This is a genomic window from Xanthomonas sp. WHRI 7064 (assembly GCF_040202355.2).
In the GTDB taxonomy this organism is placed as follows: domain Bacteria; phylum Pseudomonadota; class Gammaproteobacteria; order Xanthomonadales; family Xanthomonadaceae; genus Xanthomonas; species Xanthomonas arboricola.
The window spans coordinates 2517812-2574469 of record NZ_CP167821.1; the positions used below are offsets into that span (position 1 = coordinate 2517812).

The 56658-nt window shown below is 65.8% G+C and carries 47 protein-coding genes, 5 tRNA genes and 3 pseudogenes (2 of these 55 only partly in view); 19 read left to right on the forward strand and 36 right to left on the reverse strand.

Annotated features, from left to right (window positions below; translation table 11 throughout):
• The 10 genes and pseudogenes from pgsA to ABQY74_RS10885 form a co-directional block, all read right to left on the reverse strand.
• Window positions 1–35, reverse strand: partial view of a CDP-diacylglycerol--glycerol-3-phosphate 3-phosphatidyltransferase gene (gene pgsA / locus ABQY74_RS10840; RefSeq protein ID WP_016902574.1) — the start only. The gene continues 598 nt to the left of window position 1, outside the view; 35 of the gene's 633 nt are visible here — the first part of the coding sequence; the start codon lies at window positions 33–35; the stop codon falls past the left edge of the window.
• The gene (gene uvrC, locus ABQY74_RS10845; protein ID WP_016902575.1) at window positions 35–1891 is read right to left on the reverse strand and encodes an excinuclease ABC subunit UvrC; all 1857 of its coding nucleotides are present in this window, start codon (window positions 1889–1891) and stop codon (window positions 35–37) included. Before uvrC ends, pgsA begins: the two co-directional genes overlap by 1 nt.
• On the reverse strand, window positions 1888–3306 hold the full coding sequence (locus tag ABQY74_RS10850; protein WP_166773499.1) for a hypothetical protein: 1419 nt from the start codon (window positions 3304–3306) through the stop codon (window positions 1888–1890). The genes uvrC and ABQY74_RS10850 overlap by 4 nt, the downstream gene beginning before the upstream one ends.
• Window positions 3307–3329: 23 nt before the next feature.
• The gene (locus ABQY74_RS10855) at window positions 3330–3794 is read right to left on the reverse strand and encodes a low molecular weight protein-tyrosine-phosphatase (protein ID WP_166773498.1); all 465 of its coding nucleotides are present in this window, start codon (window positions 3792–3794) and stop codon (window positions 3330–3332) included.
• Complete coding sequence (gene kdsB / locus ABQY74_RS10860) at window positions 3791–4570, reverse strand: 3-deoxy-manno-octulosonate cytidylyltransferase (protein WP_115511042.1); 780 nt, start codon at window positions 4568–4570, stop codon at window positions 3791–3793. Before kdsB ends, ABQY74_RS10855 begins: the two co-directional genes overlap by 4 nt.
• A gap of 283 nt (window positions 4571–4853) precedes the next feature.
• Window positions 4854–5891 carry a tetraacyldisaccharide 4'-kinase gene (gene lpxK, locus ABQY74_RS10865; RefSeq protein ID WP_349791405.1) on the reverse strand — a complete coding sequence of 346 codons (1038 nt, stop codon included), beginning with the start codon at window positions 5889–5891 and terminating at the stop codon, window positions 4854–4856.
• Window positions 5888–7657: a lipid A export permease/ATP-binding protein MsbA gene (gene msbA / locus ABQY74_RS10870; RefSeq protein ID WP_016902580.1), complete on the reverse strand. Its 1770-nt coding sequence runs from the start codon at window positions 7655–7657 to the stop codon at window positions 5888–5890. Before msbA ends, lpxK begins: the two co-directional genes overlap by 4 nt.
• Entirely contained in the window at window positions 7654–8118 is a 465-nt protein-coding gene (locus tag ABQY74_RS10875) for a biopolymer transporter ExbD (protein ID WP_349791407.1), read from the reverse strand. The genes msbA and ABQY74_RS10875 overlap by 4 nt, the downstream gene beginning before the upstream one ends.
• A 3-nt stretch (window positions 8119–8121) precedes the next feature.
• Window positions 8122–8784, reverse strand: a complete 663-nt coding sequence (locus tag ABQY74_RS10880; RefSeq protein WP_039527133.1) for a MotA/TolQ/ExbB proton channel family protein — start codon at window positions 8782–8784, stop codon at window positions 8122–8124.
• A pseudogene (locus ABQY74_RS10885) lies at window positions 8678–11224 on the reverse strand (DNA internalization-related competence protein ComEC/Rec2); the annotation flags it as partial. The gene ABQY74_RS10880 and the pseudogene ABQY74_RS10885, both read right to left, overlap by 107 nt.
• Window positions 11225–11480: 256 nt before the next feature.
• Here ABQY74_RS10885 and ABQY74_RS10890 point away from each other — a divergent pair.
• Window positions 11481–12545: an SDR family oxidoreductase gene (locus ABQY74_RS10890; RefSeq protein WP_104573397.1), complete on the forward strand. Its 1065-nt coding sequence runs from the start codon at window positions 11481–11483 to the stop codon at window positions 12543–12545.
• A 240-nt stretch (window positions 12546–12785) separates the two neighbouring features.
• On the opposite strand, the gene lolD is transcribed toward ABQY74_RS10890, so the two are convergent.
• From lolD to ABQY74_RS10940, 10 genes are all read right to left on the reverse strand, one after another.
• Window positions 12786–13520, reverse strand: coding sequence for a lipoprotein-releasing ABC transporter ATP-binding protein LolD (gene lolD / locus ABQY74_RS10895; protein ID WP_065031458.1), 735 nt, complete (start codon window positions 13518–13520; stop codon window positions 12786–12788).
• The gene (locus ABQY74_RS10900; RefSeq protein WP_039514422.1) at window positions 13513–14754 is read right to left on the reverse strand and encodes a lipoprotein-releasing ABC transporter permease subunit; all 1242 of its coding nucleotides are present in this window, start codon (window positions 14752–14754) and stop codon (window positions 13513–13515) included. Before ABQY74_RS10900 ends, lolD begins: the two co-directional genes overlap by 8 nt.
• A gap of 23 nt (window positions 14755–14777) precedes the next feature.
• Entirely contained in the window at window positions 14778–15230 is a 453-nt protein-coding gene (locus ABQY74_RS10905; RefSeq protein WP_104573398.1) for a hypothetical protein, read from the reverse strand.
• Window positions 15181–15429, reverse strand: coding sequence for a succinate dehydrogenase assembly factor 2 (locus tag ABQY74_RS10910; RefSeq protein WP_024938685.1), 249 nt, complete (start codon window positions 15427–15429; stop codon window positions 15181–15183). Before ABQY74_RS10910 ends, ABQY74_RS10905 begins: the two co-directional genes overlap by 50 nt.
• A 111-nt stretch (window positions 15430–15540) precedes the next feature.
• Window positions 15541–16323, reverse strand: coding sequence for a succinate dehydrogenase iron-sulfur subunit (locus ABQY74_RS10915; RefSeq protein WP_024938686.1), 783 nt, complete (start codon window positions 16321–16323; stop codon window positions 15541–15543).
• Between the two features lie 16 nt (window positions 16324–16339).
• Window positions 16340–16549 (reverse strand): hypothetical protein, encoded by a 210-nt coding sequence (locus ABQY74_RS10920; protein WP_349791409.1) that lies wholly within the window; start codon window positions 16547–16549, stop codon window positions 16340–16342.
• A gap of 3 nt (window positions 16550–16552) precedes the next feature.
• Complete coding sequence (sdhA, locus tag ABQY74_RS10925) at window positions 16553–18343, reverse strand: succinate dehydrogenase flavoprotein subunit (protein WP_016902591.1); 1791 nt, start codon at window positions 18341–18343, stop codon at window positions 16553–16555.
• Window positions 18344–18377: 34 nt separating this feature from the next.
• Window positions 18378–18764, reverse strand: a complete 387-nt coding sequence (gene sdhD / locus ABQY74_RS10930; RefSeq protein ID WP_024938688.1) for a succinate dehydrogenase, hydrophobic membrane anchor protein — start codon at window positions 18762–18764, stop codon at window positions 18378–18380.
• Window positions 18761–19153: a succinate dehydrogenase, cytochrome b556 subunit gene (sdhC, locus tag ABQY74_RS10935; RefSeq protein WP_024938689.1), complete on the reverse strand. Its 393-nt coding sequence runs from the start codon at window positions 19151–19153 to the stop codon at window positions 18761–18763. Before sdhC ends, sdhD begins: the two co-directional genes overlap by 4 nt.
• 56 nt (window positions 19154–19209) lie before the next feature.
• Window positions 19210–19518 carry a DUF1674 domain-containing protein gene (locus ABQY74_RS10940; RefSeq protein ID WP_228960434.1) on the reverse strand — a complete coding sequence of 103 codons (309 nt, stop codon included), beginning with the start codon at window positions 19516–19518 and terminating at the stop codon, window positions 19210–19212.
• Here ABQY74_RS10940 and ABQY74_RS10945 point away from each other — a divergent pair.
• Window positions 19420–20310 (forward strand): folate-binding protein, encoded by an 891-nt coding sequence (locus ABQY74_RS10945; protein WP_349791412.1) that lies wholly within the window; start codon window positions 19420–19422, stop codon window positions 20308–20310. The two genes, ABQY74_RS10940 and ABQY74_RS10945, sit on opposite strands and share 99 nt — an antisense overlap.
• Here the strand turns inward: ABQY74_RS10945 and ABQY74_RS10950 are convergent.
• Window positions 20307–21395 carry an ABC transporter ATP-binding protein gene (locus tag ABQY74_RS10950; protein WP_039521732.1) on the reverse strand — a complete coding sequence of 363 codons (1089 nt, stop codon included), beginning with the start codon at window positions 21393–21395 and terminating at the stop codon, window positions 20307–20309. The two genes, ABQY74_RS10945 and ABQY74_RS10950, sit on opposite strands and share 4 nt — an antisense overlap.
• A 421-nt stretch (window positions 21396–21816) precedes the next feature.
• On the opposite strand from ABQY74_RS10950, the gene zwf reads away from it, so the two are divergent.
• From zwf to ABQY74_RS10975, 5 genes are all read left to right on the forward strand, one after another.
• The gene (gene zwf / locus ABQY74_RS10955; protein WP_016902596.1) at window positions 21817–23247 is read left to right on the forward strand and encodes a glucose-6-phosphate dehydrogenase; all 1431 of its coding nucleotides are present in this window, start codon (window positions 21817–21819) and stop codon (window positions 23245–23247) included.
• Window positions 23244–24251 carry a glucokinase gene (gene glk / locus ABQY74_RS10960; protein WP_016902597.1) on the forward strand — a complete coding sequence of 336 codons (1008 nt, stop codon included), beginning with the start codon at window positions 23244–23246 and terminating at the stop codon, window positions 24249–24251. The genes zwf and glk overlap by 4 nt, the downstream gene beginning before the upstream one ends.
• Window positions 24248–24967 (forward strand): 6-phosphogluconolactonase, encoded by a 720-nt coding sequence (gene pgl, locus ABQY74_RS10965; protein ID WP_047125299.1) that lies wholly within the window; start codon window positions 24248–24250, stop codon window positions 24965–24967. Before glk ends, pgl begins: the two co-directional genes overlap by 4 nt.
• Before the next feature lie 95 nt (window positions 24968–25062).
• Window positions 25063–26979, forward strand: coding sequence for a phosphogluconate dehydratase (gene edd, locus ABQY74_RS10970; RefSeq protein WP_016902599.1), 1917 nt, complete (start codon window positions 25063–25065; stop codon window positions 26977–26979).
• 52 nt (window positions 26980–27031) lie between these two features.
• Window positions 27032–27691 (forward strand): bifunctional 4-hydroxy-2-oxoglutarate aldolase/2-dehydro-3-deoxy-phosphogluconate aldolase, encoded by a 660-nt coding sequence (locus tag ABQY74_RS10975; protein ID WP_349791415.1) that lies wholly within the window; start codon window positions 27032–27034, stop codon window positions 27689–27691.
• Between the two features lie 1446 nt (window positions 27692–29137).
• Here ABQY74_RS10975 and ABQY74_RS10980 read toward each other — a convergent pair.
• The 3 genes from ABQY74_RS10980 to ABQY74_RS10990 are packed head-to-tail and all read right to left on the reverse strand — an operon-like array spanning window position 29138 to window position 36860.
• Window positions 29138–32224: an efflux RND transporter permease subunit gene (locus ABQY74_RS10980; RefSeq protein ID WP_065047445.1), complete on the reverse strand. Its 3087-nt coding sequence runs from the start codon at window positions 32222–32224 to the stop codon at window positions 29138–29140.
• Window positions 32221–35730, reverse strand: coding sequence for an efflux RND transporter permease subunit (locus ABQY74_RS10985; RefSeq protein ID WP_349791418.1), 3510 nt, complete (start codon window positions 35728–35730; stop codon window positions 32221–32223). The genes ABQY74_RS10980 and ABQY74_RS10985 overlap by 4 nt, the downstream gene beginning before the upstream one ends.
• Complete coding sequence (locus ABQY74_RS10990) at window positions 35727–36860, reverse strand: efflux RND transporter periplasmic adaptor subunit (RefSeq protein ID WP_349791420.1); 1134 nt, start codon at window positions 36858–36860, stop codon at window positions 35727–35729. The genes ABQY74_RS10985 and ABQY74_RS10990 overlap by 4 nt, the downstream gene beginning before the upstream one ends.
• A gap of 204 nt (window positions 36861–37064) precedes the next feature.
• On the opposite strand from ABQY74_RS10990, the gene ABQY74_RS10995 reads away from it, so the two are divergent.
• The 6 genes from ABQY74_RS10995 (at window position 37065) to ABQY74_RS11020 (ending at window position 38925) form a co-directional block, all read left to right on the forward strand.
• Window positions 37065–37457, forward strand: a complete 393-nt coding sequence (locus ABQY74_RS10995) for a cytochrome c (protein WP_167764183.1) — start codon at window positions 37065–37067, stop codon at window positions 37455–37457.
• 8 nt (window positions 37458–37465) lie between these two features.
• Window positions 37466–37927, forward strand: coding sequence for a cytochrome c (locus tag ABQY74_RS11000; RefSeq protein WP_039514407.1), 462 nt, complete (start codon window positions 37466–37468; stop codon window positions 37925–37927).
• A gap of 103 nt (window positions 37928–38030) precedes the next feature.
• Window positions 38031–38106, forward strand: a tRNA-Ala gene (locus ABQY74_RS11005).
• A 45-nt stretch (window positions 38107–38151) separates the two neighbouring features.
• Window positions 38152–38227 (forward strand) — tRNA-Glu (locus ABQY74_RS11010).
• 498 nt (window positions 38228–38725) lie between these two features.
• Window positions 38726–38801: transfer RNA gene (locus ABQY74_RS11015), tRNA-Ala, on the forward strand.
• 48 nt (window positions 38802–38849) lie between these two features.
• Window positions 38850–38925, forward strand: a tRNA-Glu gene (locus ABQY74_RS11020).
• A gap of 203 nt (window positions 38926–39128) precedes the next feature.
• Here the strand turns inward: ABQY74_RS11020 and ABQY74_RS11025 are convergent.
• Window positions 39129–39305, reverse strand: coding sequence for a hypothetical protein (locus ABQY74_RS11025; RefSeq protein WP_039521745.1), 177 nt, complete (start codon window positions 39303–39305; stop codon window positions 39129–39131).
• Between the two features lie 349 nt (window positions 39306–39654).
• Window positions 39655–39741, reverse strand: a tRNA-Leu gene (locus tag ABQY74_RS11030).
• Window positions 39742–39880: 139 nt separating this feature from the next.
• On the opposite strand from ABQY74_RS11030, the gene ABQY74_RS11035 reads away from it, so the two are divergent.
• The 3 genes and pseudogenes from ABQY74_RS11035 to ABQY74_RS11045 form a co-directional block, all read left to right on the forward strand.
• The gene (locus tag ABQY74_RS11035; protein ID WP_039527100.1) at window positions 39881–40261 is read left to right on the forward strand and encodes a response regulator; all 381 of its coding nucleotides are present in this window, start codon (window positions 39881–39883) and stop codon (window positions 40259–40261) included.
• Between the two features lie 675 nt (window positions 40262–40936).
• Window positions 40937–41200, forward strand: a pseudogene (locus tag ABQY74_RS11040) (hybrid sensor histidine kinase/response regulator); the annotation flags it as partial.
• Window positions 41201–41254: 54 nt separating this feature from the next.
• Window positions 41255–44236: pseudogene (locus tag ABQY74_RS11045) on the forward strand (PAS domain S-box protein); the annotation flags it as partial.
• A 941-nt stretch (window positions 44237–45177) separates the two neighbouring features.
• On the opposite strand, the gene ABQY74_RS11050 reads toward ABQY74_RS11045, so the two are convergent.
• Together ABQY74_RS11050 and ABQY74_RS11055 are read right to left on the reverse strand one after the other, a co-directional pair.
• Window positions 45178–47544: a Tex family protein gene (locus ABQY74_RS11050; RefSeq protein ID WP_349791423.1), complete on the reverse strand. Its 2367-nt coding sequence runs from the start codon at window positions 47542–47544 to the stop codon at window positions 45178–45180.
• 244 nt (window positions 47545–47788) lie between these two features.
• Window positions 47789–48016 carry a hypothetical protein gene (locus ABQY74_RS11055; protein WP_016904406.1) on the reverse strand — a complete coding sequence of 76 codons (228 nt, stop codon included), beginning with the start codon at window positions 48014–48016 and terminating at the stop codon, window positions 47789–47791.
• Between the two features lie 192 nt (window positions 48017–48208).
• On the opposite strand from ABQY74_RS11055, the gene ABQY74_RS11060 reads away from it, so the two are divergent.
• Window positions 48209–49420, forward strand: coding sequence for an FAD-dependent oxidoreductase (locus ABQY74_RS11060; protein ID WP_349791425.1), 1212 nt, complete (start codon window positions 48209–48211; stop codon window positions 49418–49420).
• Here ABQY74_RS11060 and ABQY74_RS11065 read toward each other — a convergent pair.
• The 5 genes from ABQY74_RS11065 to ABQY74_RS11085 form a co-directional block, all read right to left on the reverse strand.
• Entirely contained in the window at window positions 49378–49893 is a 516-nt protein-coding gene (locus tag ABQY74_RS11065) for a hypothetical protein (RefSeq protein WP_349791427.1), read from the reverse strand. The two genes, ABQY74_RS11060 and ABQY74_RS11065, sit on opposite strands and share 43 nt — an antisense overlap.
• Window positions 49863–50063 carry a PspC domain-containing protein gene (locus ABQY74_RS11070; RefSeq protein WP_016904409.1) on the reverse strand — a complete coding sequence of 67 codons (201 nt, stop codon included), beginning with the start codon at window positions 50061–50063 and terminating at the stop codon, window positions 49863–49865. Before ABQY74_RS11070 ends, ABQY74_RS11065 begins: the two co-directional genes overlap by 31 nt.
• Before the next feature lie 103 nt (window positions 50064–50166).
• A complete protein-coding gene (locus tag ABQY74_RS11075; RefSeq protein ID WP_024938704.1) occupies window positions 50167–51243 on the reverse strand; it encodes a class III poly(R)-hydroxyalkanoic acid synthase subunit PhaC in 1077 nt (358 codons plus the stop codon).
• Window positions 51240–52409, reverse strand: coding sequence for a class III poly(R)-hydroxyalkanoic acid synthase subunit PhaE (gene phaE / locus ABQY74_RS11080; protein ID WP_349792232.1), 1170 nt, complete (start codon window positions 52407–52409; stop codon window positions 51240–51242). The genes ABQY74_RS11075 and phaE overlap by 4 nt, the downstream gene beginning before the upstream one ends.
• A 54-nt stretch (window positions 52410–52463) precedes the next feature.
• Window positions 52464–53126, reverse strand: coding sequence for a phosphatidylcholine/phosphatidylserine synthase (locus tag ABQY74_RS11085; protein WP_026064801.1), 663 nt, complete (start codon window positions 53124–53126; stop codon window positions 52464–52466).
• Window positions 53127–53208: 82 nt separating this feature from the next.
• Between ABQY74_RS11085 and ABQY74_RS11090 the strand changes: the two genes are divergently transcribed.
• Window positions 53209–53970: a 3-hydroxybutyrate dehydrogenase gene (locus ABQY74_RS11090; RefSeq protein WP_349791429.1), complete on the forward strand. Its 762-nt coding sequence runs from the start codon at window positions 53209–53211 to the stop codon at window positions 53968–53970.
• A gap of 320 nt (window positions 53971–54290) precedes the next feature.
• Here ABQY74_RS11090 and ABQY74_RS11095 read toward each other — a convergent pair whose 3' ends face one another.
• The 3 genes from ABQY74_RS11095 to ABQY74_RS11105 form a co-directional block, all read right to left on the reverse strand.
• Window positions 54291–54779, reverse strand: coding sequence for an 8-oxo-dGTP diphosphatase (locus ABQY74_RS11095; protein WP_349791431.1), 489 nt, complete (start codon window positions 54777–54779; stop codon window positions 54291–54293).
• Between the two features lie 64 nt (window positions 54780–54843).
• On the reverse strand, window positions 54844–55353 hold the full coding sequence (locus ABQY74_RS11100; protein ID WP_016904415.1) for a DUF1249 domain-containing protein: 510 nt from the start codon (window positions 55351–55353) through the stop codon (window positions 54844–54846).
• Window positions 55354–55550: 197 nt separating this feature from the next.
• A complete protein-coding gene (locus ABQY74_RS11105) occupies window positions 55551–56372 on the reverse strand; it encodes a pyruvate, water dikinase regulatory protein (RefSeq protein ID WP_024939184.1) in 822 nt (273 codons plus the stop codon).
• A 142-nt stretch (window positions 56373–56514) separates the two neighbouring features.
• Here ABQY74_RS11105 and ppsA point away from each other — a divergent pair, with 142 nt between their 5' ends.
• A protein-coding gene (ppsA, locus tag ABQY74_RS11110) for a phosphoenolpyruvate synthase (RefSeq protein ID WP_349791433.1) crosses the window boundary here: on the forward strand, window positions 56515–56658 show its 5' end (the start). 2235 nt of this gene lie beyond the right edge of the window; only the first 144 of its 2379 coding nucleotides appear in the window; it begins with the start codon at window positions 56515–56517; its stop codon lies beyond the right edge, outside the window.

Genomic DNA, 56658 nt, shown 5'->3' on the forward strand with positions numbered 1-56658 from the left:
AGCAGTGTCAGCCACGTGGGGATGGTCAACTTCATTACGGACTCGACTCGCCTGCCGCATCGGGAAGCGCCAGCCCGTGCAGGTTAGCGTAGATTCGCGCGGCAAGTGCGGCATTGACGCCCTCCACCCGCGCAATCTCGGCCTCGCCGGCGGCCTTGAGCCCGACCAGGCCACCGAAATGCTTGAGCAGGCTCGCGCGTCGGCGCGGACCGATGCCGGGGATATCCTCGAGCTTGCTGGTCATGCGCGCCTTCTGGCGGCGACCGCGGTGACCGGTGATCGCAAAGCGGTGCGCCTCGTCGCGCACCTGCTGGATGAACTGCAGTGCCGGCGATGCCGCACCCGGCCGCAGTTCGCGGCCGTCGGCCATGATCAGCGCCTCGTGCCCTGCCCTGCGCTCCTCGCCCTTGGCCACGCCGACCAGCAGCACATTCTCGATGCCCAGATCGGCCAGCGCGCCCTTCGCTTGCGCGAGCTGACCGGCGCCGCCGTCGATCAGCAGCACATCTGGCAGCACGCCGTTTTCTTCCACCGCGCGTCGAAAACGCCGTTCGATGGCCTGACGCATCGCGGCGTAGTCATCGCCCGGCGTGATCCCGGAAATATTGAAGCGCCGGTATTGGCCGCGCACCGGGCCGCTGGCATCGAACACCACGCACGAGGCCACCGTCGCCTCGCCCATGGTGTGACTGATGTCGAAGCACTCCACCCGCCTGACCTGCTCGGCCAGCCCCAGCATCTCGCGCAATGCCTCGCTGCGTGCGTGCTGCGCACTCTGGCTGGTGAGTTCGGTGACCAGGGTCAGCTGTGCGTTGCGTGTCGCCAGCAACAGATAGCCGGCACGCTCGCCGCGCACGTTCCACTTCAACGTCACCTTGTATTCGGCGGCGGTGCTGAGTGCGGCTTCGATCAGCTCGGCATCGGGAATTTCGCGATCGAGCAGGATCTCGCGTGGCGGCGAATGTTCGGCGTAGTACTGCGACACGAACGCAGCCAGGATTTCGTCCGCGCTGTCTTCGCCATTGGTCTTGGGAAAGAACGAGCGCGTGCCCAGGTTGCGGCCGTCGCGAAAACTCAGCAGCAGTACGCAGGCCTGGCTGGCTTGCGTGGCGCAGGCCAGCACGTCCAGATCCGCCGCGCGGCCGTCCACGTACTGGCGGTTCTGCATGCTGCGCAGCGAGGAAAGCAGATCGCGCAGGCGTGCGGCGCGCTCGAACTCCAGCGCCTCGCTGGCCTGCTGCATCGATTGCATGATCTCTTCGCCGAGCTGGTCGCTCTTGCCTTCCAGAAACATGGTGGCGCGGCGTACCGATTCGGCGTAATCGGGCGCGGCGACCAGCTCCACGCAGGGTGCGCTGCAGCGGCCGATCTGGTATTGCAGGCACGGCCGCGAGCGGTTGCGGAACACGCTGTCTTCGCAACTGCGCAGCTTGAACAGCTTGTGCATCAGGCTCAGCGTTTCGCGCACGCCGGTAACGCCGGTGTACGGGCCGAAGTAGCGCCCCTGCACGGCACGCGGGCCACGATGCAGGGCGATGCGCGGCCACTGCTCGCGGGTCAGCAGCACGTAGGGATAACTCTTGTCGTCGCGCAGCGATACGTTGTAGCGCGGCGACAGCGACTTGATCAGCTGGTTTTCCAGCAGCAGCGCTTCGGCTTCACTGCGGGTCACGGTGACATCCATCCGCGCGACCTGCGACAGCATCGAGGTCAGCCGCGCATTCTTCGGCGTGCCGTTGAAATAGCTGCCCACGCGCTTGCGCAATGCACCGGCCTTGCCGACATACAGCAAGGTGTCGTCGCCCGCGTACATGCGGTAGACGCCGGGCGCGGTGCTCAATTGCGCAGCAAACGCCTTTCCATCGAAATCGGATTGGGGCCTTGCGTTCATTCTTCTATCGAAACATCGCGCAGTTCGCCGCTCGCCAGGTCGTAGCGCAACACGGCATGGGCATCGGTCTCGGCAATCCACACCGCACCGGCGGCGACCGCCAGCCCGGCCGGGCCATGCAGGCGGCGCGGCAGCGCGACCGTGGTCAGTTCGCCGCCACCCAGACGCAGGCAGCGCAGGCGGCCGTTGCCGGTGTCGGCGATCCACAGCATCGGCGAATCGGCCGCCAGCGCGATGGCTTGTGGAAACTGCAGCCGCGCAGTGCCACGCGGGCCGTCCTCGTGGCCGAACTGCCAGGTGCCCTGCCCGCCGACCAGGGTCTGCACCAGATCGCCACGCAATTGCATGGTGCGGATCGACGAGCCCAGCCCATCGCAGATGTAGGCCACCTGCTGCACCGCGGCCAGGCCGGCCGGCTGTGCGAACGCGGCCAGATGCCCGCTGCCATCGCGAATCTCGAGCGCACCGGTACCGGCGCGTGCGCTCAATGCGGCGCGGCCCAGGTCATAGCTCCAGATGCGGTTGTCGCCCGCCATGGCGATCAACACCTGATTGTCGGCCACGGCCAGACCTTGCGGATAGTTCAGCGCCGAGGCGCCGGCAAACGCCAGCGGCCCCTCGACCGGCTCGCCGGAGCGCCCGGTGCCGCACAAGGTGTCGACCTGCCCGCTGCGCAGGTTGATGCGACGCAGGGCGTGATTGCCGGTATCGGCGACATACAGCTGGTCGCGCTCCAGGGCCAGGCCTTGCGGACGCCGGAACGCTGCCTCACCGACGCCACCATCGATGAAGTCCGCGTTGCCGTGGCCGAACCGACGTAGCACGCGGCCGCCATGCGTGCATTCGAGCACGCGGTGATGGCCGGTGTCGGCGATGTACAGGCGGTCCTCGGTGGCGGCAAGCCCGGTTGGAAACCGCAGCTCCAGGCGCGGCTCGGGATCGCGCTCGGCCACCCCGTGCAGGTCGGCATCCGACGGCGGCTGCTGGCCTTCGCACAGGGCGACCAGCGCCTTATCGAGATCGCCGGTCACGCCGACCAGGCGCTGACGCTCGCGGCCGTAGGCATCGAGCAGCACCAGCGTCGGCCAGGATTCGATGCCGAAACGGCGCCAGGTCTCCCAGTCCCTGTCGAGCAAAATGGGCGCACTGACACCATGGCCGCGCAGCTGCTTGAGCGCGCGTTGCGGCTCGCGTTCGCTGTCGAAGCGCGGCACCTGCACCACGATCACCTGCAGCCGGCCGGGGCTGCGCGCCTGGAAATGCGCCAGCTCGGCCAGGCGCTCGGCGCACCACACCGAGCTGGCATTGACGAATGCCAGCACCAGCGCCCGCCCGCGATGCTCCTGCAGGGTGGATGGCCTGGCATTGAGCCAGGTAGGAAATTCCGGCAATTCCTGGGTAAGCTGGGCAGTCATACCGTAATTATGCCCAAGCCCGATTAGCTGCGGGTGAGTCTGGCCACGGTCTGGCGCGCAGCGGTATCGACCAGCCGCCAGGCACGCTCGAAATCGTCCATGCCGCCGGTATAGGGGTCGGGGATATCGTTGCGCTCTTCCACACCCGCCCAGGGCAACCAGAGCGCGACCTTGTCGCGCAGCGGCGCCGGGGCGAGGCGCTGCAGATCGCGCAGATTGCTGCCATCGGCACACAGCAGCCAGTCGAAGTGTTCGAAGTCGGCGCTACGCACCTGGCGCGCGCGCAACCCGGAGATGTCCACGCCATGGCCGCGTGCACAGCGAATCGCGCGCGGGTCCGGTGGATCGCCAGCATGCCAGTCACCGGTGCCGGCCGAATCGACCTCGATCCGCCGCGACAACCGCGCCTCGTCCAGCCGCGCACGCAGGGCGCCCTCGCCCATTGGCGAGCGGCAGATATTGCCCAGACACACGATCAGCACCCTCATGCCGCTGCCACGCGGGTTTGCGCGCGCGCCAGATCGTCCGGCGTATCGATGCCCGGCGGAAACTGTTCGGGCGTCAACGCCACCGCGATGCGGTAGCCGGCCTCCATCACGCGCAATTGTTCCAGCGACTCGATGCGCTCCAGCATGCCGGGCGGCATTGCCGCGAAGCGCTGCAGAAATCCTGCGCGGTAGGCGTAGATCCCGATATGGCGCAGCCATTGCCCGTCACCGGGCAAGCTGTCGCGCTGACTGGCGAAGCTGTCGCGATGCCAGGGAATCGGCGCGCGACTGAAGTACAAGGCGTCGCCACCTGCGTTACGCACCAGCTTGACCACGTTCGGATCGAACAGTTCGTGCGCGCCGTCGACCTGTGCGGCCAGCGTGGCCATTTCGGCGCCGGAGTGCAGCAGCAGCTCGGCCACCGCACGGATGCCGGCGGCCGGCGCAAACGGCTCGTCGCCCTGCAGGTTCACCACGCAGGTGTCGGCTTCCCATCCGGCGATCCGCGCGCATTCGGCAAGCCGGTCGGTACCCGATGCGTGCGCGTCGCCGGTCATCGCCACATGCACGCCGGACAGGCCTTCGACCACCTCGGCAATGCGTGCATCGTCGGTGGCCACCCAGACCTCGCGCGCGCCGGCCAGCAGCGCCCGCTCGGCCACATGCTGGATCATCGGGCGATCGCCGATCAACTGCAGCGGCTTGCCAGGCAAGCGCGTGGAAGCGTAGCGCGCGGGAATGGCGACGACGAAATCTGCAGGCGGTGAGTTAGTCATGCGTGCGCGCTCTGGAAAACAGGAAGAGATGAAGAAACGAGATAACCGAATCGCATGATGTCGTGGTGTGATTGAGCGAAGTCGCGGTGTTCAGTTGAGCAGCGATGCCCTACATCAGCACTACGCGCCGCTGCATGCACTGCTCGCACAGGCACACCGACCATCTTGATTGGTCCTTGCCCGCCCAACGTCGCGGGACCTTGATGTTCTTGCGGCGTGTCCCGCGACGGTGGGTCGGCAAGGACGCTGCAACCAAGCCGCAGATCGCCCACCGGCGCAGCGTTCACACGCCCTGCCGGCTGGCCAACTTGTCCAGGCGATCCAGCAGGCTCACCCAGAACGCCGCCGGCAGCTCCGCCTTGAGCGGCACGCTGTACAGCCATTCGTCGGCAAATGGCCTGCATTTCACTGCATCCTTTTCGGTCATCAGCACCGGCAAACGGCTGCCGAAACTGAAATCCGCCGCGCGATACACGTGATGATCAGGGAAGGCATGCGGCACTACACCGATGCCGCGCGCGCGCAGCATCGCGAAGAAGCGTTCCGGGTGCGCGATCCCGGCCACGGCATGCACGCGCTGGCCGGCCAGCCGGCTCAATGGCTGAGCGCGCTTGCCATCCATCGGCTGCACGCTGTCGATGCTCAGGCGCATCTGCCATTCGCCGAATCCGGCGTCATCGGGCGCGGGTGTGGTCGCTGCTGCGCTGGCCTGGCCCAGATTGACCACGCGGAAATCGCAGTCGCGTGCACGTGCAGCCGGCTCGCGCAGCGGCCCGGCCGGCAACAGGCGCCCGTTGCCGTAGCGGCGCTGGCCATCGACCACTTCGATCTCGACATCGCGGGCCAGCCGGTAGTGCTGCAGCCCGTCGTCGCAGACGACGATGTCGCAGCCCGCTTCGACCAGGGCGCGCGCCGCAGCCAGGCGATCGCTGTCCACGCGTACGCGAGCACCGGTCTTCCAGGCGATCAGGACCGGCTCGTCGCCGCCGAGCGCGACCGGCGTGTCCGCCTCGACCCAGCGCGCCGTGCCCGATTCGTCACGGCCATACCCGCGGCTGGCCACGCCGGGCGTCCAGCCGGCCTCCTGCAACTTGGCGACCAGGGCAATCGTCAACGGCGTCTTGCCGGTGCCGCCGGCAGTGACGTTGCCCACCACGATCACCGGCACCGGCACGCCGTGGCGCTTGCGCCAGCCGCGGCGATACAGGGCGCGTCGCAGCGCGATGGCAGCGCCGTAGACCGGCGCCAGCAGGCGCGCCGACAGCGGGATCGGCGCACTGTCGTACCAGTAACCCGGCGTGCGGGTGCCGCGCTTGCTCATGCCTGACGTTCGCGAAACTGCATGCCGTGCAGGTGCGAGTACAAGCCGCCCTGCTCCAGCAATTGGTGATGCGTGCCGCGCTCGACGATGCGGCCCTGATCCATCACCAGCACCTGGTCGGCATGCTCGATGGTGGACAGGCGGTGCGCGATCACCAGCGTGGTGCGGTCCGGCATCAGCTTGTGCAAGGCGTCCTGCACCAGGCGTTCGGATTCGTTGTCCAGCGCCGCGGTGGCTTCGTCCAGGATCAGGATCGGCGCGTCCTTGAGCATTGCGCGCGCGATCGCCAGCCGCTGGCGCTGGCCGCCGGACAGGCGCCCGCCCTTGGTGCCCACATGCGACTGCAGGCCTTCGGGCAATTGTGCGACGAACTCCATCGCGTTGGCGCCCAGGATGGCGCGTTCCAGCTGGCCGGCATCGGCACTGCGCATTTCGCCATAGGCGACGTTGTCGGCGATGCTACCGTCGAACAACATGACCTGCTGGCCGACCAGCGCGATCTGCCGCCGCAGATCGGCCAGCGCGTACGCCTGCACCGGGTGCCCGTCGAGCAGGATCTGCCCGGACTCTGCTTCGTAGAAGCGCGGGATCAACTTGATCAGGCTGGACTTGCCGCTGCCGGAACGCCCGACGATCGCCGTCACCGTGCCCGGTTGCGCCACGAAACTGACCTCGGCCAGGGCCGGGTTCACCTGGCCCGGATAGCGTGCAGTGACATTGCGGAATTCGATCAGGCCCTTGGCGCGCGTCAGCGGCACCGCGCCCTGGTCCGGCTCGTCGGGACTGTCGAGCACCGAGAACAGGCGCTCGGCCGAGGCCAAACCGCGCTGCACCATGTTCTGCACATTGGTGAGCTGCTTGAGGCCTGGAATGATCGTCAGCATCGAGGTCATCAGCACCACGAAGTCGCCGGCGGTCAGCCGCCCGGCCAGTGCCTGGGCACCGGCCACGAACAGCAGCGCCGACAAACCGATCGCACCGATCATCTGCACCGTGGCGGTGGAAATGCCACGCGTGGATTCGACCTTCATCGCCAGACGCAGATTGCGGTCGGCCAGCGCGCCATAGCGCTCCATTTCGGTCTGCTGGGCACCGTAGATCTTGACCTCCTGATGGCTGGACAAGGTCTGGTCAGCCGCCTGCAGCAGATGCGCGCCGCTTTCCTGGATGCTGTGGCTGATGCGCCGATAGCGCCGCGCCACCTTGTCCATCACCCAGGCCAGCACCGGCGCCAGCACCAGGATGGTCAGCGTGACCTGCCAGCTATGCCACAGCATCAGCGCCAGCGCGCCGATCACCTGCAGCGATTGCTGGATCATCACCTTGACCGCATCCACCGCCGCCTGCGCCACCTGGTCCGAGTCCGAGCCCAGCCGGATCAGCATCGACGGCACCGGTTCGGAATCGAAGCGCGATCCCGGCAGGCGCAGATATTTGGACATCACCTTGACGCGCAGGTCGCGCGCGATGCTGCGTGCGGATTTGCCCATCGCCATATCGGTGATGTAGCCGGCGACCCCGCGCACCACGAACAACAGGATGATCTGCACCGGCAGCCAGCGACTGACTTCGGCATTCTTGTAGATGAAGGTCTCGTCGGTGATCGGCTTCATCAACGCCAGGAAGCCGGTCGTGCCGGCCGCCTCGATCAGCGCGGCAATCAGCGCGGCGACCAGCAATAGGCGATACGGCTTGGCAAAAGCCAGCAGGCGACGGTACGTGCGCCAGGACGAAACTGGCGCCGGGCGGTCGTTGGAGGTGGTCACTGGCGGGTTCCGTTAGTGCGGGTCTGGCCGGTCGTGGCTGTCGCCCCGGCTTGAGGCGCTGTGGCGATCGCGATGCGGCGGAAGCCGAGTTGCCCCAATGCATCCTGCGCGGTCACCACCGCTTGATACGGCGTGCGTGCATCGGCGCGCATCAACACCGTCTGCTCGCGGTCGTCGCCGGCGAGCTGGGCGATGGTCTGCTTGAGCGAGTCCACGTCCGAGCGCAACACTTCCTGATCGTTGATGAAATAACGCCCATCGGCATTGACCAGCACGCTCAGCGAACGTGGCGGTGTGCTGCTGTGCTGGTCGCTGGCGGTCGGCAGCTGCAATTGCAGCGTGGAGCGTGCGTCGAAAGTCGTGGTCACCACGAAAAAGATGATGAGGACAAGGATGACGTCAATCAATGGCACCAGATCGATATGCGGCTCGTCCTGGCTTCGGTCACTGCCGATGCGCATCCGTCAGCCCTTTGCCATGACAGGTTTGCCAGCTGCCGCGACCGGCGCCGCGGCGGCTGGCACCACGCGGCCGTCCATCGTGTCCAGCAACAAGGTGGCTTCCTGCTCCATCTCGATGATGTAACCGGCGATGCGGCCCTTGAAGAAGCGATGCGCCATCAACGCCGGTACCGCGATGATCATGCCGGTGGCCGTGCACACCAGCGCCTTGCCGATGCCGCCGGCCAGCTGGTTCACATCGCCCACGCCGTGATCGAGGATGCCCAGGAACATCTGGATCATGCCGACCACCGTGCCCAGCAATCCCAGCAGCGGCCCGGCCGAAGCGATCGTGCCCAAGGCATTCAGATAGCGCTCCATGCGGTGCACCACATGCCGGCCGGTGTCCTCGATGCGCTCGCGAATCAACTCACGCGGACGACCGCGCACATCCAGCGCTGCGGCCAGCAAGGCGCCCAGCGGCGAATTGCGCCGCAGCGACTCAATGTGGCTGGGATCCAGTTTGCCGCGCGCGGCCCAGTTGCGGACCTCCTCACCCAGACCCGGCGGGGTCACCTCGTTGCGGCGCAGGCTCCACAGACGCTCCAGCACGATCGCCAGCGCGATCACGCCCAGCAACAGCAACGGCACCATCGGCCAACCGCCTGCCTTGACCAGCTCCAACACGATTCGATTCCTCCGGCAACGCGGCCGCCTATTCGCTGGTCGATAGGATAGCAGCCGACCGCCGCCGTTCCGCAGCATCCCAGAGCCGTGGCTGCCAGCGCCGCCGCTCGCGTACCTGCAGGCCGTCGGCGCCCAGCCAGACCCGGATTGCCCCGGCCTGGGCCGTGTCGAGCAACTCGGCGCCACTGCCCTGCCAGCGCTGCACCACCTCGGCGCGCGGGTGACCGAAGCGATTGCCGTGCCCGGAGGACACCAGCGCCAGCCGCGCGCCGGTGGCGGCGATGAAATCGGCATGCGAGCCGTCGGCGCTGCCATGGTGCGGGACCACCACCAGATCGGCACGTAACTCCGCGGCATGTTCACGCAGCAGACGGCGCTCGACGAGCTCGCCGATATCGCCCGGCAACAAGGCGCTTCCATACCGTGTTTCGATGCCCAGCACGCAACTGGACTGATTGCGCAGATACGGAAAGCCGGCGCTGGGGTGCAGGAAGCCAAAGCGCACCCCGTCCCATGCCCATTGCTGGCCGGCACGGCAGCGGGTGCTGACGTCCAGCGGCGCCTGTGGCGGTGCCGCCGTCATCGCCACGGGCAATCCCGCACGCACCGCTGCATAGCCGCCGGCATGGTCGGCGTCGGCATGGCTGAGCACGATGGCATCCAGGCGACGCACCCCGAGCGCGCGCAAGGCCGGCAGCACCACCCGCTCGCCGGCATCGAAGCCATCGCGCACCGCCGGGCCGGTGTCGAACAGCAATGCATGCCGCTGCGTGCGTACCAGCACCGCCAGGCCCTGCCCCACGTCCAGCACCTGCACGTCGGCTTCGCCGGCCGCGGGAAGCTCGCGGTCCGGCCACAGCAGCGGCAACCACAACAGCAGCGCCATGGATTTGCCGGGCGTGCCGCGCGGCAACAGCAACCAGAACGCGCCGAGCAAGGCTGCGACCAACGCAAGCGCATCGGACTCGGGCACCCACCACAACGCCACCGAGGTCTGCCCAAGCCAGACCAGGCCCGGCCAGGTCAGCTCGAAGCACCAGCCAGCCAATCGCCATGCCCACACGCCCGCTCCCGGCAGCACTGCTTCCAGCCCGGTGCCCAGCAAGGCGAGTGGCACCACCACAAAGGTCCACCAGGGAATGGCGAACAGATTGGCCAATGGCCCCACCAGTGATGCCTGCCCGAACAGGCTGACGGTCAACGGCAGCAGGCCGACAGTGGCAACGGTCTGAGCAGACAGGAAGCCGCGCACGATCGCGCGATCGTCCGCTGGCAGGCACCACACCAGCCAGGCCACCCCGGCAAAGCTGAGCCAAAAGCCCGCCACCAGCACGCTCAGCGGGTCCCACAGCAGTACTGCCAACAAGGCCAGCGCGAGGATCTGCACGGTGCTGGCACGCCGCCGCAGCACCCGCGCCAATGCGACTACGGCAATCATCAGCACGGTGCGCACCGTGGGCAGCGCCATGCCCGCCAGCGCCGCATAGCCTGCGGCACCGAGCAAGGCGGCGACCGCCGCCGCGTGGCTACGCGGAATCCGCGTTCCAAGCACCGGCCAGGCTCGCCAGAGTCCGGCGACCAGCATGGCGACGAATGCAGCCACCAGCCCCACGTGAAATCCCGAGATCGCAATCAGATGGCTGAGCCCGGTCGCACGCAGGGTGGCCCAGGCTGCGTCGTCCAGTCCGCGCGTGTCGCCCAGGGCGAGCGCGCGCAGGTAAGACGCCGATGATCCGGGCACGCGTTCGGCAATGCGCTGCGACATCGCTTCGCGCCAGGCATTCACGCCGCGCGGTGCAGCGGTCTGCCGCGCCGCAGCCGGCACCCGCACATAGCCGCTGGCGGCAATGCGCTGCGCCAGTGCCTGCCGCTCGGCATCGAAGCCACCGGGGTTGCGCAAGCCGCGCGGCGCACGCAGCTTGAGCCGCAGCTGCCAGGCGGCGCCCGCGCGCAGCGCGGCACGCGGCCCGATGCGCTCGGCACCAAAGTCGTCATACCAGGCCAACTGCAGCAGCTTGCCGCGCAGTGCGGCAGGCTGTGCGGGATTGTCATCCACACGCAGCTGGAAGCGCGTGCGTCGTGGCTCGGCGACCGGCAGTTCGACAACCTGCCCGCGCACGGTCAGTTCCCGCGCTTCATCCTGCGGGCGCAGTTGTGCCTGCAGGACGCCGGTGACCTGCCAGCCCATCAGACCGAAACCGAACACCGCGCTGGCCAGTGTCCCCACCAACACGATCCGCCGCGGACGCAACCATGTGCCGAGGCCGATGCCCAGCACCGCTGCAGCAAGGCATGCCGCATAGACCGCACGCGACAGCAGCGCAGGCGACCACGCGCACACCACAATGCCCAGCAACAAGGCCGCTGCCACAGTCATCGTCGGTATCCGCCGCGGTGTAGGCGGTGCCTGTGCTGACGCATCCATGCTGTCGGTCGCCATCCCGGCCGTGGTCCATCCACCGACTCAAGTTAGACCAGCGCCTGCGTCGGGCACACCAGCGAGCGGCGCATTGCGCGGTAGGAATCAGGCTAACCCTGCCGTGGTACATCCAGCCGGTGGAAGGCGCTGCCACGCAGGTGCAATGCGCCGGGCAGGACAGCGTGTGCTGGCCGCACAGCAACCCTATCAGCCTGCATTCGCCTCGATTTCATGACTGCCGCGCTATGTTCGCCACTGTTTCTGAGGAGCTTCCCCCATGCGTAAAGGCACTGCACTGATTGTCGGCGTGACCGGCATTTCCGGTTACAACCTCGCCAATGTCCTGGTGGCCGATGGCTGGACCGTCTATGGGCTGGCACGGCGCCCGCTGCCTCAGGACGGCGTGATCCCGCTTGCGGCCGATCTGCTGGATGCCGACAGCACCAGCACCGCGCTGCGTGGCCTGCCGATCACCCACGTGTTCTTCTGCACCTGGACTCGGCGCGACACCGAGCGCGAGAACGTCGAAGCCAACGGCGCGATGATGCGGCATCTGTGCGAAGCGCTGAGCGATGCGCCGCTGCAGCACATGGCGCTGGTCACCGGCACCAAGCATTACCTCGGCGCGTTCGAGAACTACGGCAGCGGCAAGGCGGAGACGCCGTTTCGCGAAAGCGAGCCACGCCAGCCCGGCGAGAACTTCTACTACACGCTGGAAGACCTGTTGTTCGCACATGCCGAGCAGCATGGCTTCGGCTGGAGCGTGCATCGCTCGCACACCATGATCGGCATGGCCAATGGCAGCAATGCGATGAACATGGGCGTGACGCTGGCGGTGTATGCATCGCTGTGCAAGCACACCGGCCAGCCGTTCGTGTTTCCCGGCTCGCAGGCGCAGTGGAACAGCCTCACCGACCTGACCGATGCCGGCCTGCTCGGCAAGCAGCTGGCCTGGGCAGGCCTGAGCCCGGCCGCGCGCAATCAGGCCTTCAACACCGTCAACGGCGATGTGTTCCGCTGGCGCTGGATGTGGAGCCAGATTGCCGACTTCTTCGGGCTCGACGCTGCGCCCTGCCCCGAGACCCCGCAGCCGCTGGAGGCACGCCTGAGCGAGACCGCGCCGGCAATATGGAGCGAGATCGCCAGCCAGCATGGCCTGGTGGAAGCCGACGTCAATCGATTGGCATCCTGGTGGCACACCGATGCCGACCTGGGCCGCGAGATCGAGTGCGTCAACGACATGACCAAGAGCCGCGAACTGGGCTTTACGGATTTCTACGACAGCCGCGCCTCGTTTCTGGAACTGTTCACGCGCCTGCGCGCGCTGCGCGTCATTCCCTGATGCGCTAGGTCGTCGCCACACACGTGGCGGCGACCGTTCTTCCTGTCAACGCGCGTCCTGTCACCGCGAGCATGGACGCGATGCTACGCGCGGGCATTGCGTGCTGAACGCGCATGTGTGGCGAACGCCGGTCGATGCATCACGCGAATGCACCCGTCACCAGCCCCAGGATCTTCAATCTGAGACCGCGGGTTCAACACCGCCCAGCCGCCAGGAATTCCGACGGCCAGGCAGTGCTTCTCACACCGCAGAAGGTGCCAGTTCGCGCAGCTTGCCCTGATGCAGCTCGAGCACGCGGTCCAGGCGCCGCGCCAGACTGCGATCGTGCGTTACCAGGACCAGACTGGTGCGTTGCGCACGATTGAGTTCCAGCATCAGCTCGAACACGGTCTCGGCGGTCTTGTCGTCCAGGTTGCCGGTGGGCTCATCGCCCAGCACGCAGCCTGGCTTGTTCACCAGCGCACGCGCCACCGCCGCACGCTGACGCTCGCCGCCGGACAACTCGCTGGGCTTGTGCTCGATGCGATGTCCGAGCCCGACCGATTCCAGCAACTGCAAGGCCTGCGCCCGCGCCACCGACACCTCTTTCCCGGACAGCAGCACCGGCATCATCACGTTTTCCAGCGCGGTGAATTCCGGCAGCAGATGATGGAACTGGTAGACGAAACCCAGGGCCTGATTGCGCAGCTTGCCGCGCTCGCCATCGGACAACGCCGACATGCGCCGGCCGGCCACGTACACCTCGCCCGAGGTCGGAATGTCCAAGCCGCCGAGCAGATGCAGCAGCGTGCTCTTGCCTGCCCCCGAGGCGCCGACAATGGCCACGGTTTCGCCGGTCGCCACGGTCAGATCCAGACCGTCGAACACCGGCGTGCGCATCTTGCCTTCGGCGTAGGTCTTGCCCAGACCCTCGGCGCGGATCACCGCCTCTGCTTGGTTTGGCGTTTGCACGGCCGATTCCCTGATCTCATTCATAGCGCAGCGCCTCCGCCGGCTGCGTGCGCGAGGCGCGCCATGCCGGATACAAGGTCGCCAGAAAACTCATCACCAGCGCGACGACGGTGATCACCACCACGTCCTGGGTCTGCATGTCGGTCGGCAAGCCGGTGATGTAATACACGTCCTCGGGCAGCAGCTTGACGCTGAAGATGGTCTCGATCACGCCCAGGATGCGTTCCAGATTGAGCGTCAGCACGATGCCACCGATCACGCCCATGATCGTGCCCATGAAGCCGATCAACGAACCCTGCACCATGAACACCTGCATCACCCCCGCAGGCGACAGGCCCAGGGTGCGCAGGATGGCGATATCGGCCTGCTTGTCGGTGACCAGCATCACCTGCGAGGACACCAGGTTGAACGCGCCCATCGCCACGATCAGCGACAGCAGGATGCCCATCACGGTCTTTTCCATCTTCAACGAGTGGTAGAGATTGGCGTTCTCCTGGGTCCAGTCGCTGACCCGGTACGGGCCATGCAACTTCACCGCCAGATCGCGCGCCACCGGCCAGGCCTGATCCATGTCGTGCAGGCGCAGCCGCACGCCGGTGACGCCGTCCATGCGCAACACGCGCGCCAGGTCCTGCATGTTGACCACGGCCAGGCCGCGGTCGATCTCGTTGTAGCCCGCCTCGAAGATTCCGCTGACGGTGAAGCGCTTGAGCCGCGGCATCGCGCCCAGCGGCGTGGCCTGGGTATCGCTGAGCAGCACCACGATGCTGTCGCCCATGTCCACGCCCAGCCAGATCGCCAGCTCCTTGCCGATGACGATGTTGTAGGAGCCCGGCGTCAGGCTGTCGACCGACCCCTGCTGCATCTTCTTGGCCAGCACCGATACCTTGCCTTCTTCGGCAGGAACGATGCCGCGCACGATCGCCGGCTGCTTGCGCGGGCCCTGCAGCAGCGATTCGGTTTCGATGTAAGGCGCGGCACCGGCAATGCGCGGATCGGCCATGGCGACCGCGACCGCATGCTGCCAGTCATGCATCGGCGCACCGTCCGCACTGACCGTGGCATGCGCGGCCATCTGCAGCAGACGGTCGCGGATTTCCTTCTGGAAACCGCTCATCACCGCCAGCGTGGTGATCAGCACGGTCACGCCCAGGGCGATGCCAAGGATCGATGCCATCGAGATAAACGAGATAAAGCCATTGCGCCGCTTGGCACGTAGGTAGCGCAAGCCTATGGCAACCGGGATAGGTTTGAACATGCGGTTCAACCAGGAAAGGGACGCTATGGTGCCACTTGCGACCGCCGGGACAAAATGGCGTGTACCTGAGCGGCCAGACGCAGTTCACGTCGCTGCGCTGCAGGCAAGGTATCCGGCCAGAAAAGCAGGCGTCGGCGACGTGCATCCAGGCCGGTCCACGACACCACCGCGATCGGCCCGCGCCACGCTACCTGCAGGCCTTGCACCTGCGCGCCGTCAACGCTGGCAGGCGTTTCGCTCCAGGGCACGATCACTTCCCGTGCTGGCGAGCGCAACAGCAGGCGCAGCGATCGCCCACCGGTCAACACTGCATGGACAGACAACAGCATCGCCAGCCATGGCGGCACCCCACTCCGCCAGAGTGCCCACAATGCGAGCGCGCTCAGCACGCTCAGCGCGCAGGCAAGCCCGCGCGATGGGCGCCATTCAAGCCGGCATGGCGCGAATATCGGCGATGAGTGCGGCGTTGGCGGCATCGGGGCAGGCCTCGTATCCCATGAACCAGCGCCACAACTTATCGTCTTCGCAATCCAGCAGCTGTAGGAAAACCGCGCGCTCGGATTCGGAAGCCTGCGCCCAGCGTTGATCCAGATAGCGCCCGAACAATTGATCGAGTTCGCGCATGCCGCGCCGGCAACGCCAGCGCAGTTTCTTCAGCAGGGTTTCTTCATCCATCTCACTCTCCAGCTCGCCTTGCCGGCGCCGAAAACGACAGCGGCACCAGACCAAGGGCCGGTGCCGCTGTGAACGATCTCCCCGCCAACGCGGGGCCGCATTGCCCTGCGATCAGGCGCGACGCGCCATCATCAGCTTCTTGATCTCGGCAATCGCCAGCGCCGGATTCAGGCCCTTGGGGCAGGTCCGCGCGCAGTTCATGATGGTGTGGCAGCGATACAGCTTGAATGGATCTTCCAGGTCGTCCAGACGCGCACCGGTGTCCTCGTCGCGCGAATCGATGATCCAGCGATACGCCTGCAGCAGGATCGCCGGGCCCAGATAGCGCTCGCCATTCCACCAGTAGCTCGGGCAGCTGGTCGAGCAGCAGGCGCACAGGATGCACTCGTACAGGCCATCGAGCTTGCGGCGGTCTTCCGGCGACTGCAGGCGCTCGCGGTCCGGCGGCGGCGGGGTCTGGGTGCGGATCCACGGCTTGATCGACGCGTACTGCGCGTAGAAGTGCGTCAGATCCGGCACCAGGTCCTTGATCACGCTCATGTGCGGCAGCGGATAGATCGGCACCTCGGCCTTGCCGCAGGCGGCAATCGCCTTGGTGCAGGCGAGCGTGTTGGTGCCGTCGATGTTCATCGCGCACGAGCCGCAGATGCCCTCGCGGCAGGAGCGGCGGAACGCCAGCGTCGGGTCGATCTCGTTCTTGATCTTGATCAGCGCGTCCAACACCATCGGACCGCACTTGTCGAGATCGATCTCATAGCTGTCGGTACGCGGGTTGGCTTCGCCATCCGGATCCCAGCGGTAGACCTTGAAGGTGCGCGTGTTCTTGGCGCCCTGTGCAGGGTAATGCTTGCCCTTGCCGATCTTTGAATTCTTGGGGAGGGTGAACTCTGCCATAGCTGCTCTCGTTGGCTCAGGCGATGCGCGGTGCGAACGACAACCGCACCGTGCGCATGAAGGTAAAGATGACGGATGCCACCGCCGCGGCGGTGGCGCAACCGCCGGCGGCGTGCCGGCGTTGCCCCTGCGTCACGAAGCGATCCGGCTGGCGCGGTGCATGGCTGCGGTACCCGGACAGGCCGGCCAGCAGAGGCAACGCGAAGGCGGATCGATCCATGCGCATCGATCAGTAAACGCGCGGCTTCGGCGGGACCACGTCCACGTCCTTGCTCAGCGTGTACATGTGCACCGGACGATATTCGAACTCGCACTTGCCCTTGTCGTCGACAGTGACCAGCGTGTGCTTCTGCCAGTTGACGTCGTCGCGGTCCGGGAAGTCTTCGTGCGAATGCGCACCGCGGCTTTCATGCCGCTGTTCGGCCGAGTTGATCGTCGCCACTGCATTGAGCAGCAGGTTGTTCAACTCGTAGGTTTCGATCAGATCCGAGTTCCACACCAGCGAGCGGTCCGAGACCTTGACGTCTTCGAAGCTGGCGAAGATCTCGGCCATCTTGTCGACGCCCTCTTTCAACGTCTTGCTGGTACGGAACACGGCTGCGTCCGACTGCATGGTGCGCTGCATGTTGTCGCGGATCACCGAGGTCGGCGTGGAGCCGTTGGCGTAGCGAAGCTTGTCCAGCAGGCCCAGGGCCTTGTCGCAGGCATCGGACGGCAGCGTCTTGTGCGGCTGGTTGGGCTTGACCGTCTCGGCGCAGCGGTTTGCCACCGCACGGCCGAACACCACCAGATCCAGCAGCGAGTTGGAACCCAGGCGGTTGGCACCGTGCACCGACACGCAGGCAGCTTCGCCGATCGCATACAGGCCCGGCACGACCGCATCCGGGTTGTCGCCCTGCTTGCGCACGACTTCGCCGTAGAAGTTGGTCGGAATGCCGCCCATGTTGTAGTGCACGGTCGGCAACACCGGAATCGGCTGCTTGGTCACGTCCACACCGGCAAAGATGTGCGCGCTTTCGGCGATGCCGGGCAGCTTTTCGTTGATGACTTCCGGGCCGAGGTGGGTCAGGTCGAGCAGGATGTGATCCTTGTGCTCGCCCACGCCACGGCCTTCGCGGATCTCCACGGTCATCGAACGCGATACCACGTCGCGCGATGCCAGATCCTTGTAATGCGGTGCGTAGCGCTCCATGAAGCGCTCGCCGTTGCTGTTGCGTAGGATGCCGCCTTCGCCACGCACGCCCTCGGTGATCAGACAGCCCGCACCGTAAATACCGGTGGGATGGAACTGCACGAATTCCATGTCCTGCACCGGCAGGCCGGCACGCATCACCAGGCCGCCGCCGTCACCGGTACAGGTGTGGGCGGAAGTGGCGCTGAAGTAGGCACGGCCATAGCCGCCGGTGGCCAGCACCACGCCGTGGGCGCGGAACAGATGCAAGCTGCCATCGGCCATGTCCAGCGCCAGCACGCCGCGGCACACGCCCTCCTCGTCGAAGATCAGGTCGAGTGCGAAGTACTCGATCATGAAGCGTGCGTTGTGCGCCAGCGACTGCTGATACAGCGTGTGCAGCATCGCGTGACCGGTACGGTCGGCCGCCGCGCAGGTGCGCTGCGCCGACGGGCCTTCGCCGTACTTGGTGGTCATGCCGCCGAACGGGCGCTGGTAGATCTTGCCCTCTTCGGTACGCGAGAACGGCACGCCGTAGTGCTCAAGCTCGATGATCGCCGGGATCGCCTCACGGCACATGTACTCGATCGCGTCCTGGTCGCCCAGCCAATCGGAGCCCTTGATGGTGTCGTAGAAGTGGTAGCGCCAGTCGTCTTCGCCCATGTTGCCGAGCGCGGCCGAGATGCCGCCCTGCGCCGCCACGGTATGCGAGCGTGTCGGGAAGACCTTGGTCAGGCAGACCGTCTGCAGGCCCTTCTGGGCCAGGCCGAACGTGGCGCGCAGGCCGGCGCCGCCGGCGCCCACCACGACCATGTCGTACTTGTGTTCAGTGATCTTGTAAGCGGACATCTAATCTGGATTCCTGTTCTGTGTGCCCGATGACTCAGGCACCGCCCAGCGCGATGCGCGCCACTGCGAAAATGCTGACGATCGCGCCAAGCACGGCGACGAACTTCACTGTCGTCTGCAACGCCAGCGCCAGCAACGAATTGTGGATGTAGTCCTCGAGCACGACCTGCAGGCCAAGCTGCGCATGCCAGAACATCGCCACCAGGAAACCGACCAGCAGCACGGCGTTCCACGGTTTGGACACGGCAACGACTGCAGTCATGTAGTCGGAACCGAGCAGGCTCAGCACGAACGCCACGAACCAGATCGCCAGCACGACCAGGGCTGTGGCGGTCAGCCGCTGCATCACGAAATGTTCGGTGCCGGTCTTGGCCGCGCCCAGACCGCGCACATTCTTCAATGGGGTGCGATAGCGGCTCATGCGGAAACTCCAGTCAGGACATAGGCCCAGATCGCAGCGGTCAGCACCAGGCTGGCGATCACCGATGTCCAGCTGCTGCGGATGAAGGCGGGAATGCTGAAGCCGTGGCCGAAATCCTGGACGATGTGGCGGATGCCGTTGGCCAGGTGATAGGTAAATGCCCAGGACCAGGCAAATAGGAACAACTGGCCGTACCAGGCGCCCAGCTGCTGGGTGAGGCAATTCCAGTGGTCCTCGCCGAGCATCAGCAACAGCAGCGAGACGGCGATGACCAGCGCGCCTCCGGAAAGGATGACGCCGGTGGCTCGATGCAGGATCGAGGTCGCCATCTGGATCTGCCAGCGATATACCTGCAGATGTGGAGAAGTGGGACGTTCGCGGATCGCCATTCGCTGGGCTCGTTTTCTCGGCTGGGCGGCACTAGGCCGCTGTGGCTAGAAGCTGCTCAAAAATCGATGCAGCGTCCATTTTTTTCCCAGTCGCCGTAGCGCGTTGGCTCGGGGCCGTCGCGTCCACCAATTTCCTTCGGCAGTGGCTTCTTCTCGGGAATCGTCTCCTGAGGGGAAGGCTGCGTCTCGGAATCCTGCGCTGGGGTGGGGGTTGGATGGCCTATCATAGTGGTCTCACAACATTGCGATTTTAGTCCTCCCCTTCCATGGCTGACAACCTGAATCTTATTCCACAGGGTTTTGGCTCCCTGCACGACATGCAATACGTCCGCTTGATCGGGACGGATGCAGTGGCGTTCGCGCATGCGCAATTTGCCAACGACGTACAGGCGCTGGCGATCGGGCAGTGGCAGTGGAATGCGTGGTTGACGGCAAAGGGGCGCGTGATCGCCATCTTCGCACTCCTGCGTGAGGACGACACCCACCTGCTGATGCTGTTGCCCGATGGCAATGCGGCCGAGATCGCAACGCAACTCGGCCGTTTTGTGTTCCGACGCAAGCTCAAGATCGGCGTGGCGGCGCTTTCAGCGTTTGGCGGCCTTGCCGCACCCGCCCGCGCCCAGGGCGCGCAGGCTGATATCGGAACGCAGCGTATCGAATTGGATATGGGCAGCCCTGCCCTGGCGCGCACGCTGGTGTTGCTGGCGAACGATGAGGCATTGGCCGTGCCTATCGAAGTACCGCGCATGGACGCCGAGTGGCGCCGTACGGACCTGCAACTGGGGCTGGCGCGCCTGCCCGATACGCAACGTGAGCAGTGGACGCCGCAGCAGCTGGCGCTGGATCGCCTGCAGGCCTTCAGCGTCAAAAAGGGCTGCTATCCGGGCCAGGAGATCGTGGCGCGGACGCATTTTCTGGGCAAGGCCAAGCGTGCGCTGCAACTGCTGCAGGTCGATGCCGATGGCAGGGATGCGCTGGTCGAGGCGGGCCAGGCCGTGCTGCTGGGCGATGCCACCGTTGGCACGCTGGTCAGCGTGGCGGGCGATCTTGCGCTGGCGGTGCTGCCGCTGGAGCTGACCCTGGAGGCCGACGCCGTACTGCAGACGGGCGCGCATGCCGCCCGCCCGCTTGCATTCGTGCAGGGGCTGGCGCGTTAGGCCAGCGCCAGCCGTTCGCCGCTGGCCGGGTCGAAGAAGTGCAGCGCCTCGCTGCGCAGCGCCAGGCGCAGCTGCTCCCCCACCGCAGGCAAGGCTTGCGGTGCGACCCGGATCACCAGCGGTTGGCCGCCACGGTCGAGGTTGAGGAATATCTCGTTGCCGACCGGCTCGATCACATCGATACGCGCGTCAAAGCCCAGCGCGGCGTCGCTTGACGGCTGCAGATGCTCCGGACGCACGCCGACGATCACCTCGCGACCGAACCAGCTACGCTCGACCCGCGCCGCACCCAGCGGCACACGCCAGCCATCGGCCATGACCAGATGCAAGCCGTCCTGCTCATCCAGGCGCCCCTGCAGCACGTTCATCGCCGGGCTGCCGAGGAATCCGGCCACAAACAGATTGGCCGGGCGGTCGTACAGCGCCATCGGGCTGTCGATCTGCTGGATCACCCCATCCTTGAGCACCACGATGCGTTGGCCCAGCGTCATCGCCTCGACCTGATCGTGGGTGACGTAGATCATCGTGGTGCCGAGCTTACGATGCAGCTGCGCGATCTCGGTACGCACGCTGTGGCGCAGCTTGGCATCCAGATTGGACAGCGGCTCATCGAGCAGGAACACCGACGACTCGCGCACCATCGCCCGCCCCAGCGCCACGCGCTGACGCTGGCCGCCGGACATCGCCTTGGGCAGCTTGTCGAGCATCGGGGTCAGCCCCAGCAGCTCGGCGGCGTTGTTGACCCGCTCGGCGATGACCTGCTTGGGGTGGCCGCGCAGCTTGAGCCCGAAAGCCAGGTTCTCGGCCACGGTCATGTGCGGGTAGAGCGCATAGCTCTGGAACACCATGGCGATGTCGCGGTCCTTGGGGGCCACGTCGTTGACCACGCGCTCGCCGATCTTGAGCGTGCCGGCGCTGATGTCCTCGAGCCCGGCGATCATGCGCAACAGGGTCGACTTGCCGCAGCCGGACGGACCGACCAGCACCATCAATTCGCCATCGGCGACCTCGAAGCTCGCACCCTGCACCGCGACCTGGCCGTTCTCGTAGACCTTGCGGACACCTTCCAACTGCACTTTCGCCATCTTCGGCCTCAACGTAAGTTGTGCGCCCTGCCCTCGGCCCTCCCGACGGCGGTGACGCCGCACGCGCCTGCAAGGAAATTTCCTGCAAACGAATGCATTGGTTTATTCTGACATGTAATCGTTTTCACATGGCAACATCGATCTCGGGAGGGACCATGCCGCCACCGACCCAAGCCGCTGCCTCAAGCGGTGCAGCCTACCGTGCAAGGCCCGCCATTCGGCCACGCATGTGCAGGTCTACCGCCGCGGCGCTAACCGCTGACGGCCACTTGCTGCAACAATCGGGGATTGGGCGTACGCGTCCATCCCCCGCTGCGCGCACGCCAGTGTCGCTCAGGAACAGACATACCGACCGCCGGCTGTCCGGCGCCTTTCCGACCAGCTGCTGATCACGATGTCTCCAGAATCTGAAATTCGGTCCATGCACAACACCCTGATCCTGTTCGGCGCCACCGGCGATCTCGCCCAGCGCTATCTCTTTCCCTCCCTGCTGCGATTGTTCGTCGATGGCCTGCTGCCGGAGGATTTCCGTATCCGCGCACTGGCGTTGTCGCCGCACGATACCGAGGCATTCCGCGAGGTCCTGCGCCCGCGCCTGGCCGCCGCGCTGCCGATCGCCACGCCCGAGCAGATCGAAACGCTGCTGCAGCGGGTCGACTATCGCTCGGTGGATCTGCGCGATGCCGAGTCGGTGGCCAATGCCGTACGCGAGCTGGCCAGCCGCCAATGCGTGAGCTACCTGGCGATTCCGCCGGGCCTGTACATCAGCACCTGCCAGGGCCTGGCCCTGGGCGGCGCGCTGGCCGCGCCGCACCGGCTGATGCTGGAAAAGCCGATCGGCCACGACTCGGACAGCGCCCGCGAGATCCTGCAGTCGATCGGCGCGCTGATCGACGAAGACCGCGTGTTCCGCCTGGACCATTACCTGGGCAAGGCGGCGGTGCAGAACCTGATCGCGCTGCGCTTCGGCAATACGTTGCTGGAAGCGGTGTGGAACCGCACCTACATCGAGTCGGTGCAGATCCTGGTGGCCGAAAGCGAAGGCGTGGACGGGCGCGATGCCTATTACGCACGCTCCGGCGCGCTGCGCGACATGGTGCAGAGTCACATCCTGCAGTTGCTCTGCCTGGTGGCGATGGAGCCGCCGGCCTCGCTGGAAGCCGACCGCATCCGCGACGAGAAGGTCAAGGTGCTGCGCGCACTGCGCCCGATGACCGCCGAGCATGCCGCCCACGACAGCGTGCGTGGCCGCTACACCGCCGGCAGCATCAACGGCCAGCCGGCGCAGGCCTATCACCCGCCGGAAGGCAGCGACGTGGAAACCTTCGTCGCGGTGACCGCGCATATCGACAACTGGCGCTGGGCCGGGGTGCCGTTCCACCTGTGCACCGGCAAGCGTCTGGCCGAGCGCTCCACCCGCATCGTGGTCACGCTCAAGCCGGTGACGCATTGGCTGTTCGAGCGCCCGGACCGGCAGAACGCGGTGCCCAACCGCCTGACCTTCCAGCTGCAGCCGCAGGAAAACATCGAGCTCGGCCTGATGAGCAGCCTGGCCGGCCCGGAATGGGGCGCGATCGAACTGCAGCCGCTGGAACTGGAACTGTCGGTGCCGACCGGCCTGCACCGCCGCATCGCCTACGAGCGCCTGTTTGTGGATGCCTTCAACGGCAACCCGGCACTGTTCGTGCGCGACGACGAGGTCAAGGCTGCCTGGTCGTGGATCGACAGCGTCAGCGATGCGTGGAAAGACGCGCAGTTGCCGCTGCAGCCCTACCCGGCCGGCAGCTGGGGCCCCGATGCCGCGGCGCCCTTCCTGCCCCCGGCCACCGACGCACAGGGACACACCGCATGACCGCTCCTTCCAAGCCGGTGCTGGTTGCCGATATCGGCGGAACCAATGCGCGCTTCGCGCTGGCCGACGTCGACGCCTCGGTGCCGCTGCTGGATGACACCTCGCGCGAATTTGCGGTGGTCGATTTCGGCTCGCTCGGCGAGGCCGCGCGGTATTACCTCGACCAGATCGGCGTCCAGGCCACCCAGGGCGTGTTCGCCGTGGCCGGCCGCGTGGACGGCGACGAGGCGCGCATCACCAACCATCCGTGGGTGATCTCGCGCTCGCGTACCGCGGCGATGCTGGGCTTCAGCACCCTGCACCTGATCAACGACTTCGCCGCGCAGGCGATGGCGATCAGCCTGCTGCGCCCGCAGGACGTGGTGCAGGTCGGCGGCGCCAGTTGGCGGCCGGCGCCGATCGATCAGCCGCGCAACTACGGCGTGATCGGCCCGGGCACCGGGCTGGGCGTGGGTGGGCTGATCATCCGCAACGGGCGTTGCTTTCCGCTGGAAACCGAAGGTGGCCACGTCAGCTTCCCGCCCGGCACGCCGGAGGAGATCCGCATCCTGGAGATCCTTTCCGAGCAGTTCGGCCGGGTTTCCAACGAGCGTCTGATCTGTGGCCCAGGCCTGGTCAACATCCATCGCGCGCTCAGCGAGATTGCCGGGGTCGACCCGGGCCCGCTGCAGCCCAAGGACATCACCGCGCGTGCGGCGGCGGGCGACCCGCGCTCGTCGCGCACCATCGATCTGTTCTGCGCCATCTTCGGCGCGATCGCCGGCGACATGGTGTTGATGCAGGGCGCCTGGGACGGCGTGTTCCTCACCGGCGGGCTGGTGCCCAAGGTGCTGGATTCGCTGCAGCATTCCGGCTTCCGCCAGCGCTTCGAACACAAGGGACGCTTCTCCGCGATCATGTCGCGGGTGCCGTCGCTGGCGGTCATGCATCCGCATGCCGGCCTGCTCGGCGCCGCCGCCTATGCGGTGGATGCGCAGCGTCAGCATCCAGGGGAGCAACGATGAACCTGCAGGACAATCCGCGTATCACACTGGTGCGCTACGAAGACCCGGCCGAATGGACCGAGGCGGTGGCCAGCGAGATGGCCGACCTGCTGGAACAGGAGATTTCGCGCCGCGGCCAGGCGCGCATGCTGCTGTCAGGCGGCACCACCCCGGCGCCGGTGTACGAATCGCTCGCCCACCGTCCGCTGGACTGGTCGCGGGTGGAAGTGGGCCTGGTCGATGAGCGCTGGCTCTCGCCGCAGGATCAGGACAGCAACGCCTGGCTGGTCAATCACAGCTTTTTGACCCACGCACCGGCGGCCACCTTCATCCCGCTGGTGCGCCCAGGCAAGCAGTTGCCCGAGTGCGTGCACACCGCGAACCTGCAGGCCACGCACGCTGAACCCGCGTGTCTGGCGGTGCTAGGCATGGGCGGCGACGGACACACCGCCTCGCTGTTTCCGGGCTCGACCGACTTGAGCAAGGCACTGTCCAGCCCGCAACCGTATGCGTCGCTGGATGCCACCGGCTGCCCCGGCTCGAATCAGTGGCCGCTGCGGATCACCCTGACACCGGCCGGACTGGCCGCCATCCCGACCCGCCTGCTGTTGCTGCGCGGCAAGCAGAAGCTGGACGTGCTGCAGGCTGCATTGGCCGGTGACGATGTCAGCGAATATCCGATCCGCGTGGCGCTGCAGCCGCCGGGCCCGAAATTGCGGGTTCATTGGTGTGCGTGAGTGCGAGTCCCTCGCAAAAGCCCGCACATCCATGTGCGGGTATCTACGAAAAGAACAGCGTGATTACCTTCCCCGTTTCTCATAGCCGGTAGCCAATGAGCCTGCATCCGAACATCCAAGCTGTCACCGACCGTATCCGCAAGCGCAGCGCGCCGTCGCGCGCGGCGTATCTGGCCGGTCTCGATGCCGCCCTGCGCGAGGGTCCGTTCCGTAGCCGTTTGAGCTGCGGCAACCTGGCGCATGGTTTCGCCGCGTCCGAGCCGACCGACAAGTCGCGCCTGCGCGGTGCGGCCACGCCCAACCTGGGCATCATCACCGCCTACAACGACATGCTGTCGGCACATCAGCCGTTCGAGCATTACCCGCAACTGATCCGCGACACCGCGCGTACGCTCGGTGCCACCGCGCAGGTCGCCGGCGGCGTGCCGGCGATGTGCGACGGCGTGACCCAGGGCCGCGCCGGCATGGAGCTGTCGCTGTTCTCGCGCGACAACATCGCCCAGGCCGCAGCGATCGGCCTGAGCCACGACATGTTCGACAGCGTGGTCTACCTGGGCGTGTGCGACAAGATCGTGCCGGGCCTGCTGATCGGCGCGCTGGCGTTCGGGCATCTGCCGGCGCTGTTCATGCCGGCCGGCCCGATGACGCCGGGCATTCCGAACAAGCAGAAGGCCGAAGTGCGCGAGCGCTACGCCGCCGGCGAAGCCACCCGTGCCGAACTGCTGGAAGCCGAGTCGTCCTCGTATCACTCGGCCGGTACCTGCACCTTTTACGGCACCGCCAACTCCAACCAGGTGTTGCTCGAGGCGATGGGCGTGCAGTTGCCCGGTGCCTCGTTCGTCAACCCGGAGCTGCAGTTGCGCGATGCACTGACCCGTGAGGGCACCGCGCGTGCGCTGGCGATCTCCGCGCTGGGCCAGGACTTCCGTCCGTTCGGTCGCCTGATCGACGAGCGTGCCATCGTCAATGCCGTGGTCGCGCTGATGGCCACCGGTGGTTCGACCAATCACACCATCCACTGGATTGCGGTGGCGCGTGCGGCCGGCATCGTGCTGACCTGGGACGACATGGATCTGATCTCGCAGACCGTGCCGCTGCTGACCCGCATCTACCCCAATGGCGAAGCCGACGTGAACCGCTTCCAGGCCGCGGGCGGCACTGCCTTCGTGTTCCGCGAGCTGATGGACGCCGGGCTGATGCACGACGACCTGCCCACCGTGGTCGAAGGCGGCATGCGCGCCTACGCCAACGAGCCGCGCCTGCAGGACGGCAAGGTCGTCTACGTGCCCGGCACTGCGACTACCGCCGACGACAGCGTGGCGCGGCCGGTCAGCGCCGCATTCGAATCGCAGGGCGGCCTGCGCCTGCTGCGCGGCAACCTGGGCCGCTCTCTGATCAAGTTGTCGGCAGTCAAGCCGCAGCACCGCACGATCGAAGCGCCGGCGGTGGTGATCGATACGCCGCAGGTGCTCAACAAGCTGCATGCCGCCGGCGTGCTGCCGCACGATTTCGTGGTGGTGCTGCGTTACCAGGGCCCGCGTGCCAACGGCATGCCGGAACTGCATTCGATGGCGCCGTTGCTGGGCCTGTTGCAGAACCAGGGCCGACGCGTGGCCTTGGTCACCGACGGCCGTCTGTCCGGTGCGTCGGGCAAGTTCCCGGCGGCGATCCACATGACGCCAGAGGCCGCACGCGGCGGTCCGATCGGGCGTGTGCGCGAAGGCGACATCGTGCGCCTGGACGGCGAAGCCGGCACGCTGGAAGTGCTGGTCTCGGCCGAAGAGTGGGCATCGCGCGAGGTCGCACCCAACACCTCGGTGGCGGGCAACGACCTGGGGCGCAACCTGTTCGCCATCAACCGCCAGGTGGTTGGCCCGGCCGACCAGGGCGCCATCTCGATTTCCTGCGGCCCGACCCGTCCGGACGGTGCGCTGTGGAGCTACGACGCCGAGTACGAACTCGGTGCCGATGCAGCGGCCGCCGCCGCACCGCACGAGTCCAAGGACGCCTGATTCCCCTTCCCTCTGCGCGACCGCCTCGCGGTCGCCGTCTAACGGAGTTGCAATGACGATTGCCCAGACCCAGAACACCGCCGAACAGCTGCTGCGCGATGCCGGCATCCTGCCGGTGGTCACCGTGGACACGCTGGACCAGGCGCGCCGCGTGGCCGATGCGCTGCTCGAAGGCGGCCTGCCCGCGATCGAACTGACCCTGCGCACACCGGTCGCGATCGAAGCACTGGCCATGCTCAAGCGCGAGCTGCCCAACATCGTGATCGGCGCCGGCACCGTGCTGAGCGAGCTGCAACTGCGTCAGTCGGTGGATGCCGGTGCCGACTTCCTGGTCACCCCCGGCACGCCGGCGCCGCTGGCGCGCTTGCTCGCCGATGCGCCGATCCCCGCCGTGCCCGGCGCGGCCACGCCGACCGAGCTGCTGACCCTCATGGGCCTGGGCTTCCGCGTGTGCAAGCTATTCCCGGCCACCGCCGTGGGCGGCTTGCAGATGCTCAAGGGCCTGGCCGGCCCGCTGTCCGAACTCAAGCTCTGCCCCACCGGCGGCATCAGCGAGGCCAACGCGGCCGAGTTCCTGTCGCAGCCGAACGTGCTGTGCATCGGCGGCTCGTGGATGGTGCCCAAGGACTGGCTGGCGCAGGGCCAGTGGGACAAGGTCAAGGAGAGCTCGGCCAAGGCGGCGGCGATCGTGCGCCAGATACGTGCGGCCTGATTCTCTGGCCGCTGTATCCAGCGGCTTGGAACCCAGGTTGCCGGGGAAGCTGGATAGCTGAGGAAAGCTGATCAGCTGGGGCTTTGGTATAGCTGAGGAAAGCTGATCAGCTGGGGCTTTGGTTTTGAATGAGGAAAGCCCGGTTCGCTGGCGCTTTGATTTCGGTTGAGAAAAGCGTGGCTGGCTGACGCCTTGATTTTGCGCGCAGGAGCGGCCCGCGGGCGCCGGGGCAGGACACGCCGTGAACCCAGCCGTGGGGACTCTTACACGCGCCATGTCGTGTAAGGTCCTGCCCCGGCGCCCGCGGACCACTCTCGAATGTTCCTGTGTTGGCGGAACGGAGAGCAGCCACTGCCGCATGGCATGCCCGACCTAGGTTTTGATCGTTGCCTCGGCTATTGCGGCAGAGGCCTCTTCGCCTCCTTTTTGAAGGCGGCGGATTGAGAGCGCTGGGAACCGTGCACTTCTGAGTAGTTGGCATCTGGGCGGTTTGTCTGAGAGCTACGAAGTCGAAGGTCCAGAGGACGTGCAGCGAACGTGGCGGATGATTGGCATGCACCAAAATCGACAACTGAATCGGCAGCCTTTTTTCGTCGCTCAACGTCGCGGAAACGACTCGCCGAAGCGGCAGCGTGACCGGGGATTGGCGGAGAGCTGCACAGGGATGTGCCGCGGCGGCGAGTCAGACAGGATGTCTGACCGAGCCGAGGAGCCAGTCCGCGGGCGCGCTGTCGCCCTCACCGAAGCCGGCGAAACACAGCCGCGTGCTTGTCAGTGCCCCGGAAGAGAAACCGTACCCTCACCCCACCCCCTCGCTCAGCGCCCCTACCCACGCTTGCGGCGCGGGCGCTCCAAGGCACGCGCGCCCATGGCGCGCAAGCCGTGCCTCCTCGCCCCGACGGGTACAGGGGCTTCAGGCGCGCCGTGTTGTTCAAAACTCGGGCGCTACGTGGCGATGGCGTCTTCGGCGCACCACACCGTGACACGTCAACAGATCCCGGCTCTGCTGCTGTCATTGAGAATCGCGCAGATCACTGGAAAACAAAATGACGAATCGGCTTGCCTTGAATAGGCTATGGCAACGACTCGCCGAAGCGGCAGCGTGGCCGGGGATTGGCGTAAAGCGGCACAGGGATGTGCCGCGGCGGCGAGTCAGACAGGATGTCTGACCGAGCCGAGGAGCCAGTCCGCGGACGCGCTGTCGCCCTCACCGAAGCCAGTAACTGACGAGCGGGTTGCACGCGGAGAAACCGTACCCTCCCCCCAACCCCTCACTCCGCGCCCCGGCCCACGCTTGCGGCGCGGGCGCTCCAAGGCACGCGCGCCCTTGGCGCGCAAGCCGTGCCTCCTCGCCCCACCGGGAGAGGGCCTTTGCGCCTTGTCACTCAGGGCCTCAGTGCGCTGGTGAATGCCTTACGCCGGGAAACCTCCAGCAGGGTCGGCGGCTCACGATTCCAGCGCAACGCTTGCCGGCGGCGTCTTCGGCACGCCGCGCGCACGTCGTACCAGCGCGGCTGCGCCGTTGCTCATGTCATCGAGAATTGCGTAGATCGTCGGCAGGAACAGCAGACTCACCACCGTCGAGAACGCCAGTCCGCCGGCGATCGCGCGGGCCATCGGGAAGTAAGGCGGGCCGTCGCTGAACATCGTGGTGCTGGTCAGCGAGATCGGCACCATCGCCAGGATGGCGGTGCCCATCGTCATCATGATCGGCCGCAAGCGCTCGCGTGAGCCTTCGATCAAGGCTTGGGTGCGGCCCATGCCGCGGCGGCGCAGGTTGTTGATGTGCTCGATCATCACGATGCCGTTGTTCACCACCACGCCCATCAACACCAGGATGCCGATGAAGGACATGATCCCGAACGAGGTGCCGGTGATCCAGAACAGCCAGAACACCCCGAAGATCGAAAACACCACGCCGCTCATGATCGCCGCAGGAAACAGCAGCGATTCGAACACCGCCGCCATCACCACGTAGATCATCACCAGCGCGATCACCAGGTTGAACACCATCTGGCCCATCGCTTCGCCGTCGTCCTGGTAATCGCCGCCGTCGAAGGTATAGCTGTAGCCGGCGGGGAAACTCATCGCCTTGAGCGGCTTTTCCATTGCCGCGCGTGCTTCCGGCACGGTGACCTTGCTGGCCAGATTGGCCTTGATGGTCAGCGTGGTCTGGCGATTGGTGCGGCCGATCTGGGTGGCGGCCGGGCGAATCTGCACATCGACCAGACTGAGCAACGGCACGCTGCGGCCATCCTTGGTACGCACCGTGAAGCTGGCCAGGTCTTCCGGCTTGCTCTGTTCGGCGCCGGCAAAGCGCACCCACACCGGCACCTCGTTGTCGCCGCGGCGGAACTCGCGCAACGGCGTGCCACGCAACGCCAGACCGACGAAACTTGCCACCTGCTCGGCACTGAACCCGAAGGCCGCCGCACGCTCGCGATCGACCCGGATCGCCAACTCACTGGTGCGGTCGCCAGTGTCCACATGCACGTCGCGCAATTCCTTGCGCTGCGCCAGCAACGGGATCACATCGTCGGCCAGGGCCTGCAAGGCCTGGGTCGAATCGCCGACCAACTGCACCTGCACGCCTTGATTGCCGCTGCCGCCATCGCCCTGATTGCCGATGCTGTAGTCCGCACGCGCCGAGCGCGGCAAGGCCTTGCGGATCTGTTCCAGCAACGCCGGCAGCTCCTTGACCTTGCCCGCGTCGAAAGTCACGGTGGTGCTGCCGCCTTCCGCTTCGCTGAACCACGAATAGATCTGGGTGATGTGGTACTTGTCGCGATTGGCTTGCAGGTAACGCTCGACCCGCCCCACTTCCTCACCCATCTGCTCATGTGTGTACGAGCCTTTCCACTGATACTGGATGAAAGCCTCGTTGCCGCCATCGCCACCGAACATGTCGACCTTGGTCAACTTCATCGGCACCAGGCTGATCGCACTGACCAACACGATGCCGGCCACGCTCCAGCCGCGATGGGCCAGCGTCCATGCCAGCACCTTGGCATAACGGCGCTGCAGCCGCGCGATCACGCCGCGCTCGGAGCTCACCATCGGCGGTGTCTTCATGCGCGCTGACAACATCGGAATCAGGCTGATCGCCACCAGCCACGAGGCCAGCAGCGACACCGAAATGGTGATCGCGATCTGCGCCATGAAGATGCTGATGTTGTTGGTCTCGCCGAACAGGTTCGGCACGAACACGATGCAATGGCACAAGGTGCCGGCGCTGAGCGCGATCGCCACGCTGCGCGTGCCGAGCAGGGCCGCAAGCTGCGGTTGACCGGGCATGCGCTCGCGTTCCTGGTAGATGCTTTCCACCACCACCACCGCGTTGTCGACCAGCATGCCGACCGCCAGCAGCAGGCCCATCATGGTCAGGATGTTGAGCGTGACGCCGACGAAGTACATGAAGCCCAGCGTGATCGCAAAGCAGATCGGAATCGCCAGCGTCACCATCAGCGTCGATGGCCAGTGGCGCAGGAAGAAGAACAGCACGGTGATCGACAACAGCAGGCCCACCGCGCCGGCTTCGGCCAGTTCCGCCAGCGACGAGGTCACCGCCTTGCCCTGGTTGTCGATCACCTTGATCTGCACATCGCGCATCGCAGGTTCGGCGCGGATGTCCTCGACCTCCTTCAACGCCGCCTTGGACACATCCACCAGGTTGGCGCTGCGCTCCTTGTAGATGTCCAGCCCGATCGCCGGGCGCCCATCCAGGCGGCGGCCGTAATTCATCCGCGTCGGCTTCAACCGCACCTGCGCGATATCGGCCAACCGCAGCCCCTTGGCATTGAGCACCAGGTCGCGCAGTTCCTGCAGGTCGCGCAATTCGCCGATCGGCTGTACCCGAATGCGCTGGCCGTTGTCGTCGATCTGCCCTGCCGACACCGAAAAATTGAGCTTGCCCAGGCGCTCGCTCAAGTCATTGAGGCTGAGGTCGTGCGCGGTGAGCCGGTCCGGCGCGATGGCGATCTCCACTTCGTTCGGCGGTGCGCCGGAGATCTCCACCTTGGCCACGCCGGGAATCCGTTCGATGCGCCGCTTGAACTCGCGGTCGAGCATGTCGTACGCGCCGGTCAGATCGGTCTGGCTGGCCAGGCGTACCTTCAGCACCGGTTCGTCGCTGCTGGACCATTTGTAGATGTGGAAGCGCTGCAGATCTTCCGGAAAATCGTCGCGGATGGCATCCAGCCGCTCGCGCGCATCCGATGCGGCGATGGCGATGTCGCGGTCCCAGTCGGAGAACTCGATGAAGATGTTGGCGCCATCGGCGGTGGCGGTCGAGCGCATGCGCTTGATGCCGGTCATCGTCGCCAGCGCCTCTTCGGCCGGCCGCACCAGGTTGCGTTCCACCTCGTCCGGGGTGGAGCCGGTGTACGGCAGTTGCACGAACAGGAACGGTGCTGAAATGTCCGGCAGCGCCTCCAGCGGCAACCGGAACGCGGCAATCAGCCCCACCACCACCAGCGAGACGAAGCACATGATGGTGGTGACCGGCCGACGGATGCTGAAGGCGGCAACGCTCATAGCGCCTCCAGCCCGTCGGAGTTACCGGTCGCCTGCGCACGTTGGCCGGCCGTGCGCCGGCCACGCTCCAGGTAGTATGCATCGGCGCGACGGTCCAGCAGGTCGTACACCACCGGGATCACCAGCAGGGTCAGCAGCGTGGACACCAGCAACCCACCGATCACGGTGATCGCCATCGGCGCGCGCACCTCGGCGCCCTCGCCCATCGCCACCGCCAACGGCAGGAAGCCGAACAAGGTGCACAGCGTGGTCATCACGATCGGCCGCAAGCGCGAACGCGCACCTTCGATCAAGGCCTCGCGCTTGGGCACGCCTTCCTCGCGCAGTTGGTTGACCTTGTCGATCAGGATGATCGCGTTCTTGGTCACCAGCCCCACCAGCAGGATCAAGCCGATGAACACCACCACCGACACCGGCTTGCCGGTCATCAGCAAGGCCAGCACCGCGCCGACCATCGCCAGCGGAATGGTGAACAGGATGACAAACGGATGCAGCAGCGATTCGAACTGCGAGGCCATCACCAGATAGACCAGAAAGATCGCCAGACCGAACGCGAACAACAGCGACTTCACCGATTGCGCCAGTTCCTCGCCTTGCCCGCCGATATGCATGCCCACGCCGGCGGCCAGCGGATCGTTGCGCACCATCGACTCGACCTCGCGCACCGCGCCGCCCAGATCCATGTCATGCAGGCTGGCCGAGACGATCGCCACGCGGGTCTGATCGGCGCGATGGATCTCGCTCGGCCCGGTCGTCGCCACCACCTCGGCCACCGCCGCCAGACGCACCGGTCGGCTGCTGCCCGGGTTGACGATCAGCTGACGGATTGCATCCACACTGGCGCGGTCGCTGTGTTGCGCACGCACCAGCACATCGATCTTGCGATCGCGAAAGCTGTAGCGCGTGGCCACATCGCCGCGCACCTTCTTGACGATCACATCGGCGATCTGGCGGGTGGTCAGCCCCAACGCAGCGGCGCGTTCCTGATCGAAACGGATCTGGATTTCCGGGAAGCCCTCTTCCACCGTCGACTTGACGTCGGCGTAATGGCCATTGGCCCGCAGCATCGCCGCCAGTTTCTGCCCGGCACGTTCCAGCTCGCCCAGGTCCTGCCCGCGCAGCTCCACTTCCAGCGGCGTGGAAAAACTGAACAATGCCGGCCGTGCAAAATCCACCTGCGCTCCGGGATGCCCGACCATGCTGCTGCGTAGCCGCCTGGTGGCCGCCGCTTCCACTTCCGGGCTGCCGCCGCCGGCCATCACCACGGTGAGCTTGCCGATGTTCTCGCCGCTCTCGGTGGGGTTGGCGTCCAGCCGCGTACCGCTGCCGCTCACCCCATACAACGAGGCGATGCCCGGGTCCTTGTCGTGCGCCAGCTGCAACTCGCGCACCAGTGCGTCGGTCTGCGCCAGCGGCGTGCCGGAAGGCAGCTTCACCGTCATTTCGAAGCGGTCCTGCGCCAGTTGCGGAATCAAATCCGCACCCAGCATCGGCACCAGCAACACGGTGCCGATAAATGCGGCGGCCGCCAGTCCCAGCACCAGGCCAGGCCGCCGCAATGCCGCCGGCAGCATCGCCAGATAACCACGCTCGGCGCGGCCATACGGCGCCATCGCCAGGTCGCTGGCCTTGCGCATCACCGGCGACACCACCCGTGCGATGCCGCGCCACAGCTTGACCACCGTCCACGCCACCGCGAAGAACGCATAGCGCACGCTCGCGCCGGCCCCGCGCCGGCCGGCAGCCACCGGCTTGAGCCAGCGCTGCTGCGGCTGCCACTGCGGATGGCTCGGCTCGTCCGGGAATGCCATCGGCGGCGCCCCCTTGAGCGAACTCAGCATCGGGATCAGCGTCATCGACACCACCAGCGAGATCGCGATCGCGATCGCCACGGTCAGCGCCTGGTCGCGGAACAGCTGCCCGGCGATGCCCTCGACGAACACCAGCGGCAGGAACACCGCGATCGTGGTCAACGTGGACGCCATCACCGCCATGCTGACTTCGCGGGTGCCGGCGATTGCCGCATCCAGCACGCTCAGGCCACGCTCGCGCGCCTTGGCGATGCTTTCCAGCACCACGATCGAGTCGTCCACCACCAGCCCGGTGGCCAGTGCCAGCCCGCCCAGCGACATCACGTTGAGGCTCAGGCCCAACTGGCCCATGAAGAAGAACGTGGTGATGATCGACACCGGCAACGACAGGCTGATCACGAAGGTGCTCCAGCCATCGCGCAGGAACAGGAAGATGATCAGGATCGCCAGCACGCCGCCGATCACCGCATCCTTCTTGACGTCGCTGATCGCGTGCTCGATGAAGTGCGACTGGTCCTCGATGGTGGTGATCTCCACATCGCCGGGCACGGTCGCCTTCAACTGCTCCAGCCGCTTGCGCAGCGCCGCGGCAGTGGACACGGTATTGGCGTCGCCTTCCTTGTAGATCGCCAGCTCCACCGCTTCCTTGCCGCCCAGGCGGATGATCGCCTCGCGCTCCTTGTAGCCCTGGCGGACCTCGGCCACATCCTTCAATCGCACCGGCATGCCCCCGGCGATGCTGCTGCTGGACGCCGACGAGGTGCTCTGCACTTCGGCCGCCGCGGCCAGCGCCGCCTGCGACCCGGTGGATGCGGCAATCGCATACATCTGCTGCATCGCCGCTTCCGCGGCGCTGCCGCTGCTGCTTTGCGTGGTCACCAGCATGTTGCGGATCTCGTCCAGATCCACGAACTGGTTGACCGTGCGCACCAGATACCGCTGCGAGCCTTCCTCCAGCCGGCCGCCGGAGATATTGACGTTCTCCTCCTTGAGCCGGGTGATCACGTTGTCGATCGGCAAGTTGAGCTGCGCCAGTTTCTGCTGATCGATATCGACCTGGATCTCGTCTTCCAGCCCGCCGCCGACCTTGACCGCGGCCACGCCGGCCACCGGTTCAAGTTTCTTCTTCAGGTCTTCATCGGCGTAGCGACGCAGCCCGGTGAGCTGGCGGATCGCATCGTTGTCGGAGGCCGGCGCCTGTTTGGGTGACAGCGCCAGCCGCATGATCGGCTCGGTGGATGGATTGAAGCGCAGCAGCACCGGCGGCTTGGTCTCCAGCGGCAGCGACAGGGCTTCCATCTTGTCGCGCACCTCCAGGCTGGCCTGGTCCATGTTGGTGCCCCAGGCGAACTCCAGCACCACGTCGCTCTGCCCGGTGCGCGAGATCGACTTGAGCTTGCGCAGGTTCTTGACCACGCCGACGGCTTCTTCCACCGGCTCGGTCACCAGCGTTTCGATTTCCGCCGGCGCCGCGCCGGTGTATTCGGTGCGCACGGTCAGCGTGGGGTAGCTCAGGTCCGGCAACAGGTTGACCTTCAGACTGCGCAGCGCGATCAGCCCGAACAGCAGCATGGTCACGGTGATCATCGCGATGGTCACCCGCCGCCGCGTGGCGAAGGCCACCAGACCGCCGCCGCCGGGCAAGGGGGCGTGCGGGTCGTGCACGGGTGCGTGCGGGTTGCCGTGATCGCTCATGAGCGTTTCCCGTCGCTATCGGCTGCCGGTGCCGCAGCCGCAACCGGCTTGCGGTCGGGCTGGCCGATGACCTGCACCGCAGTACCATCGCGCAGCGCCACCTTGCCGGCGGTCACCACCTGGTCGCCTTCCTTCAGCCCTTGCCGCACTTCCAGCCACGGGCCTTCGGCATAGCCGAGTTTCACCGGCACCCGGCTGGCCTTGCCGTTACGCACCACGAACACCGCCGGCTCGCCATCGTCCAGCAGCGCCAGACGCGGGATCACCAACGCGTCCTTGCGCTGGTCGTAATCGATGCGGATGCGCCCGAACATGCCCGGTTGCAGCGCTTCGGCGCCCTGGCCGAACGCACAGATCACCCGGAAGGTGCCGCTGCCCGAATCCACCACCGGCGCAATGCGGTCGACCTTGCCGATGAACTGCTGACCGGGCAAGGCATCGGCCAGCAAGGTCACCGGCTGGCCGGATTTGAGCGTGGCCAGTTCGCGCTCGGGCACGTTGAGCGTGGCTTCCAACTGCGAATCGTCGACGATGCGGAAGATCGGCGTATTGATCTGCACGAAGTTGCCGGTCTTGATCGAGCGCGAGGCGATCACCCCGGAAATCGGCGCTTGCACCGTGGTGTAGGACAGCTCCAGCGATGCCAGGCGATGCTGCGCACGGCTGTTTTCGACATCGAACTTGAGCTGGTCGACATCGGCGGCACTGACCAGCTGCTGCCCCACCAACTGGGTGGCACGGCGGTAACTGTTCTCCAGTTTGCGCAGCTGCGCTTCGCTTTGCGCAACCGCCAGATGCGCACGGTCCGGATCCAGGCGAACCAGGGCCTGACCCGCGGACACCTTCTGGCCCTCTTCCACCATCACCGCCAATGCCACGCCGGAGGTCTTGGCTACCACCTGCGCTTCGGCACGCGGCTCCAGGGCGGCGGTGCCGGTATAGCTGGCCGCCACCGCACGGCGTGCGGCCTTGGCAATTTCCACCGGCACCGCCTCGACGGTTTTCTTTTCCTCCGCGGCCTTGGCCTCGCCATCTCCCGCCTTGCAGCCGCCCAGCAACAGGCTCGTGGTGATCAACAATGCAGCGGCGCAGGTTCCGCTGCGGCCCGGCAGGAAGGAGAGTGGCGACATCGTCGTGTCCTAGTGGATGCGTGAACAGGTGTTGTAGGCAAGTAGACCACCCGAACGATCATGTCGCCAATGCGCCAAAGGTCATGGTCTGTTCAAGTTCGCGTATTCACCCCGTTTGCGCGGCGCCAAATCGCAGGCATACTCGGACCGGTTCCGCCACGCCCCCACGTGCGGACGTTCAATCAGTCTTCCGGATACGAAACCATGCGCCCGCAGCCGCTCGCCGCTTGTCTCGCTCTGGTCGTCTTCCTGCCGTTTGGGGGCGCATCAGCGACACCGTCAGTCACGCCAGCCGCACCCGCCCCCCCTGCGCCCGCCGCGGCAGTGGCTACACCCGCAGCGCCCACCGGCAATCCGTCCAACGGCCGCTTGCTGGCCTACACCTGCCAGGGCTGCCATGGCGTCACCGGCTACAAGAACGCCTATCCCAGTTATCGCGTGCCCAAGATCGGCGGCCAATCCAGCCAGTATCTGACCCAGGCGCTGACCGAGTACCGCCAGGGCAAACGCAAGCATCCCACCATGCAAGCGCAGGCGCAGAGCTTTTCCGAGCAGGACATCGCCGATATCTCCGCCTACCTGTCCACCCTCAAATAAGCGCCCACATGCCGAACGCCCTGCACGCTCCGCGTCTAGCCATCGCCCTGGTCGCTGCCCTGATGTTGGCGGCCTGCTCCCAATCCCAGGTTGAGTCCACCGATCATTCCGCCGGCGATGCCGGCCACGCCAGCGGCGAACATGGCTCCGGCTCGTCTGCCGGCCTGCCGACCGGGCGCGCCGACGCCGGCGACAAGCTGGCGCACGCGAAAGGCAAGGCCACCGGCCAGAGCTGCATCGATTGCCACGGCGCCGACGGCAACGCCCCTATCGACCCCAGCTATCCCAAGCTCGGCGGCCAATACGGCGATTATCTTGCGCACGCCTTGCAGGCCTACCGCAGCGGCGATCGCCAGCACCCGTTGATGACGGCGCAGGCCACTGCACTGAGCGATCAGGACATTGCCGACCTTGCCGCCTACTTCGGTGCTCGACAGACGCAGCTGCGCGACCTGCACGGCGTCAACTGAGTTGCAGACGCACAGCGTGCCCGCGCACGCTGCGTCTCATGCGAAATGAAAAAGCACTTGCGCGAACATTAACAGGCCGCTATCATTTCGTTCTCAGTTTCGTGGGGCCATAGCTCAGCTGGGAGAGCGCCTGCATGGCATGCAGGAGGTCGGCGGTTCGATCCCGCCTGGCTCCACCACTCCTGACTTAGGCCGTCAGGGTGACAACTCAGGTTTTGATACGCGTCCCCATCGTCTAGAGGCCTAGGACACCACCCTTTCACGGTGGACACCGGGGTTCGAATCCCCGTGGGGACGCCAATCATCTGAAAGCCCCGGCACTGCCGGGGCTTTTTTTTGCGTGTTTTTCAGCATCGATTGCGTGCGCGGTTATCTGCACGCGGTGCTCGTGGTGTGCATCTGTCCATATCGATGATGCAACTGCTCCGCATCAACGTAGTGCGCCTTGGAGCTTTGCACCTCACCTGCTGCAGCTGCCGGCACGGCTACGCGTATGCCGGTGCAAGCAAACGCGGGATATTGCGATGCTGATCGAATGTTGTGCGCAGACTATTGCACATGACCGAAGTGCAAAAGCTGCCACGGCCACTGTATCGCCACACCTTACGCAATCAGACACCCGTGCATGCAGACGACATCTAGGTCGGTCAGTTTGCGACGCGCGCACTCTTCGATTGCTTGCGAAGCCACGCGTCACATTGATGCCCGCCGCGTGCGAATCGGTCGCGCAAACTTTTTTGCACACACCACTTCCCAAGCGTCATCGATGTCGCTATGATTGCCGGCTCGCAGCATCGTGGGGCCATAGCTCAGCTGGGAGAGCGCCTGCATGGCATGCAGGAGGTCGGCGGTTCGATCCCGCCTGGCTCCACCAAATTCCCGACATAGGCCGTCTGGAATCTACAACCAGGTTTTGATACGCGTCCCCATCGTCTAGAGGCCTAGGACACCACCCTTTCACGGTGGACACCGGGGTTCGAATCCCCGTGGGGACGCCAATCATCTGAAAGCCTCGGCACTGCCGGGGCTTTTTTTTGCATCTAACTTAGGGCGCCCTGCTCCACCGCATGCAGTCGGTGGCGGCACGATACGCGCGCATCGCGCCACTGCATCCAAACACGCGCGGATCGACTGTGGAACGCGCTCACTCGACGGCACACTTAACTTGCTTGCGAGTCGAACAAATCCGCACAACGACGGATCAGGTCTGGCCAACATCCAGCGCCTTGCGGCCTTCGTGAGTGAGATCGATGTCTCCGTCTTCGGCCTGTGTTGCATAGCCGGCACGCACTGCCCAGTTGGCCTCTTCGTCGGCAACCGGCGTGGTGTCATGGATGTCGCGCAAGATGCGCAGTTGCTGCGAAGAATCGAAATCCATGGGAAGCCACCTGCTTGAAAAGAGCTTTCCAAGGTACGCATCGCGCGTGATGGTTGCGTGCCTGCAGGCGCCTGGCGGCAATCCACGCTCATCTCGCCGGAATTTTCAGCGACCACGCATCATCGATGCGCGGTAATTGAACACGTCGCCATACGGCGAAGAAAGATGACGATGCCGCACCAACTGCTGCACCACGTCGACGACAAATCGCCCTGTTTTTGACCGCGATGCTGCTCGGCGCGAGGGGGCAACAGCCGCCAACATTCGCAGGTTCCGACGATTATCGAGCGCACAAAAGAAAAGCCCCTCTGACCGTCGCCAGAGGGGCTTTGCTTGTACCGCTACATCCTGGTGCCGAAGGTGGGACTCGAACCCACACGCTTTTAAGGGCGGCGGATTTTGAATCCGCTGCGTCTACCGATTCCGCCACTTCGGCGTGGCCGCGCAGTATAGCGACTTGCGCATGAAACGAACAGTGTCAGAGCGCGCCTGACGAATTCAGGTGCAAGCAGTGGCGTCAGCGCTGCGGTGGAGCAGTGTCGATATACTGGCCGACTTAGGTGAAGGAGTAAGCAATGTCGGTGTTGCGTGGAGTTCGGGTGCTGGTGGTCGAGAACGACCAGATGAATGCCATGCTGCTCGATCTGCAGCTCGTCCAGGCTGGCGCGGTCGTGCTGGGTCCGGTTGGGGAAGTTGCGCAAGCGCTGACCCTGATCCAGGCCGATGCGCCGGAGATCGCAGTGCTCGACTACCGCCTCGGCAATGGCGAGACCAGCGAGCCGGTCGCCCGGTTGCTGTCGGAGCTCGGGATTCCGTTCGTACTGGCGACCGGTGTTGCCAGTGGCACCATCCCCAGCGGCTTCGAGCGCGGTGTGATCCTGACCAAGCCCTATTTGTCAGACGAACTGATCAGCGCGCTGTCCAGGGCACGGCAGCTGAGCGACGCCGCCAGCTGAGCAACAGCGCAAGCGGATGCGCCGCCAGCATGTATGCGCGGCCGGTCTTCAACGCTCTTCACCGTCAGCCACAGCTGCTGACCGCCCGCCTGCCGGGCTTAACGTAGACCCCTCGCGCGGCCGCGCCGGCTGCCACACCCCCTCGATCACGGCCCGCTTGCCACTAGAATCGTGCATCCAGGCATGATGGGCAGGTCACCAATGGATATCGCCGTGTCGCCGTTTGCCGGTTTGTTGCCGGAGACGTGCGAGACAGCCGGGCTGTTGCTGGCGTCGTCCGCATGCGCCGCCGACCCGCAGCTGCGCGACAGCCCAGCGCTGCGGACGACGCTTTCGCTGTGCCTGCATGCACAGGTGCCGATGCTGCTGGTCTGGGGCGAGCAATCGCGCTGCATCTACAACGATGCCTGCATCGCGCTGTTGGGCGAACGCCACCCGGCAGCATTCGGCCAACCCTTGGCGGAACTTGCAGACGGCGCCGAAGCCAACCACAGCGATGCCGATGCGCGTGCAGCATTGACGCTGTCTACATGGTCCTGCAGCCCGGTGCTGCAGGCCGGCAAACCTCTGGGCATGCTGTATGTCGCCGGCACGCCCGCCCCTGCTGCAGGGCCGCCCCGTCGCGAGTCCGCGCCCGCAGCGGTGTCGCCTTCGCTCGACCAGTCGCCGGCCTTCATGGCGGTGCTGCGTGGACCCAGCTACATCATCGAAAGCGCGAACCAACGTTTCCACGAGCTGGTCGGACAGCGACCGTTGCTCGGCCGTCCCTTGCTCGAGGCGATGCCGGAAGTCGCCGACCAGGGCTATCTCGAGCTGCTCGATGAGGTGCGGCGCAGCGGCCGTCCCTTCATCGGCGAGTCGATGTCCGCCTATCTGCAGCGCACGCCCGGCAATGCGCTCGATCAGACCTTCGTGGATTTCCTGTATCAGCCGATGCGCGAGCGCGACGGCCGCATCGACGCGATCCTGGTGCACGGATTCGATGTCACCCAGCAACGCAGCATGGCAAGTCGCGACAGTTTCCTGCTGATGCTCGAAGACGCGCTGCAAAACGTTTCCGATCCGCGTCAGATCATCGACACCAGCGTGCGATTGCTGGGCGAGCATCTGCAGGTCAATCGCTGCGCGTTCGGCCTGGCGGCGGCCGACGGCAGAACCATGCACGTGATCAGCGACCATGTGCAGGACATGCCAAGCCTGCAGGGCGATTTTCCGCTGGAAGTAGCGCAGGGCCTGCGCGACGCCTTGCTGGAAAACCGCCCCTGGTTCACCACCGATGCGATGGCGCCCGGTGCGCCGGACTATGTGGCGCGGCAGTACCGACGCTCCGGCCTGCGCGCATCGCTGGCGATTCCGCTGCATAAACACGGCCGCCTGGTCGCGGCCATCGGCGTGCATCAGCGCGCACCGCGGCGCTGGCTGTCCACCGAGATCGAGCTGGTCCGCCTGGTTGCGGCGCGCTGTTGGGAATCCATGCAACGCGCTAAGGCGCAGCAGCAACTGGCCGCCAACGAGGCGCGGCTGCGCCGACTGGCCGACACCCTGCCGCAGATCATCTTCATTGCCGACCCGGAGGGTGAGCCGCATTACTTCAATCAGCGTTGGTATGAATACACCGGACTGGACCCTGCCGACCACCAGACCGCCGCGTGGCATCAGGCACACACCGCCGAGGGCCTGCAGCTGTCAGCGCAGGCCTGGGCATTGGCCATCGAGGTTGAACGCGCCTACGAAATGGAGTGTGAGCTGCAACGCCACGATGGCCAAAGGCGCTGGCACCTGGCGCGTGCCCTACCCGTGCGCGGCGACGACGGCAGCATCAGCGAGTGGATCGGCACCTACACCGATATCCATGACCGCCGTGCGTTCGAGCAACAGCTGCGCGAAAGCGAAGTGCGCTTCCGCGCTTTGTGCGAAACGGTGCCGGCAATGATCTGGATGGCCGACGCGCAGGGCGACTGCGTGTACTGGAATCCGCGCTGGTATCACTTCACCGGGCAGGCCGAAGACCAGGCCATGGATCAGGGCTGGTGGGATGTGATGCATCCGGACGATGCCGAACGCGTGCGCCACGCATTCGGCCAGGCCTTGGAGCAACGTGGCGAGTTCCTGGCCGAGTACCGTGTGCGTCGTCACGACGGGCAATACCGTTGGTGCATCGATACCGCGTCGCCGCACTTCGCCAGCGATGGACGTTTTCTCGGCCACATCGGCTCGCTGACCGATATCTCCGAACGCAAGCTGATCGAGGATGAAACCGCCTCCGATCGCGCCATCCTGAGCCTGATCACCACCGGCGCACCGCTGCCGGTGGTGCTGGACGCCATCGCAGCGAGCGTGGAAGCGCGTGGCGAGATTGCGCTGTATTGCGCGGTGATGGTGCTGGATGACGTACGCAAGACGCTGAGCTTCGGCTCGGCGCCGCATTTTCCGGTCGAGTACCGCGGGCATTTCGAAGCCTCGCCGATCGGACCGAACGGGCCACCGTGCGCGCGCTCGGCCTATCTCGGGCAGCAGGTGATCTGCGAGGACATCCAGGCCGACCCCAGCTTCAGCGACCACCACGCCATTTCGGCGGCGCTGGGCATCGTCGCCTGCTGCGTGACGCCCATCCTGGACAGCAACGGGCAGGTGCTGGGCACGCTCAACATCTACTACGACCGCGTCCACCTGCCCTCGCTGCGCGAACAGGCGATGGCGCGCTCTGCATCGCATCTGGCCGGCATCGTCATCGAGCGCACGCGCGTGGATGCCAAGCTCAAGCAATCGCTGCAGGCCGAGACCGTCGCACGCAGTCAGGCCGAGCATGCCAGCCGGGTCAAGGACGAGTTTCTGGCGACACTCAGCCACGAATTGCGCACGCCGCTCAATGCCATCCTGGGCTGGTCGCGGTTGATGCAGTCGGAGGTGTTCGAGCCGGCCAATCTGGGCAAGGGGCTGATCATCATCGAACGCAGTGCGCGTGCGCAGACGCAGATCATCGACGACCTGCTCGACATGAGCGCGATCCTGTCCGGCAAAATCCGCCTGCAGGCAGAGCACTTCGATATCGCAGGACTGATGCGCAGCACGGTGGAGTTGATGCAACCCTCTGCACTGGCGCGCGACATCGCACTGGAACTGGATGCACCCGGCGAAGCAGAGTTGTGGTTCTTCGGCGATGCCGGGCGGCTGCAGCAGGTGCTGTCCAACCTGCTCAGCAACGCGCTCAAGTTCACCTCACCCGGCGGAACGGTGCGGGTGGCGCTGGACATCGAGGACGAACGGCTGCGACTGTGCGTGCAGGACACTGGCATCGGGATTGCGGCCGAGTTCCTGCCACATGTGTTCGACCGCTTTCGGCAGGCTGATGCCGGCACCACACGGCGCGTGGGCGGGCTGGGGCTGGGCTTGTCGATCTCGCGTCAGTTGGTCGATCTGCACGGTGGCAGCCTGGGGGCATCCAGTGCGGGCGAAGGCAAGGGGTCGACCTTCACCATCGTGCTGCCGTTCCAGCATGGGGTCAGCGATCTGCGGCCGGCGTCGGCCGGGTCGCTGCAGGTCGGTCCGCTGCCGAGTGATTGTCTCGGGCGCCTGGATGGCGTGCGCCTGCTGCTGGTCGACGACGACCAGGATTCGCGCGAGGCGGTGGTGCAGTTCCTGATGCTTGCCGGCGCGCAGGTGCAGGCGGCCGGCTCGGTGGAAGCGGCCGAACAATGCCTGGCAGAGACTCCCTTCGACGTGCTGGTCAGCGATATCGCCATGCCGGTGCGCGACGGCTACGACTTGATCCGCACCGTGCGCTCCGGCCGCGCCGACCTGCCGCGGCACATCCCCGCGATCGCCCTCACCGCCTATGTGCGCGAAGAAGACCGCGACCGCGCAGTAGTCGCTGGATTCGATGCGCATATGGGCAAGCCGGTGGAACCACCCGGCCTGGTCGACCTGATCGAACGCCTGATCTTGCCGACACGCGCGGTACGCAGCGAGGCGTGAGATCGCCTGGAAACGCAATAAAACAGGGTGGTCAACTGAGTGCTGCTTGCAGCACGCACACACCGACCATCCCAACCGGTCCTTGCCCGCCCACCGTCGCGGGACCTTACGCGGCATGGATGCCGCGTAAGAGCCTACAAGGACGTACTTGCGGCGTGTCCCGCGATGGTGGGCGGGCAAGGGCCTTGCGACCAAGCCGCAGATCAAGCGCTCTGCACACCTGACTTATCTGCCCGCTAGGCTCCCCAAAAGGCACGCGCCGCCATTTTGAGCAGCGGCGTTATTTAGCTGCAGAACAATGCCTAAGCCCAAAGCTCAGTGAGTCGAGTGCGCGGTGCCCTCGCCGCTTGCGGGACACGCCGTGAATCCGTCCATGGAGGCTCCTTGGCGGCATCCATGCCGCCAAGGGTCCCGCAACCGGCGAGGACACCGCACCAGCAAGTTGGTCGGTAGTCATGTGGAAACCCTGCTTGATAGCGAGATTGCGTTAGCTCGCTGAAACGTTCGTAGATTGCCTCTTTGAGTCTGTCTGTCACCCAGCTCGCAACGCGACGATTTCAGACGCATCACAACTCGAACAACCGCGCGCCACCCCCTGCTTGCAACCAAACTCACCGACCATCTCAACCGGTCCTTGCCCGCTCACCGTCGCGGGACCTTACGCGGCATGGATGCCGCGTAAGAGCCTACATGGACGTAACTGCAGCGTGTCCTGCGATGGTGGGCGGGCAAGGGCCCCGCAGCCAGACCGCAGGTCAGCCGCCTTATGACTGATCGTATCTGCATAGGCGCACCGCGGTGGTCGGAGTGCACGGACCCGCAGCCAAGTTGCAGATCAGCCTGCCCAAGCGCGATCCAATCGCAGCAGCAGACCCGCCGCCTTGCGAGCGGGTCTATCTACACTGCCCAGCCACGCCAGGGCAGCCGCCGGGCACGCTGACTCAGCCGCGCTTAGCGCGTGCGAATGCCGCGGCCAGCGCGTTGTCGGCCGGCGGCGCAGTAGTGCGCGGCTTGCTGTTGCCCTGCGCCGGGCCACGCCCACCGCCACCATCGCGCCGGCCCTGCCCCGCGCCGCCGTTGCCGCGTTGGTCGCGCGACTGGGCTGCGGCATCGGCCGGCGGTGGCGTATCGGACAGACGGCAGGTCAGTGCGATGCGTTTGCGCGCCACGTCCACTTCCAGCACCTTGACCTTGACGATGTCGCCGGCCTTGACCACATCGCGCGGATCCTTGACGAAGGTGTCCGACAACGCGGAGATGTGCACCAGGCCATCCTGATGCACGCCGATGTCGACGAACGCACCGAATGCGGCGACGTTGCTGACCACGCCTTCGAGCACCATGCCGGGCTTGAGGTGCTTGATGTCCTCGATGCCTTCGGCGAACTGTGCCGCCTTGAACTCGGGGCGCGGATCGCGGCCGGGTTTTTCCAGCTCCTTGAGGATGTCGCGCACGGTCGGTACACCGAACTGCTCGTCGGTGAACAGCTCCGGCTTGAGTCCACGCAGGAATCTGCCGTCGCCCAGCAGGGCCTTGATCGGCTTGCCGGTGCTGCCGACGATGCGCTCGACCACCGGATAGGCTTCCGGGTGCACCGCCGACACGTCCAGCGGCTCGTCGCCATCGGCGATGCGCAGGAAACCGGCGCATTGTTCGAAGGTCTTGTCGCCCAGACGCGGCACCTTGAGCAGGTCCTTGCGGCGCTTGAACGGACCGTTGTCGTCGCGATGGCGCACGATGTTTTCCGCCACCGTGCTCGACAGCCCGGACACGCGCGACAGCAGCGCCGCCGACGCGGTATTGACGTACACGCCGACCGCATTGACGCAGTCTTCCACGCGCGCCTCCAGCGCCTTGGCCAGACGATATTGATCTACGTCGTGCTGGTACTGGCCCACGCCGATCGCCTTGGGCTCGATCTTGACCAGCTCGGCCAGCGGATCCTGCAGGCGCCGCGCAATCGACACCGCACCGCGCAGCGACACGTCCAGATTGGGGAACTCCTTGGCAGCAAACTCGGACGCCGAATACACCGACGCACCGGCTTCGCTGACCACGATCTTCTGCAGCTTGCTCGCCCCGCACAGCGCGATCGCCTCACCGGCGAGCTTGTCGGTCTCGCGGCTGGCGGTGCCGTTGCCGATCGCAATCAGCTCCACATTGTGCTGCATGCACAGCTTCTTGATCGTCTGCAGCGACTGCTCCCATTGCCGCTTGGGCTCATGCGGGTAGATCGTCTCGGTGGCCACCAGCTTGCCGGTGGCATCGACCACGGCGATCTTGCAGCCGGTGCGGATACCGGGATCGAGCCCCAGCACCACGCGCGGGCCGGCCGGTGCGGCCAGCATCAGGTCCTTGAGGTTGTCGCCGAACACGGCGATCGCCTCGGCCTCGGCCTTTTCGCGCGCCTGGTTGAACAGGTCCAGCAGCAGATGCATGTGCAGCTTGGCGCGCCAGGTCAGCCGGCAGGCATCCAGCAACCAGCGATCGGCCGGGCGGTTCTGGTTGGAGATGCCGGCATTGCGCGCCACACGGCCCTCGGCGTACTGATGGCCGGCCTCGGCATCGTTGCCCGGCTCCAGATCCAGATACAGGAATTCCTCGCGGCGCGCACGAAACAGCGCCAGCAAGCGGTGCGAGGGAATCCTGGCCAGCGATTCGGCATGATCGAAATAATCGCGGTACTTGGCACCGGCCTCTTCCTTGCCCTCGGCAACGCGCGCGCGGATCACGCCGTTGTCGTTCAACCAGCTGCGCAGCTCGCCCACCAGGGCTGCATCTTCGCCCCAGCGCTCCATCAGGATGGCGCGTGCGCCCTCCAGCGCTGCCTTGATATCGGCCACGCCCTTCTCTGCATCGATGTACGCCGCGGCAGCGACTTCCGGCGCCTGGTTTGGGTCGGCCAGCAGGCCGTCGGCCAGCGGCTCCAGACCGGCTTCGCGCGCAATCTGCGCACGCGTGCGGCGCTTGGGCTTGTAAGGCAGGTACAGGTCTTCCAGCCGCGACTTGCTGTCGGCCGCCACGATCTCGGCGCGCAATTCGTCGCTGAGTTTGCCCTGCTCGCCGATGCTGGACAGGATCGCCGCGCGGCGCTCTTCCAGCTCGCGCAGATAGGTCAGGCGCGTTTCCAGATTGCGCAGTTGGGTATCGTCCAGCCCGCCGGTGACTTCCTTGCGGTAGCGCGCGATGAACGGAACGCTGGCACCCTCGTCGAGAAGGGCAATGGCGGCGCGCGCCTGGGCGGGTTGGGCACCGATCTCGTCGGCGATGGTGCGAGCGATCTGCTGGGCAAGCTGGCTGTCGTGCATGGCGGCGCGGCCGGAGCCGCTTCACTGAAAAAAGCATTTTCGCAGTGCTGGCCCGCCGCGGGAACCCGTTGACAGGATCGCCATAACACTATGCCGGCGCGTCTTTCGACGGCTGACGAGCGCTAGCGGGCGATCGTCAGGTAGTTGCAGAGGGTGCGTAAGAGCTGAAGTACCGTTGCGATACCTGCAGCTGTGGGCACTTGGCGCCCACTGACGGTGGGCGCAGTCGTCCGGTCGGCTGCGCTTAGCTGGCGCGACCTGCGTAATGCGTGGCAGCGCGCTCGACCAGGATGCTTTCGTGCAGCGATTCCAGTGCCATCACGCGGATCTTGCCGACGTCCTTCAACGGCACCATGCGCTCGACATAGATCTCCGGGCCGGCGTCGGTCATCGCGCGCGACTTGCTGAACCCGTAAGGCACAACACCCTTGTCGCCATCTTTGCTGCCACCGACGTACAGAACGATCGACATGCCCACACCCTCGTTAACAACTGTGACTACGTTAGTGGCGCGAGCATAACGACCGTGCCGTGAGGAGCTTTCCACGCACGTTAACGCCGGCTGTTTGCGGTTTGGTGACGGCAGGATCCCCTCGCCTGTCTGCACAACCGCTTCACCCTGCCTGCCGGTCCAATTGCGCTCCGCCCGCACGTACGACACCGCATGGACCTCAAGAGTGGCTACCCGTTCTGGTCGATCCGCAACGGGTTAATGCGCGCCTATCCGCGTCTGGAGCGGGACACCGATTGCGAGGTGGCCATCATCGGCGGCGGGGTCACCGCGGCCCTGGTCGCGCACGAACTGCTCAAGCACGGGCACGAGGTGGTGGTGCTCGAGCAGCGCGAGATCGGCTGGGGCAGTACCTCGGCCAGTACCGCCTTGCTACAGTACGAAATCGACACACCGATGATCGAGTTGGCCAGGCATTACGGCATGACGGCGGCAGCGTCGGCATACGCTGCGTGCGCGCAAGCCATCGTCGACCTGCAAGGCCTCTGCAATACACTGGGCGGTAGCGACTTCAGCCGTCAGGACAGCCTGTACTACGCCAGCCGGTCGCGGGATCTCGACGACCTACGCAGCGAACTGCAGGTGCGAAAAACCCACACTCTTCCGGTCGAATGGATCGAGCGCGCGCCGTTGTGGCACAACTACGGCGTACGCTCCGAGGGCGCGATCCTCAGCCGCCTGGCCGCCAGCGTCGATCCGTATCGGCTGTGCTACCGCCTGTTTGCAGAAGGCGAGCACTACGGCGCGCGCATCTACGACCGCACCGCGATCGCCACCCTCACACCCCACGACCGGCATGTCGCGTTGCGCACCCGCGACGGAGTCACGCTGCGCGCCCGGCACGTCATCATGGCCGCAGGCTACGCAAACCAGCAGTGGCTGTCGCAGCGCGTGGCACGCAACCGCAGCAGCTACGCATTCGTGACCGATCCGCTGCACGACAACGAGATGGGCGCGCTCAAGCACACCATGATGTGGGAAACCGCGCGCCCCTATCTCTACCTGCGCAGCACGCCGGATGGACGCGTGGTGGCCGGCGGCGAAGACGACAACATCGATCTGCCCGCACGTCGCGACGCACGTGTCATGCGCAAGCTGAAGACGCTGCTGAAGAAGATCCACCAGACGATGCCGGACATCAGCCTGCGCCCGGTGTTCGCCTGGGGCGGCACCTTCGCCGAAACCGCCGATGGGCTGCCGTTCTTCGGCCCGCATCCGCAACATGGGCCGCGGGTGTCGTTCGCGATGGCGTACGGCGGCAACGGCATCACCTACAGCGCGATCGGCGCAGGCTTATTGCGCGCGCAACTGGAAGGCAGGCCTCACCCGTTATCGGAGCTGTTCGGTTTCTCGCGGTTGCGCTGAGATCCCCACGGCCACCAGCCGTGGCCGTGCAGCGCATACGCGTCGGCGGCCCGTTCCAGCGGATTGCGTACGTGGATGCCGCCGCACAGCAAATACACCGGCAAAAACAGCGGGCCGAGCAACATGTACTGGTAGACATGCGCCCGTTCGTGGTCACCCAGGCGCACCGGCGGGTGCTGACAACGCCCGGCAGCATGCGCATACGTGCTGCACTGCAGATCCAGCGAGGCGCCCTTGAGCAGGATCACATTGCCCAGCGTCATCGCCCCGCCCGGTCCCCATGGCCAGGCATGGAACACCACGGCCAGCTCCTGCCCGGACCAGCGCGGACGCGCGCCGAAACAGCTGCCGGCGGCACCGATGGCAAGGCCGAGCAAGGTATTGGGCAGCGTCCACAACGCGCCCAGCACCTGCACGGATGACCACCGGCGCCGGGTGGGCGTCAGTCGGCCTGGTTGGGGATCAGCAACCACAGGATCAGATAGACCAGGATGCCGGGGAACGCGGCCGAGGCGATCGACACGATCACGAACAGCACCCGCAACAGCGTGGAGCTCCAGCCGAAGCGGCGGGCGATGCCGCCGACCACGCCGGCAATCATGCGGTCGTTGAGGGAACGGGACAATGCGGTGGTCGTGGCCATGGAAGGCTCCTTCGAACGTGATGCCCAGTCTAAAAAGCGCAGCGACTGCGCCTTGTGACGGCTGCGGCTGCTCGCTGCAGGCACAGCGCAACCCAAAGCCGCATCACGCGTTGCCGCCACGCTCCTGCAACCAGCGGTGGATCGCCACCGGCACCTCGCGCTGCGCACGTCCGGAGACGTAGATGCCGATATGCCCGCCGCGGAAACTCAGCTCGGTGTAATCGTCGCTGCCAACCAGGCCGCGCAATGCACGCGAGGCGTCGGGCGGCACCAGATGATCGTGTTCGGCGTAGATGTTGAGCACCGGCATGTCCACCGCCTGCAGATCGACCGCCTCCCCGCCGATGCGCACCTGCCCGGTCACCAGCCCATTGCGCTGATAGAACTGGGTGACGAACTCGCGGAACGCCTCGCCGGCCAGATCGGGCGAATCGAAGATCCACTTTTCCATGCGCAGGAAATCTTCCAGCGCCTGCTTGTCGTCGAGGATGTCGAGCAAGCCGACGTACTTCTGCAGGTTAAGCCGGAACGGCTTGAGCATCAGGTAACTGGCGTTCATCAGATCCGCCGGCACGTTGCCCATGGTGTCCACGAACAGATCCACATCGACCATGCGCGCCCAGTTGGAGAGCATGTTGTCGGGGGTGTGGAAATCCACCGGCGTGACCATGGTGATCAGGTTGCGCACCTTCGGCCGCTGCAGCGCCGCATAGCACAGCGCAAACGTGCCGCCCTGGCAGATGCCGAGCACATCGACCGCCTCCAGCCCCGACTGCGCGCGCAGGTGATCCACCGCGCCATCGATATAGCGCAGCAGATAGTCCTCCAGCGTGAGGTAACGCTCGGAGCGGTCCGGGTAGCCCCAATCCAGCACGTACACGTCCTGGCCGTGGCCCAGCAGGCCCTTGACCAGCGAGCGGTCGGCCTGCAGATCGACCATGTAGGGGCGGTTGACCAGCGCGTAGACGATCAGCAGCGGCGTCCTGGCCACTGGCGCCTGCTCGCCGACAAAGCGGTACAGCACCACCTTGCCGTCGCGCCAGATTTCCTCGCGCTCGGTCACGCCGTAATCCACGTCTTCCACGCCGGGCAGCAGCTTGAGCCCCTCGCGCAGCTTGCGCTGCATCGACAGGGTTTCCTGCATCAGGTCTTCGGCGCTGAATCCCAACGGGCCTTTCATGTCTGCGCTCCACGTGGCTTGCGTGCGGCCGGCTTAGCGGAAGCTGTGCCAGCCGATGGCCTGGCGGCGCTTTTGGACGCCTTCGTGTTCTTGGCTGTGGCGGTTTTCGCTGGTGGTTTCTTGGCCGGGCTGGTCGCCGCTGCCGGCTTGGGCGCAGTGTCCGCCCTGGATGCCGGCGCGCGCCTGGCCGTGGCCGGCGCAACCGGGTCAGCCGCCGCTGCAGCCGGCTTGCCGGCCGGGCTGGCCGCAGTGCGCAGCATGCGCCGCACCGCACGTTCCAGCTCGGCGATGCGGCGATGCGCGGCGTCCATCTCCGAACGCGTCGGCATCCCGAAACGCTCGCTCAACTGCTCCACTTCTTCCTGCAGCGCGGCGCGCAGGCGCATATGCGCATTGGCAAAGCCGCCGTAGACCTCGCGAAACTGGTCGGACAAGGCGACGTCGGCATACGACTCTTCGGCGGCCTCGATCCACAGATCGAACAAGGCACGCGCACTGGTCAGCTGACTGCCGCTGCTTTCGTGCTCCCCCAGCTTGGAGGCGAACCGGCCGAACGCCTGCTCGATGGCCGACTTGAGTTGTTCGCCATAGGCCTGCGATTGCGCCTGGTACTCCTGCTGCGCACGGGCCAGCGTCTGCAGGCGCGCCTGATGATTGCGGCTCACGCCGAATGCCGGCATGTCCAGCCATGGCGCGTTTTCTTCCCGCCACTTCGCCAGCGCCTGCGCAGCGTCCTGCAGCCACGGGTCGAAGCCGCCGGGGCTGCCGCCACGCAGCGAGCCCAGCGTCCACTGCATCAGCTGCTCGCCCTGCCCCTGCACGGCGCGCCGCCAGGCTTCGGAGACTTCGTTGGCCGAGGTGTCGCGCCCGGCGAACTGCGCGGCCACCTGCTGCATGGTGCCGAACCAGTCGCCGGCCTGATGACGGAAGCGGTCGATCGCCTCCTGCGCCTGCGGTGCGGCCTGGGTGGGCAGCAGTTGCGACCACCAGTCCATCGCCTTGCGCCAATCCTGCGGTGCGTCAGTGCCCGGCCCCGTCCCGGGAACGGCACCGGGCTGTGCAGCGGCGCCGGACTGGCCGTGGCGCATGGCATCTCCCCAGGCGCTCCAGTACTGGCGCGCCTTGTCTTCGAAGTTGCCGTTGTCCGAACCGCTGGTTGCCATGATCCCTTCCCGTGACTGTCCACCAGCCATCCTACCGCGTGTGCCCGGCCGTACCGGTCAGGGTTTGGGGATGCGCAGCGTCTTGCTGATCATCAGCGAGCCGGACACTGCAAACAGCAGCACCAACGGGTGGAACTGCCACGGCCCGAGCTGCCACTGGCCCCACCACAAGGTCTGGCCGATATGGCCGCTGCTGGCAGCGACCGCCAGCAGGATCACCAGCAGCAGGCTGGTGGGGATCGGGGTGCCTTCGAAGTACGGCACCTTGTCGGCCTCGCCGGCGATCTCTTCGGCAGTCACGTTGTAGCGCGCCAGCCGGCTCACGCCGCAGCAGACGAAATAGCTCAGCACCAGCCAATCCCAGCCGCCGCGCATGCCGCAGGCATAGCCCAGCGCCGCCGGCGCTACCCCGAACGAGATCACGTCGGCCAGTGAGTCCAGCTCGCGGCCCAGGGTCGAGGACGCCTTGCGCCAGCGCGCCACATGCCCGTCCAGCGCATCGAACACGAACGCCAGCGGAATCAGCGCCATGCCCAGCAGCAGGTCGCCGCGATGTCCTTCCTGCAGGAAGCGCATCGACGCGAACACCGCGCCGGTGCCGCAGAAGGCGTTGGCCAGGGTGAACCAGTCCGCGAGTTGGAAATCGCGCAGCATCGAGAAATGGCGTTTCATGCGGAACCTGAGAGGAGCAAGGCGCAAAGGGTAACGCGCGCACGCCATGCAGGCGACCGTTTCGCGCTATCGGCTAGGCTGGCGATCAGCATGGCCGCTCCGGCCGGGCACGATCGACGACGAGGACAGCATGAAGCGCAGCATCCTGATCACCGGCGCAGGCAGCGGCATCGGTGCCGGCATCGCCACCGAGCTGGCCGCCGGCGGCCACCATCTGATCGTCAGCGATATGGATCTGGCGGCAGCCGAACGCACCGCGCAGCGCCTGCGCGACACCGGCGGCTCGGCCGAAGCGCTGGCGCTGGACGTGACCGATGACCACGGCATCGCGCAGGCCTTGGCGTGCGTGACGCGCGCGCCGCAGGTGCTGGTCAACAACGCCGGCCTGCAGCAGGTTGCCGCGCTGGAAGATTTCCCGATGCAGCGCTGGGACTTGCTGGTGGATGTGATGCTGACCGGCGCCGCACGGCTCAGCCGCGCGGTCCTGCCCGGCATGCGCGCGGCCGGCTACGGGCGCATCGTCAACATCGGCAGCATCCATTCGCTGGTCGCCAGCCCGTACAAGAGCGCGTATGTCGCCGCCAAGCACGGCCTGGTCGGCCTGGCCAAGGTCATCGCACTGGAAACTGCCGACTGCGACATCACCGTCAACACGTTATGCCCAAGCTATGTGCGCACCCCGCTGGTGGAGCGCCAGATCGCCGACCAGGCGCGCACGCGCGGCATCGCCGAAGAGGCGGTGATCCGCGATGTGATGCTCAAGCCGATGCCCAAGGGTGCCTTCATCGACTACGACGAACTCGCCGGCACGGTCGCGTTCCTGATGTCGCATGCCGCACGCAACATCACCGGGCAGGCGATCGCCATCGATGGCGGCTGGACTGCGCAGTAAGCGCGGCTGGCGAAATTTTCACCAGCTTCCGTGGCCGCCTTGCGCCGCAAGGCGCGCGCGCAGTTGTCCACAGACTTGCGCAGGATTCATCCACAACCGGTGTGGAGAAATGTGTGGAGGCGAATTCGGAAGGCATGTCGCCACAGCGTGCAGCGCCGGCTTGCGCTTGCGCTCGCCAGGTCGATCGCATACACATTGGCGCCAGCAGATCGAAGTCCATTAAGGACGGCAGACGCTCAAGTTCGGCACTGCGGTGATCGCGCCAGACAGCAGTAACAGCCGCGCTCGCCTGGGCGGCTGCGCACTCCCTCAAGCCCCGCTCAGATACGCGAATACGTCCACGACTGCATGCGCCCGTCGCGATACGGCATCACGCCATGAAACGGACGCGGGTCGCCATCGAAGACCAGCGGCAGGAAATTGCGGTCGCCCTCCCACATCGGCACCTGGTCCATGCGGTCGATCGCCACCCATTCCAGCGTGCCTTCCGGGTTGGAGGCCTGTGGCTCGCCCTGGAAGCTGCGGATCAGGAATACGAAGCCCAGCCAGTCCTCGCCCCGCTTGCCAAAGCCCGGCCAGCTGATGGTGCCGCGCAGTTGCATGTCGCCGCACTCCACGCCGGCCTCTTCGCGGATCTCGCGGCGCATGCCGGCCAGCACGTCTTCGTCCGGTTCCACCTTGCCGCCTAGCCCGTTGTATTTGCCCAGGTGCTGATCGCCGGGGCGGGCATTGCGATGGATCATCAACACCTGTGTGCCGTCGGGCGACAACAGGTAGCCGAGCGTGGCGACGATGGGGGTATAGGGCATGGCGGGCGAGCTGGAATCGAGCGCATCAGTATGACCGATGCTGTGCAAGCGGCGTGGCGCAGCCTCAGCCGACCGCAGCCTGCGAGCCCGGGCGCGGTGGCGCCACGTAATCGGTATCCAGACGCAAGGTAGCTACGCCATGGCCGCGCTCGGCCAGATAGTCCAGCCACTTACCCAGGAACGTATTCATGCGCATGCGGTGGCTGATCAGCTCGGCCGGCGGCGGGAACATGCCCATCACGTCCTGCCAGCGACGGCCGACATAGCAATGGGTGGTCTCAGCCTGGCGCGCGTCGCGGTACAGGCGCACATAGGCCGACGGGTCAGGCTCGCCGGTCACCGGGTCGCACAGGTCGTAGGTCAGCCGCAGCTCGACCGTGTAGCGGTGACACTCGATCACGTCCAGACGCAGGTCCAGGCCATCGCCGATCGACGAGACATAGGAGCCGGGAGCGAGGTCGGCCGGTGCGAACAGCCGGGTCAGATGCTGAAAGTTTTCTGCGTACAAGCCCATCAGCCAGCCGAACCGGCTCAACTTGGGGATGCGTTCGAGTTTACTCAGTGCTTGCGCCATGAACCGATCCTACACGCTGCGCTGCCGCACGGGCAGCATTGACGACCGGCCACCGGCAGGCCTACCTTGGCGGAGCCCTACCCCGCCCGCTTGATTTCCTTGACGCTTGCCGACCGGCCGCGATACGTCACGGCAGCCCTGGATAGTGAATACGCTACGCGCGGCCCAATCCCCAATCCCGCCAACCAATTCCCGCCTCAAAACATCTCGCGCTGCAGCCCTAGCGTGGACAACACCTTGCTGGAAATTTCCTCGATCGAGGTATTGGTGGTGCTCAAGGTCGGAATGCGCTCCATCTGGAACATGCGCTCGGCGGTGGCCACCTCGCGCCGGCAGGTCTCTGCCGCGCTGTAGCGTGAATTGGCGCGCCGCTCCTGGCGGATCTGCTGCAACCGCTCCGGGTCGATGGTCAGGCCGAACAACTTGCTGCGGTAATTGCGCAGGCGCGGCGGCAGGCGCTCGTTTTCAAGATCTTCCTCGGTCAACGGGTAGTTGGCGGCACGGATGCCGTAATGCAATGCCAGGTAGATGCAGGTCGGCGTCTTGCCGGCGCGCGACACCGCCACCAGGATCACGTCGGCCTCGTCGTAATTGAGTGCGATACCGTCATCGTGGCTCAGCGCGAAGTTCATCGCGTTGATGCGGCGGTGATAGGTCTCGAAGTCGACCATTCCGTGCGCACGCCCCACGCGCGAATGCCGTGGCGCATTGAGCTCGCGCTCCAGCGGCTCGATGAAGGGCGCGAACACGTCCAGCATCAAGGCGCCGCTTTCGGCCAGGATCATGCTCAGCTGGGGATCGACGCAGGAATTGACCACCACCGGGCGCACCTGGTACCGCTCGCCTGCCGCGCGCACGCGCAATGCCGCATCGCGCGCTTTTTCTGCATCATCAATGAACGACATGCGGTCGGTGACGAAGTTGAATCCACTGAACTGCGTGAGCAGGCTATGCCCAATCGTTTCAGCGGTGATACCGGTTCCATCGGAGACGTAGAACACCGGTCGAATTGTTGACATCAAGACCACCTCTTTGAACTGGTGTCCAAAACTTACGGGTTCATGCTTGTGCAGATTCCGCTGTGCACTGCATCATAGCGGCTTCTTCCTACGGACGCGGCCATCCAGCCCGCTCGGGCGATGGCCATACGGAGCATCGCGCTTGAACGAGAATATCCTGTGGTTGCATGAGCTACGCCTGGCCGATCTGGCCCGCGTAGGTGGTAAGAATTCCTCGCTCGGCGAGATGATCGGCAACCTGGCCGGGCTTGGCGTTTCGGTTCCCGGTGGATATGCGACCACTGCC

Bases quoted from the DNA above. Each gene is read 5' to 3' on its own strand.
- uvrC (WP_016902575.1), bottom strand. From the start codon at position 1,891: ATGAACGCAAGGCCCCAATCCGATTTCGATGGAAAGGCGTTTGCTGCG.
- ABQY74_RS10850 (WP_166773499.1), bottom strand. From the start codon at position 3,306: ATGACTGCCCAGCTTACCCAGGAATTGCCGGAATTTCCTACCTGGCTC.
- ABQY74_RS10855 (WP_166773498.1), bottom strand. From the start codon at position 3,794: ATGAGGGTGCTGATCGTGTGTCTGGGCAATATCTGCCGCTCGCCAATG.
- kdsB (WP_115511042.1), bottom strand. From the start codon at position 4,570: ATGACTAACTCACCGCCTGCAGATTTCGTCGTCGCCATTCCCGCGCGC.
- lpxK (WP_349791405.1), bottom strand. From the start codon at position 5,891: ATGAGCAAGCGCGGCACCCGCACGCCGGGTTACTGGTACGACAGTGCG.
- ABQY74_RS10875 (WP_349791407.1), bottom strand. From the start codon at position 8,118: ATGCGCATCGGCAGTGACCGAAGCCAGGACGAGCCGCATATCGATCTG.
- ABQY74_RS10890 (WP_104573397.1), top strand. From the start codon at position 11,481: ATGCGTAAAGGCACTGCACTGATTGTCGGCGTGACCGGCATTTCCGGT.
- lolD (WP_065031458.1), bottom strand. From the start codon at position 13,520: ATGAATGAGATCAGGGAATCGGCCGTGCAAACGCCAAACCAAGCAGAG.
- ABQY74_RS10900 (WP_039514422.1), bottom strand. From the start codon at position 14,754: ATGTTCAAACCTATCCCGGTTGCCATAGGCTTGCGCTACCTACGTGCC.
- ABQY74_RS10905 (WP_104573398.1), bottom strand. From the start codon at position 15,230: ATGCCGCCAACGCCGCACTCATCGCCGATATTCGCGCCATGCCGGCTT.
- ABQY74_RS10910 (WP_024938685.1), bottom strand. From the start codon at position 15,429: ATGGATGAAGAAACCCTGCTGAAGAAACTGCGCTGGCGTTGCCGGCGC.
- ABQY74_RS10915 (WP_024938686.1), bottom strand. From the start codon at position 16,323: ATGGCAGAGTTCACCCTCCCCAAGAATTCAAAGATCGGCAAGGGCAAG.
- ABQY74_RS10920 (WP_349791409.1), bottom strand. From the start codon at position 16,549: ATGCGCATGGATCGATCCGCCTTCGCGTTGCCTCTGCTGGCCGGCCTG.
- sdhA (WP_016902591.1), bottom strand. From the start codon at position 18,343: ATGTCCGCTTACAAGATCACTGAACACAAGTACGACATGGTCGTGGTG.
- sdhD (WP_024938688.1), bottom strand. From the start codon at position 18,764: ATGAGCCGCTATCGCACCCCATTGAAGAATGTGCGCGGTCTGGGCGCG.
- sdhC (WP_024938689.1), bottom strand. From the start codon at position 19,153: ATGGCGATCCGCGAACGTCCCACTTCTCCACATCTGCAGGTATATCGC.
- ABQY74_RS10945 (WP_349791412.1), top strand. From the start codon at position 19,420: ATGGCTGACAACCTGAATCTTATTCCACAGGGTTTTGGCTCCCTGCAC.
- ABQY74_RS10940 (WP_228960434.1), bottom strand. From the start codon at position 19,518: ATGCGCGAACGCCACTGCATCCGTCCCGATCAAGCGGACGTATTGCAT.
- ABQY74_RS10950 (WP_039521732.1), bottom strand. From the start codon at position 21,395: ATGGCGAAAGTGCAGTTGGAAGGTGTCCGCAAGGTCTACGAGAACGGC.
- zwf (WP_016902596.1), top strand. From the start codon at position 21,817: ATGCACAACACCCTGATCCTGTTCGGCGCCACCGGCGATCTCGCCCAG.
- glk (WP_016902597.1), top strand. From the start codon at position 23,244: ATGACCGCTCCTTCCAAGCCGGTGCTGGTTGCCGATATCGGCGGAACC.
- pgl (WP_047125299.1), top strand. From the start codon at position 24,248: ATGAACCTGCAGGACAATCCGCGTATCACACTGGTGCGCTACGAAGAC.
- edd (WP_016902599.1), top strand. From the start codon at position 25,063: ATGAGCCTGCATCCGAACATCCAAGCTGTCACCGACCGTATCCGCAAG.
- ABQY74_RS10975 (WP_349791415.1), top strand. From the start codon at position 27,032: ATGACGATTGCCCAGACCCAGAACACCGCCGAACAGCTGCTGCGCGAT.
- ABQY74_RS10980 (WP_065047445.1), bottom strand. From the start codon at position 32,224: ATGAGCGTTGCCGCCTTCAGCATCCGTCGGCCGGTCACCACCATCATG.
- ABQY74_RS10985 (WP_349791418.1), bottom strand. From the start codon at position 35,730: ATGAGCGATCACGGCAACCCGCACGCACCCGTGCACGACCCGCACGCC.
- ABQY74_RS10990 (WP_349791420.1), bottom strand. From the start codon at position 36,860: ATGTCGCCACTCTCCTTCCTGCCGGGCCGCAGCGGAACCTGCGCCGCT.
- ABQY74_RS10995 (WP_167764183.1), top strand. From the start codon at position 37,065: ATGCGCCCGCAGCCGCTCGCCGCTTGTCTCGCTCTGGTCGTCTTCCTG.
- ABQY74_RS11000 (WP_039514407.1), top strand. From the start codon at position 37,466: ATGCCGAACGCCCTGCACGCTCCGCGTCTAGCCATCGCCCTGGTCGCT.
- ABQY74_RS11025 (WP_039521745.1), bottom strand. From the start codon at position 39,305: ATGGATTTCGATTCTTCGCAGCAACTGCGCATCTTGCGCGACATCCAT.
- ABQY74_RS11035 (WP_039527100.1), top strand. From the start codon at position 39,881: ATGTCGGTGTTGCGTGGAGTTCGGGTGCTGGTGGTCGAGAACGACCAG.
- ABQY74_RS11050 (WP_349791423.1), bottom strand. From the start codon at position 47,544: ATGCACGACAGCCAGCTTGCCCAGCAGATCGCTCGCACCATCGCCGAC.
- ABQY74_RS11055 (WP_016904406.1), bottom strand. From the start codon at position 48,016: ATGTCGATCGTTCTGTACGTCGGTGGCAGCAAAGATGGCGACAAGGGT.
- ABQY74_RS11060 (WP_349791425.1), top strand. From the start codon at position 48,209: ATGGACCTCAAGAGTGGCTACCCGTTCTGGTCGATCCGCAACGGGTTA.
- ABQY74_RS11070 (WP_016904409.1), bottom strand. From the start codon at position 50,063: ATGGCCACGACCACCGCATTGTCCCGTTCCCTCAACGACCGCATGATT.
- ABQY74_RS11075 (WP_024938704.1), bottom strand. From the start codon at position 51,243: ATGAAAGGCCCGTTGGGATTCAGCGCCGAAGACCTGATGCAGGAAACC.
- ABQY74_RS11085 (WP_026064801.1), bottom strand. From the start codon at position 53,126: ATGGCGTGCGCGCGTTACCCTTTGCGCCTTGCTCCTCTCAGGTTCCGC.
- ABQY74_RS11090 (WP_349791429.1), top strand. From the start codon at position 53,209: ATGAAGCGCAGCATCCTGATCACCGGCGCAGGCAGCGGCATCGGTGCC.
- ABQY74_RS11095 (WP_349791431.1), bottom strand. From the start codon at position 54,779: ATGCCCTATACCCCCATCGTCGCCACGCTCGGCTACCTGTTGTCGCCC.
- ABQY74_RS11100 (WP_016904415.1), bottom strand. From the start codon at position 55,353: ATGGCGCAAGCACTGAGTAAACTCGAACGCATCCCCAAGTTGAGCCGG.
- ABQY74_RS11105 (WP_024939184.1), bottom strand. From the start codon at position 56,372: ATGTCAACAATTCGACCGGTGTTCTACGTCTCCGATGGAACCGGTATC.